Source organism: Paenibacillus typhae (genome assembly GCF_900099765.1).
In the GTDB taxonomy this organism is placed as follows: domain Bacteria; phylum Bacillota; class Bacilli; order Paenibacillales; family Paenibacillaceae; genus Paenibacillus_AQ; species Paenibacillus_AQ typhae.
Genome location: NZ_FNDX01000024.1, coordinates 1 through 57,671, shown reverse-complemented (window position 1 = coordinate 57,671; position 57,671 = coordinate 1). Strand labels below are relative to the sequence as shown.

Here is a 57,671-nt window from a genome sequence, read left to right as displayed (position 1 = left end):
CTGTTTTGATAGATTTGCGGTACAGCCTGGTGAAGGCACCGAAAGAGAAATGATAGCCGATTACGAAATAAGGCAGATAGACAAAGGTGCGGCTGATGCTGAACCAGACCCCGTCAACCTGCAGATAGCCGACAGCCACGCCGGCCGTTACAGCAAAAGCGATTTGTGCAGGTGCGGACCATTTGCCCATTCCGAGCATCAAGAGACGCCAGCAGGCATGGCTGGCCAGAAACCACAGGAGGAGATAGGGTGCGAATACGGAATGATGAATGCCGTCTACCTGAAAAAGGGAAACATCCAGTGCTGAATAGAGGGTCTGAAATATCAGGTATTGCATGCCGATCTGCAGGAGTACCTTGCGGCCCGCGCCTCCGGTAAGGCTTTTTCTGGCAAAATACCCGGTTACCAGCACGAACAACGGCATATGAAAGCTGAAAATCCACATATATAGCCCGTGCATTCCGCTCATTCTGCTGATTAACGGTTCGATTGCATTACCGGCAAATACGGTGACGATAAGCATGAAGCGCAGGTTAAGAAAAAAGGTTTCTCCGCGCGCCTCCAGCGTATTCTCCCTCTCCATGGTTTAACCCCCAAAAGTTGCACAATGCAAAAGTTTTTAATTTAATTTTAAAATACATCTTTTTGGAGCTCATTATTGTGAATTCAATCACAATGGAAAGCGCTATCAGGGGCGGTATTTGTGGCGATATGTTGAAGGTTGTTTGATTTCTTTGATTCCTCTATAATTTTTTGTATGCAGTACTCGGGAGTGAATCTATATGAAGAAAATAATAAACAGACGCAGGGCTCTCCTATCACTTGCAGTCCTTCTGGTAGTTGCCGGATTGCTGATGTGGAATTACCTGACACCGTATGAGCCGGAGCAGAATGCCGAAACGGCAATGCTCTCCGCCGGAGGGGTCACTGTAGAACAGAATGACGGCTGGATTTCCTTTGAGCCGGCGGTCGCAAGCGGTACTGCCGTTATTTTTTATCCGGGTGCGCTTGTGGAAGCGGAGGCTTACGCGCCTCTGGCCAAACGAATTGCCACCGCAGGGCACCCGTTCTACATAGCCAGGATGCCTTTGAATCTGGCCATTATTAAGGGAGATGCGGCAGAGGAGATTATCAGCGGGCATCCGGAGCAGTCTTTCGTGATCGGCGGCCACTCGCTGGGCGGCGTTATGGCATCGCGATATGCGGCAGAGCATGCGGATCAGCTCGAGGGGGTCTTTTACCTCGCCTCGTACCCGGATGAGAAGGGCGGCCTGAAGGACACGACACTGTCTGTCTTGTCCGTGCTTGGTACGGCAGATACGGTGGTCGACAGGGAGAAATACAATGAAGGCCGCAGCTACCTGCCCGGCAATACCGTTTATCTGTCAATTGAGGGCGGAAATCACGCCCAGTTTGGAAGCTATGGCCCGCAGAAGGGGGACGGGGAAGCTTCCATCACGGAAGAAGAGCAGCAGAGCCGCACCGCGCGGGCCATGCTGGACTGGCTGGGCAACCTGCGCTGATGTATAAGCAACGAGAGGAGGCGGATGATGCCGCAGCTGCATGTTAATCATCTGGCTGTACCCTGCCAGTGTATATTATTTGACAAGGACGGAACTCTGCTGGACCTGCTCGCGACATGGGGAGCCTGGGCAGAGCTGGTATTGCAGGAGCTGGACAACCAGCTGGCGCTTATAGGGGGGGGCAGCCGCCTGCCGGATCTGTCCCGTGTACTCGGGACCCGCCACGGCGCTGATGGCAGACTGACCGGCTATGACCCGGCCGGGCCGCTGGCGATGGCGACCGCCGAAGAGACAACAGGCATACTGGCCTGGCATCTCTACGGGGCCGGCGTTCCCTGGAATGAAGCGCTGGCCCGGGTTAACGCCATCGTTAAGGAGGCGATGAACACGCTGCGTGCCCGCCGTACCGCTGTACCTTTGCCGGGGCTGCTGCTGTTTCTGCAGCAGTGTTCAGCCGCTCAGCTGAAGCTGGGCGTTGTTACCTCGGACGGAGACCGCACAACCGGCGAGCAGCTGGAATGGATGGGTATCGCAGGTTTTTTTCAGACGGTGGTGACAAGAGACCGTGTACGTCAGGGCAAGCCGGCGCCCGAAATGGCGGAGACGGCTTGCCGTGAACTGGGGGTTCTGCCGGAGAACACCGTGATTATAGGTGACAGCAACGCCGATATGCAGCTCGGTAAAGGGGCCGGCCTGCGGCTGTCCGTCGGAATCTCGCCGGATGGAGCCGCAGGCCATCTGCTGGATGCAGATGTCATTATTACAGGCTATCATCAGCTTCGCATTACGGGTTGAATTCTGTTTGGAGAAAGGATGCGTGCGCAGCGTATGGATCAAGTGCAGACACTGGTTTCCTGGATTAAGAACAGCGGGAATATTGTATTTTTCGGCGGGGCCGGAACCTCTACGGAAAGCGGGATTCCCGATTTCCGCTCTGCGGCCGGGCTGTATCAGAATGAGCATAACTCCCCTTATCCGCCTGAGGTAATGCTCAGCCGCCGGTTTTTTATGTCCTCTCCGGACATTTTTTTTGATTTTTACCGCAGCAAAATGCTTCACCCGGAGGCTGCCCCGAACGGCGCCCATCTGCTGCTTGCCGAGCTAGAAGGCCAGGGCAAGCTGAAGGCGGTCATTACGCAGAATATCGACGGCCTGCATCAGAAGGCCGGGAGCCGTGCCGTATTTGAGCTTCACGGCTCGGTTCACCGCAACCACTGTATGGGCTGCGGCCGCTTCTATTCCCTGGAGTCCGTTACAGGCTCGGCGGAAAGGGTGCCTCGCTGTGAAGCTTGCGGCGGCATCATCAAGCCGGATGTGGTGCTGTATGAAGAAGAGCTGGATCATGATGTGCTGATCGGATCTGTTGCAGCAATCGCTGCTGCCGACCTGCTGATTATCGGAGGCACCTCGCTGACAGTACAGCCGGCAGCGAGCCTAGTTACCTATTTCCACGGGCGCCATACCGTTCTGCTGAACGGGGAGCCGACTCCTTATGACCACCGGGCAGATCTGATTATTACCGATCGGATCGGGGAGGTTATGGGAAGGGTAATGGAGCAGCTGTGAACCGCAATTCCGTGAGCGGCAGATTATAACGTCACCGCCAGGTTTAAATTAGGGTAGATAACCCATAGAGGTTAGCGAGAGGCAGGGATCAGCAATGGTATATGTGGCTAGCGAAGAACGGTATGAAGGAATGCATTACAACCGCTCGGGCAGGTCAGGCCTTAAGCTGCCGGCAATATCGCTGGGGCTGTGGCATAACTTTGGCGGAATCAATACCTATGAGAACGGCCGGGAAATGATTACCCGCTCGTTTGATCTCGGCATTACCCATTTTGACCTGGCGAATAATTACGGTCCGCCCCCGGGCTCGGCAGAGGAGCTGTTCGGCAAAGTGCTCAGCCGTGATCTTTCCGCTTACCGCGATGAAATGATCATTTCCACCAAGGCGGGATATTATATGTGGCCGGGGCCGTATGGTGACTGGGGCTCGCGGAAATACATGCTTGCCAGTCTGGATCAGAGCCTGAAGCGGCTCGGGCTCGACTATGTTGATATCTTCTACTCCCACCGCCCGGACCCGGAGACCCCGCTGGAAGAAACAATGGAGCGCTGGACTATGCCGTCCGCTCAGGTAAGGCGCTTTACATCGGATTATCCAACTATACAGCGGAACAGACGCTTGAGGCGATCCGTATTCTGAAGGAGCTGGGTACGCCGCTGCTGATACACCAGCCGCGCTATTCCATGCTGGACCGCTGGATTGAAGGCGAGCTGCAGCAGGTGCTTGAAGACAATGGAGTTGGCACGATCGCCTTCACTCCGCTGGCGCAGGGCCTGCTGACGAGCAAATACCTTAACGGCATCCCCTCGGATTCACGGGCAGCCGGCCCGTCTGCGGCGCTGGATGAGAGCGGGATCACGCCTGAGGTGCAGCGCAAGATCCGCGCTCTTAACCAGCTGGCTGTCACGCGCGGCCAGAGCCTGGCACAGCTTGCACTCCAGTGGACCCTGCGGGAGGGCAAGGTGACCTCGGCACTGATCGGGGCCAGCCGGATCAGCCAGATTGAGGAGAACATCGCCTGCCTGTCCCACCCGGCCTTCTCTAGCGAGGAGCTGGACCGGATTGACACAATCCTGAAGACTGAGAGTGAGGTTTGAGGAGCCAGCCGGTGGAGTTGGTGCGTTCTTTCAAAGTTCAGCTGATAAGCTGGGAGCCCGGTACTTAGTTGGATTTTCGCCACCTAATTTGGCTGTTCACAAGCATTTCTAATAATTAGGTGGAAAATCGTATCTTATTTTAGGCCGAAACTGCCGTTTGGGGCGAAAAGTGTATCTTTAAGCTGCAATTTTCCAACTAGATTCTTCGCAGCAGTAGTTATCCCGGAATTAGCTGGCGATTTTCCACTTAGTTTGATTAGCGAAAGCCTTGTTGAATCACTCCTGTGAAATTTATAAGCTTCGTAAGTCCAAAAAGATCCATCATCAGCTAAACGGCGCAGAATACAATGAAGCATGTGCAGAACATATGCAGAAGTTGAAATGCAGTACAGCCATATAGTTATGTAGAGTGCTGTTTAGATACAGCTGAGGAACCCCGACAGCCCGTTTCCAGAAAGGATACGGGCTGTCGGTTTACATAAAGATGAAGCTGGCAGAAAAGCCTAAGAGCAGCCAGCTTATGCCGGACCCCGCCGGGGAGGAACTTCGTCTACTTCTCCCCGGGTCTGGCTGTTGCCAGTCGGTAGGCAGTAGGGGACTGGGCGCAGAACCGCTTGAACTGGCGGGAGAAATAGAGCGCATCGGTCAGTCCTACCGAAGCGGCTACCTGCTCGACGGACAGCTCGGGGCGTTCGCGCAGCAGCTGGCGTGATTTCTCAATACGCAGCTTGAGCAGGTAAGTGACCGGCGAAAGGCCGGTCTCCTGCTTGAAAATCCGTGACAGGTAAGCCCGGTTGTACCCCAGGCTGCCGCACATTTGTTCAATGGATACCGGGTGGGCATATTGGGAAGCCATATAATGAATCATCTGCTTCACGGTGCGCTTGACCTGAGATTCCGCGCCCGGCAGCCGTGATGCGGAGAGATGCCGTTCGGCGGCTTCTCCGATGACAAGGTACAGGTAGCCGAGGGAAGTGAGATGTGCGCTTTCTTTATTGGCATAGAAAGCCTGCATCATCCCGGCAAGCGCCGTGGGGAATACGGTTCCTTCTGCGGTCTGAAGCACCGGCTGCTGCGGCGCGAAGCCTGCCTGAAGCACAAGGGCATCGGCATCAGCCCCGGTAAAAGCCGCCCAGCGGTACCGCCAGGGCTGCTGCCGGTCCGAGACATAGCTGACGAGCTGGCCGGGGTGGATCAGGAAGCAGTCGCCCGGGCCCAGCGAATATTTACGGTGCTCGGTAGTGAACTGGCCATAGCCGGATTCAATGAAGTGAAGCAGATAATAATCGTAGATTTTGGGTCCTGCCTGATGGACCGGCAGGGTCTGGCTCTCGCCGGCAAACAGCACATGCAGATTCTGCTTATCGTAATATACGGGGTTTGATCCTACGGAATAGGTATGTTCCACGCTGACAGATCCTTTCCTTGAGTTAACGCTGTCAATGCCCTGCGCGCAGGGAGGCGGCTTCAGAACCTGAAGCCTAGCCTGATCAAAGTATAACGCGCAAAGTCACATTTATCCATACATTACACACATGATTGCATTATCAGGGCAAGTCTGATTTTATTATAATGTAACCATAAAGGACGCAAGCAACAGAACCTAAGACCAAAGAGTGAAACCAGCGAAAGGATGGAGTGGCATTAATGAGCATACAGGAACTTAACAGTAAATTTATCGAGCAATACGGGGAGAGCACGGAGGAGGCGCGCGTATTCTACGCTCCGGGCCGTGTGAATCTGATCGGTGAGCATCTGGACTACAATGGCGGTTATGTGTTCCCGGCAGCACTGGATTTCGGAACAACCCTGATCGTGCGTCCGCGCAGCGACAGCAAGGTGCAGTTCGCTTCCACGAACTTCCCTTACACAGCTTCCATTGACTACAGTGAAATCGGCAAAGCCAAAACCGGCGAATGGGTTGACTACCCTGTCGGCGTTCTGGTTGAGCTGGCCAAGAAGAACCTTCCGCTCTCCGGCGGCTACGATCTGCTGTTCCACGGTGAAATCCCGAACGGCTCCGGCCTTTCATCCTCCGCTTCCATCGAAGTAGTTACAGGCTATGCCTTCCTGTCCCTGCTGGGCGGAGATACCGACACGGTTGAAATTGCACTCCTGTCCCAGCGTGCCGAGAACCAGTACGTCGGCGTCAACTCGGGGATTATGGACCAGTTCGCAGTAGCTAACGGCAAGCGTGATCATGCGATCCTCCTGATGTGTGACACACTGGAATACAGCCTGGTTCCATTTGCAACCGGAGCCTACAAGCTGGTAATCGGCAATACGAACAAAAAGAGAGGTCTGGTAGACTCCAAATATAACGAGCGCCGCAGCCAATGTGAAGAAGCGCTGGCGATCCTGAAGCAGGAAGTGCCTTCCCTGTCGTATCTGGCAGAGATGAAGCCTGAGCAGTTCGAGCTTCATCAGCACAAAATCGCCGACGAGACTGTACGGCGCCGGGCCCGCCACGTTGTGGAAGAAAACCAGCGTGTGCTTGACTCTGTAGAAGTGCTGAAGAACAATGATCTGAAGCAGTTCGGGCTGTTCATGAACGACTCCCACGTGTCGCTGCGCGACCTGTACGAAGTAAGCTGCGAAGAGCTGGATGTCATGGTGGAGGAAGCACAGCGCATTCCAGGTACACTGGGCTCCCGGATGACGGGTGCGGGCTTTGGCGGATGTACAGTATCACTGGTTCATGAAGACGATGTAGAACGCTTCATCCGCGAGGTAGGCGAAGCTTATAAAGCAAGAACGGGCCTGACCGGCGAATTTTATGTATGCGGCATCGGCAATGGTGTAGAAGAACTGGAAGGAGTGAAGTAAGATGGCAATTTTAGTAACAGGCGGAGCAGGGTATATCGGGTCACACACGGTAGCGGAGCTGCTGGACCGGGGCGAAGAGGTTGTAGTCATTGACAACCTGCTGACAGGGCACCGCGAGGCGCTGCTGGGCGGCAAGCTGTATGAAGGCGATCTGCGTGACAAAGAGCTGATGGCGAAGCTTTTCTCTGAGAATAATATTGAAGCGGTTATCCACTTCGCAGCCAGCTCCCTTGTCGGCGAGAGCATGAAAGACCCTGTTAAATACTACGACAATAACGTGTACGGAACGCAGTGTCTTCTGGAAGCCATGCAGCATGCCGGTGTAGACAAAATCGTCTTCTCCTCCACAGCGGCAACCTACGGCGAACCTGAGAAGGTGCCGATTGAAGAAAGCGACCGCACCGAGCCGGCGAATGTCTACGGTGAAACCAAGCTGACCATGGAGCGCATGATGGCCTGGTTCGACAAAGTGCTGGGCATCAAGTATGTGGCCCTCCGCTACTTCAACGCAGCCGGCGCACATGCCAGCGGCAAGATCGGTGAAGACCACCGTCCGGAGAGCCATCTCGTTCCGCTGGTGCTGCAGACCGCGCTTGGACAGCGCGAGAGCATCGCAGTGTTCGGCGATGACTACCCGACAGAAGACGGAACCTGCGTGCGTGACTATATCCATGTCAGCGATCTGGCTGACGCGCATATCCGCGCGGTAACCTACCTGCGCAGCGGCAGTGCCAGCAATGTGTTCAACCTCGGCAACGGACTTGGCTTTTCGGTGAAGCAGGTCATTGAATCGGCCCGCAAGGTGACCGGCAGGGACATCCCGGTTGTCATCCAGGAACGCCGCGCCGGTGACCCTGCAGTGCTGGTGGCTTCCTCGGCCAAAGCCCGCTCGGTGCTTGGCTGGAATCCGCAGAAGGCAGACATTGAAGAAATTATCCAGAGTGCCTGGAACTGGCATTCCGCCAATCCGCAGGGCTACGGAGAATAATACAGACAAGAGGCTACACCTGAATAAGGAGAATGGAGAGTTAACATGTCTAACGATAATACTGCCGCTCCCGCCGCAGAGAAGGCGCTGTATGCCATCGAACAGCTTGTCCTGTTCGCACAGCACCAGCAGCTGATCCAGCCGGCGGATGTGGATTACAGCCGCAACGAGCTGCTGGACCAGTTCGGCTTCAGCGAGCCATATGCCGGAGCATTCAGCGAAGCTCCGCTGGAAAGTCCGCAGGCTCCGCTTGATGCACTGATTGACTACGGCTTCTCGATTGGCCTCATTCCGGAGAACACCGACACGTACCGCGATCTGCTGGATGCCAAGATCATGGGTCTGCTGATGGCCCGGCCGTCGGAGGTCAATGCCGAATTCAAGAGCCTTGCCGCCGAGCAGGGGATCGCAGCGGCTACTGACCGCTTCTACAAGCTCAGTATTGATTCCAACTATATCCGGATGGACCGCGTCGCCAAGAATGTCTACTGGCTGCAGGATTCGCCGTACGGGGATATCGAGATGACGATCAACCTGTCCAAGCCGGAGAAAAGTCCGAAGGAAATCGCGATGGCCCGGCTGCTGCCGCCGCCGGTCTATCCGAAATGCCAGCTCTGCCGCGAGAATGTCGGCTATGCCGGCCGGGTCAACCACCCGCCGCGCCAGAACCTGCGCATTATTCCGCTTGAGCTGAACAAGGAAAAATGGTTCTTCCAGTACTCTCCTTATGTGTACTATAACGAGCACTGCATCGTTTTTCATCACGATCATGTGCCGATGAAGCTGACGAAGGATACGCTGAAGCGGCTGCTGTCTTTTGTAGAGTCGTTCCCGCATTATTTCATCGGCTCCAATGCCGATCTGCCGATTGTCGGAGGGTCCATCCTGACCCACGACCATTTCCAGGGCGGACGGCATACATTCCCGATCCAGAAAGCGCCCAAGGAGGACAGCTACACTCATCCTGCTTATCCCGGCGTGAGCCTGAGCATCGTGAAATGGCCGATGTCCGTGCTGCGTCTTGGCGGCAATGATCCGGCCGTACTGCTCGAATGCGGAAACGCGCTGTACGAGGCCTGGAAGGGCTACAGCGATCCTGAAGCCGATGTACTGGCATTCAGCGACGTTGAAGGTGTGCAGACACCGCACAACACGGTTACACCGATCGTGCGCCGGTCCGAAGACGGCGGCTTCGAGATGGATCTGGTGCTGCGCAACAACCGGACCAGCGAGGAGTATCCGGAAGGGATTTTCCACCCGCACCGCGAAATGCACCATATCAAGAAGGAGAATATCGGCCTGATTGAGGTTATGGGTCTGGCGATTCTTCCGGGACGCCTGAAGGAAGAGCTTGACGCTGTGGCCGGTATCCTGGCCGGAGATCAGGCGCTGCTTGAGGCGGTCAAGACTGAGGAAGGGCATGCGCTGGCGCTGCACGCCTTCTGGATTGACGAGCTGGTGGAACGTTTCGGCACGGATCTTGCCCGTGAAGAAGCAGTCAAAACCGTCCAGAACGAGGTGGGCATCAAGTTCACGCATATTCTGGAGCATGCCGGAGTATACAAACGGACACCGGAAGGGCAGACGGCTTTCCGCCGGTTCGTCCAGAGCTTTGGTGCACAATAAATACAAGCATACCGGAATGTCCCGGCCTCTGATGGCGCGGGGCATTTCTTTATCCTGTACCGGAAGGGAAATGATTCCAGTTCCGATTTGAATGCGGACCGCCGGAGGTCTATAATATAATCCTGCATCCTATATTTGAATTCAATTTATGGAGGTTAAGACATATGCGCAAGTTTGATTTTTATAATCCGACCAAACTGATTTTTGGACAAGGTACGCTGCCGGCACTGCGGACGGAAGTGCCGAAATACGGCAAGAATGTTCTGCTTATGTACGGGGGCGGCAGCATCAAGCGCAGCGGTCTTTATGATAATGTGCTCGCCGAGCTGAGTGCAGCCGGTGCTGTTGTTACAGAGCTGGCCGGTGTAGAGCCTAATCCGCGCCTGTCGACTGTACATAAAGGTGTGGAGCTGTGCCGCGAGCATAACATTGAGCTTATTCTTGCTGTGGGCGGCGGAAGTGTGCTGGACTGCGCCAAGGCTGTAGCTGTAGGGGCCAAGTATGACGGGGATATGTGGGATTTCGTGGAGCGCAAGGCGGCTCCGCAGGGTGCCCTTCCGCTGGGTACAGTGCTGACTATGGCAGCAACGGGCTCGGAAATGAACAACGGCTCGGTAATCACCAACGAAGTTACCAAGGAAAAAATGGGCTGGGGCAGCGTTCACGCCTATCCGGCATTCTCTATTCTTGATCCGGTGAACACCTTCTCCCTGCCGCGCGACCAGACAGTATACGGGATCGTAGACATCATGTCCCATACCCTTGAGCATTACTTCCACACCGATACCAATACGCCGCTGCAGGACGGCTTCTGCGAAGCGCTGCTGCGCACTGTCATCGAAGCAGCGCCGAAGCTGATCGAAGATCTGGAGAATTATGAGCTGCGTGAGACGATTATGTATTGTGGTACAATGGCGCTGAACGGCATGGTCAGCATGGGCTTCGCCGGGGACTGGGCCACACACAATATTGAGCATGCTGTATCCGCCGTTTATGACATCCCGCATGGCGGCGGTCTGGCGATCCTGTTCCCGCAGTGGATGAAGTATAACCTCAGCACCAACCCTGCACGCTTCCGCCAGCTTGCGGTGAATGTATTTGGAGTGGATGCTTCCGGCAAAACCGACGAGGAAGCCGGCCTTGAGGGCATTGAAGCACTCCGCAGCTTCTGGGATTCCATCGGCGCTCCGAAGACGCTCGGCGATTACGACATCGACGACAGTGAAATCGGCAGCATGGCCGACAAGGCGGTCCGCTTCGGGCCGTTCGGCAACTTCCGCAAGCTGGACCGTGAGGATGTTGTAGAAATTTACAAGATGTCACTGTAAGGGACAGTCTTAGTTCTCTTGCATCTGTCAATGAACAGGGGTGTCTCCCGGCCGTATCCATGGCCGGGGGACACCCCTTGTTTAAAATATAAGAATATATATGTTCTACGCTATCAATAATCCTTATATTTCTCGCAGAAACGGTTGCCGCCTTCCTGAAGGACGGCGAAGCCGTTTCTACTTGTTGCGGCTGCATCGTTACCAGATGTCTTCGGCATCCGCCGGCAACGCTCTGACCTGATGCAGGTAAGCCGTCATATTCCTGTCCTCATGATCACGATAGGTATAGGACAGCTTCGCTGCCACATCTGCGGCTAGTGTCCGGAACAGCTCACAGGCAGTAAATACAGCATCCCAAAAATGGCCGGGATTGCCGTCAGAATACGTCTGTTTATACATTTTCCAGTACTCCGGCGGAAGCAGGCGTTTGAAGTATTTGCCCATTTTACCGGTGGAAATGCCAAAATCATGCCGGGTACCGATCCACCAGGAGATCATGGTATCCAGCTCATTCCTTACATAATGCTCGAACATGTGCTTGGCATAGGGCAGTTCGTCGCGCCAGAGCCCTTTGGCCACATTTTGCAGACACCACCAGAATTCATTACAGGAACCCAGGTAACGCGCTTCCGATGGTTTTTTCACCCAGTAATCCATATCAGTTGGCGCCTCAGCGGGAGGCAGAAAGCCGTCCTTGTCCATGAGAGGAATAGTGAGCTTGTCAGCAAGGTATTCGTCCGCTACAGCATCTCTGGAGAGTAGGGTAAGATCGATCCGGTTACCGTCACGGAAAAGCATCAGGTAAGCGTATCTGCGGCTGACATCGATTACACTGCCGGGAAACCAGTCATTTTGGTCCGGCTCCTGCATAATGAGCAGCTCACCGAATCTGCCGGTCCAGTCCCTATCCTTCAGAAAAGATTCCGTCTCTGTTACCACGTATACAATATCGTAATCCTGAAAAATATCCTTCGGCGCATTCACGTTTGTTCTCGAACCGTTCATATAGACCGCCCGGATACGCTCATCCGCAGCTGCGGTTTCCAGAATCAGACTCATCATTTCCTGCTGATTTCTCATCGCCATTTCCCCGCCTTTATTGTAAAAAAGTTCCGATTAACGGTTTTATAAAAATATAAGAATTTATATGTTTTACGTTATCAATATTCCTTATATTTCTCGCAGAAACGGTTGCCGCCTTCCCATAAGGACGGCAATTCCGTTTCTACTTAGTGTATCATAGAGACAGGGCGTATGACATTAGGGGCACGCTTACATGAGCCATTAATGAGATAAAAATCCAAGTTTGTGAAACCAAGGACGTGGTTTGTGCGTTTATACTGGTATGACAGTCCGTAACTACAAGACGGGAGGAGAAAATTATGCAAACGCTATACTTGGGCTGTTTGGCGCTGGGCGTAATTTTTGCGGTGGTTAGTGTGCTGGTGGGGGATTTGATCGGGAATGCCCTGGACGGGGTGTTTGATCTCGTTTCCTTTGATTTTCTGAATCCTACGGTACTTGCAGGCGGCATCACCGTCTTCGGAGGGGCAGGCGTTCTGCTGACACGCTACAGCGGGCTGGAAGACGGCGCAATTCTTGCCTTGTCCCTGCTGATAGCAGCCTTTATGGCGGTGCTCCTGTTCCTCGCAGTTATCAAGCCTATGGATAAAAGTGAAGTGTCTACGGGCTTCTCGATGCAGGATCTGCCCGGAAGAATCGGAGAAATTACCGTTCCGGTTCCAGCGACAGGCTACGGCGAGGTGATGGTAAGATTTGGTGCAGGCAACAGCCTGCATACGGCAGCGAGCTTTGAACAGCTCTCCCTGCCTGCCGGCAGCAAGGTGGTAGTGATTGAAGTAAGGGAAGGCGTCGCACTGGTATCTGAATTTGAAGAGAGAAAAGGAGCGGATGTGTAATGTTCGGTGTACCTGATTATTTGTTTATTCCTGCAGTAGTTGTAGCTGTACTCTTCGTTCTGGGGATTGCATTCTGGGCACGCTATAAGACAGTCGGACCGGATGAAGGGATGATCGTTACCGGTTCATTCCTCGGCAAAAACCACATTTCCGATGACGGCTCCGGCCGCAAGATCAAGATTGTACGCGGTGGCGGAGCGTTTATCCTGCCTGTGTTCCAGAAGGCCGAGTTCATGTCATTGCTCTCCCACAAGCTTGATGTAACAACGCCTGAAGTGTATACCGAGCAAGGCGTTCCGGTTATTGCGGACGGTGTGGCGATTATCAAGGTCGGCAGCTCGACCGAGGATGTGGCGACGGCCGCCGAGCAGTTCATGGGCAAGCCGATTGAAGCACTCAAGAGTGAGGCCCAGGAAGTGCTGGAGGGCCATCTACGGGCCATTCTCGGCTCGATGACCGTTGAAGAGGTATACCGTAACCGTGACCGGTTTGCCCAGGAGGTACAAGGGGTTGCAGCGCGCGATCTGAAGAAAATGGGGCTGCAGATCGTTTCATTCACGATCAAGGATGTGCGTGACAAGCACGGATACCTGGAAGCACTCGGGAAACCGCGGATTGCGGCAGTTAAGCGCGATGCGGAAATTGCCGAAGCCGAAGCGATGCGGGATGCGCGGATTCAGAAGGCCAATGCCGAGGAGCAGGGGCAGAAGGCGGAGCTGCTGCGCGACACGAACATTGCCGAAGCCTCCAAGGACAATCAACTGAAGGTCGCGGCCTTTAAGCGCGATCAGGATACCGCAAAGGCGGAAGCCGACCAGGCATACCACATTCAGGAGGCCCGGGCCAAGCAGACAGTGGTTGAGGAGCAGATGAAGGTTGAGCTGGTCCGCAAGGAGCGCGAAATCGACCTGCAGGCCAAAGAGATTCAGGTCCGCGAGAAGCAGTATGATGCCGAAGTGAAGAAGAAGGCCGAAGCTGACCGCTACGCTGTAGAGCAGGCGGCAGAAGCGGATAAGGCCAGACGGATGCGTGAAGCGGACGCCCTGCAGTACAGCATCGAGAAGCAGGCGCAGGCAACCTCGGAGCAGAAGCGGCTTGAAGGCCAGGCAATGGCTGATGCCGAGCTGGCCAAAGGTAAAGCGGAAGCCGAGGTTATCCGGGCGCGGGGTCTTGCCGAAGCGGAAGCCAAGGAGAAGCTGGCTGAGGCGTTCCAGAAGTTCGGCGAGGCGGCGGTGCTCGACATCATCGTCAAGATGCTGCCTGAGCTGGCCGGCAAGGTTGCCGAGCCAATCGCTTCCATCGACAAGCTTACTGTTGTCGATACAGGCAATGGCGAAGGGGCGGCCCGGGTCAGCAATTATGTAACCCAGCTGATGTCCACCGCTCCGGAAATGCTCAAGAGCGTCTCCGGCATTGATGTGGAGGCGCTGATCAAGGGGTTGACCCAGAAAGCCGTTCCGGCATCCGGAGGAAGCGCGGTTCAAGTGGTGCCGAGTAGCCCGGCAGCAGCCAAGGAGCATAACGAGTAGACTGCACAGGCTCAGCCTGTGAAGGGATCATATTAAGACTGTGCGAGCTTTTCAGGCATGACAGCATTCAGGATCAGCACGTCTCTAATTCGGGAAGACGTGCTGATCTTTTTTATATCAGGATATTAATAGTAACCGGGACCGACTGGGGGGAATGGAATGGAGCTCATACTGGACAACATCAGGAAATGCTACAACGATAAACAAGTGCTGAAGGGCGTCGATTTCACTTTTGAAAAGGGGAAAATATACGGCCTCCTGGGCCGTAACGGGGCAGGCAAAACCTCACTGTTCAACTGTCTGAGCGGGGAGGTCCGGATGGACAGCGGCGGGGCCTTCCTTAGGAGGAATGAGGTCAGTCTGCCGCTCACCGACAACGAGATCGGATATGTCTTCTCCCTGCCGATTCTCCCGGAGTTTCTGACCGGTTATGAGTTTGTGAAATTCTATATGGACATCAACCGGGATAAAATACAGCCCGGACGGACAGCCGAGGATTATTTTAATATTATTTCTTTCGAGGAAGAGGACCGCCACCGGCTGATTAAAGGCTATTCCCACGGGATGAAGAACAAAATCCAGATGCTGTGCTTTATTATCACCCGGCCGCCGCTGATTCTGCTGGACGAGCCGTTGACCTCGTTCGATGTCGTTGTGGCGCTCGAGATCAAGAAGCTGCTGCGGGAGATGAAGCAGGATCATATTATTATTTTCTCTACTCATATTCTGCAGCTTGCCGCAGACCTGTGTGACGAGCTGGTCATTCTGAACAACGGTATCCTTCAGGAAATCCCGGCAGACCTGCTGCGCAGCCCGGAATTTGAGGAGAAGATTATTGCGCTGCTGAAGGACGGGAACAGCCATGCTTAGCACACTCAATACGATTATGGACATCCGGGGTGTATCCGGCGCCAACCGGATCATGTACTATTTCATGAGAATTCCCTGGCTGGGCACCCTGATGAAAGATAACGTCTATTCCAACCGGACGCTTAAAAAGTCTTTCACGATCGCAGCGCTTATCCTGCGGATTCTGTATGGCTTTCTGACTAAATTTGCTTATCTGGGTCTGATTATCTATCTGCCGGTATCACTTGCCGGCGGTGATCTGCCGCAGCCGCAGCAATACAATTTATATCTGCACATCCTGCTTCTGCTGAGTTTTGGGGTCAGCGCGGTGTCAAACGCAGTGATTCTGGAGCCAAAGCGGGACAAATATATCTGTGTCAAGCTGATGCGCATGCCTGCCGATAAGTACATGCATGCCGTGATGGGACTCAGGGTAGTGAGCTTTTTTATTTATTTTGTACCGGCGATGATGGTATTTGCAGGTATCTACGGTGCTCCGCTCTGGCACGGACTTGTGCTGGCACTGCTGCTGACGCTTTGGCGTACAGCCGCTGAAGCGGTGCATCTGCGAATATTTGACCGCAAGGAGATTGTGGTAATCAAACAGAACATGCTGGTCTGGTCAATAGTCGGAGTTGGGTATCTGCTTGCTTTCCTGCCGCTCTACACGGGCGGTGTCCTGCAAAATATGGATGAGGTGCTGTTGAGTCTGCCTGCGGTTCTGGCAGCGCTGATTGCCGGAGTGATCGGAGCCGTTTATTTAGTCAAATACCCTAGGTACCGGAGTGCGGTAGATGCCGTAACCAAAATAGATGACCCGCTGCTGGATATGGGACGGATGATGAAAGAGGCTAATCTGAAGCAGGTTGAAACCAAGGAAAAGGATTTCCCGGCTGAGCAGCTGCGCCCGGAGCAGTTCGCCGGAAAGAGCGGTTATGCTTACTTGAATGCGATTTTCTTTTCCCGGCACAGGCGGTTTCTGGTGCAGCCGATTCAGCGCCGGCTAATGATCATTGGCGTGCTTTTTGCCGCAGGACTGCTGCTGCAGCTGGCCGCTCCCGAGCTGTCTTCCCGGCTGGTCAGTTATCTGGTCAGGGCTTTGCCTGTATTTGTCATCGTGATGAATTTTACGTCCATCGGAGAGCTGGTCTGCAAAGCGATGTTCTTCAATTGTGACCTTAGTCTGCTGCGCTACGGTTTTTACCGTGACCGCTCCGCTATTCTGAGTAATTTCCGCGTCCGGCTGCTCCGGATCAGCGGTCTTAATCTGATTCCGGCTGCGGCGATCTGCGTAGCAGTGAATCTGCTGATTTTCCTGTCCGCTGAAAGCTGGAGTGCGGCGGATTCGCTCATTTACAGCGCGACTGTGCTGGGCCTCTCTCTTTTTTTCTCCGTCCACCATTTGTTTATGTATTATATCTTTCAGCCCTACAGTACCGAATTAAATGTGAAAAATCCTTTTTTCAGCATAGTCAACAGCATCATTATGGGGGTGGCAGTAATCAGTATGCAGTTTAAGGGCGCCCCCGGGCAATTTGCGATACTGGTGCTTCTGGCTGCAGCTGTTTATATGCTCACTGCGCTTCTCCTGGTCTACAAATATTCATACAAAACCTTCCGGGTCAAATAAATGCCGCTTCCGGGACGCTTCTATTAACCTCATGTTGATGTTATGATGGTACCTCAAGTATAATTTACGCATGCTGCTATGACAGACGGCTGCTTTGTAAGCAACAGGTATTCAGAATTAAAAGAGGTGTCGGAATTGGGCAGCATTACTGTAGCCAAGGTACTCAATAACAATGTTATTATTGCCCAGCACCCCCAGTATGCCGAGGTAGTTGTAATCGGCAAAGGGATCGGGTATAACCGCAAAAGCCGTGACCAGATCACTCTGTCCTCTGTAGAGAAGATGTTTATTCTCCGCAATCAGGAGGAGCAGGAACAATATAAGCAGTTGGTCCCCCAGGTGGACGAGAAACTGATAGAGGTTGTACAGGAGATTGTTCTGCATATTATGCAGAGCAGCAACCAGCCCCTGAACGAGCATATTCATATTGCCCTGACCGACCATATTTCCTTTGCCATCCGGCGCAATGAACAGAATATCGCCATTCATAACCCTTTTCTGTATGAGACAAAAGAGATCTATCCGGAAGAATACAGGCTGGCCGAATATGCGGTTAAACGGATTAATGAGACGATGGCCGTCACGCTTCCTCCGGATGAGATCGGTTTCGTGGCGCTGCATATCGTGAGTGCGCTCAGCAACAGGCATATTTCCGAGGTGCGGGAGCATTCTCTGCTGATCGGAGATCTGGTGGCGATTGTGGAGGATAATCTGGATTACCGGATTCCGCGGGATTCGCTGGATTATTCGCGTCTGGTTACCCATCTGCGCTTCGTACTGGAACGGCTGCGCCGCGGGGAAACGGTTCGGGAGACATCTTCTCTGGATAATCTGATGAAACGGGAATATCCGGAGATGTATTCGCTGTCCTGGAAGCTGACCAAGATTATCGAGCAGCGGGTCCGCATTCCTGTCTATCCGGCGGAGGTCAGCTATTTAACGATCCATCTGCAGCGTCTTGCCCAGAAAAAAGAGGATGAGGCGGATATGGAGCAGCAACGGTAACCTTGGCCTTGAAGCTTTTGCAATTTATAAGTGGATGCATAAAAATTGCGCTTGCTTTCTTTTATTATCGGTGCTAAACTAATCCCTGTTAAGAAAGACCAACAGAATACCAACGTGTAACTGATACGATCAGGCATGAGTGATTTACAGTATTTTTGGTTGTAATCCCCTAACTCGGGGTAATCTAACTTTAGCGTTAGATGACAACCTATATGCTGTATTGCTCGTGCCTTTTTTGGCATTTTGTCTGGTGAGAAAATTATATTAAGGAAGTGAACCTATGTTCAAGAAGTTGTTTGGCGTTTTACAGAGGGTCGGTAAAGCGCTTATGCTTCCTGTAGCGATCCTGCCTGCGGCAGGTCTGCTGCTCGGGATCGGCAACATGCTTGTTAATCCTGATTTCCTTCAATACGTTCCGGCTTTGGAGAACGATGTTGTTCAAGCCATCGCCAATGTATTAATGAACTCTGGACAGATTGTCTTCAGTAACCTGTCGCTTCTGTTCGCTGTAGGGGTAGCCATCGGGCTGGCCGGCGGCGAAGGGGTAGCCGGGCTTGCAGCTATTATCGGTTTCCTCGTCATGAATGTGACTATGGGAACCGTGCTCGGGATCAATGAGTGGGTGCTGAGCAAGCAGGACTTTGCGTATGCCAGTGTTTTGGGGATTCCAACACTGCAGACTGGTGTGTTCGGCGGGATACTCGTCGGAATACTCGCGGCGTCCATGTATAAGCGGTTCTTCCGTATAGAGCTGCCATCTTATCTGGGCTTTTTTGCAGGTAAGCGGTTTGTGCCGATCATGACGGCTGTAACCTCGCTGATCCTCGGTCTTGTACTGACGATCATCTGGCCGCCGATCCAGCACGGCCTGAATTACGTATCACAGAGCATGATCAATACGAATCTGACGCTGTCAGCCTTCATCTTCGGGGTGATCGAGCGTTCCCTGATTCCGTTCGGTCTGCATCACATCTTCTACTCGCCGTTCTGGTATGAATTTGGCAGCTATATTGATAAAGCGGGTGATCTGGTCCGCGGAGACCAGCGGATCTTCATGCAGCAGCTGCGTGACGGTGTGGAATTCACAGCAGGTACCTTCACTACTGGTAAATATCCGTTTATGATGTTCGGACTGCCGGCTGCAGCGCTGGCGATTTATCATGAATCAAGACCTGAGAACAGAAAGATTGTCGGAAGCTTGATGGTATCCGCAGCGCTCACGTCCTTCCTGACAGGGATTACCGAGCCGCTTGAATTCTCGTTCCTGTTCGTAGCACCACTGCTGTTTGCGGTACATGCGGTATTCGCAGGCCTTTCCTTTATGACCATGCACATCCTGAATGTCAAAATCGGGATGACCTTCTCCGGCGGGTTCATCGACTATGTCCTGTTTGGGATTATACCGAACCGTACTGCCTGGTGGCTGGTAATACCTGTAGGTCTGGTAATTGCGGTAATCTACTACTTCGGATTCCGTTTCGTCATCCGTAAGTTCAATCTTAGAACCCCGGGCCGTGAAGAGCCTTCCGACGAGACAGAAGAAATAAGCGGAGAAGCTGTTTCAACAAGCGGAGACGATCTGCCGCGCAACATTCTGGCGGCACTGGGCGGTAAAGAGAACATTGCTCACCTGGATGCATGTATTACGCGTCTGCGGGTTGAGGTTAAAGATAAGGCAGGCGTGGACAAAAACCGCCTGAAGAAGCTGGGGGCTTCCGGTGTGCTTGAAGTCGGAAATAACGTCCAGGCGATCTTCGGAACACGCTCCGATACCATCAAATCCCAGATTCAGGATGTGATGAACGGCAGAACCCCTGCCGCGGCACCGGTTGCTCCGCAGCCTGAGCTTGAACAGCAGGCCGGAGAAGAGGGGAACGCGATCGTCCCTGAGGATATCGTATCGCCGGTTAACGGCGAGCTGATGGATATCACCCAGGTGCCGGATGCGGTCTTCTCGCAGAAGATGACAGGTGACGGCTTCGCCTTCCTGTCCGCTGACGGTAAAATTGCTTCACCTGTCTACGGTAAGGTATTCAATGTATTCCCGAGCAAGCATGCGATCGGCATTATGTCGGACGGCGGCAAGGAAGTGCTTGTACACATCGGGGTTAATACAGTGAAACTGAAGGGCCAGGGCTTTACAGTGCTTGTTGAGGAAGGCGATCTGGTTGCAGCCGGACAGCCGATTATGGAAGTGGATCTGGAGTACGTGAAAGCCAATGCGCCTTCCGTCATTTCACCAGTCATCTTCTCCAATCTGCCGGAAGGTTCAACAGTAACCCTGAAGAAGCCTGGCAAGGTTACCATTGGCGACAAGGACATCATCACCATCCAGTAAAATGTGCAATGGCGCAGCGCATCCATTATAATTTAGTGGAGGCGCTGCCCTCACATATAGATAAGCAACATACAACCATACCAAATAAACAGAAAGCGAGTTGGATTATTATGCAAAAAACTTTCAAAATTGTTGACGAAGATGGAATTCACGCACGTCCAGCAACTGCACTGGTAAATACAGCTACTAAATTCAAAGGCACTGAAGCATTTGCAGAAGCAAAAGGCAAAAAAGTAACCCTGAAGTCGATCCTTGGCGTATTGTCCCTGGGTCTTGAAGCAGGCGACACACTGACCCTGATCACTGAAGGCGGCGAAGAAGCCGAAGCGCTGAGCGCACTGCAGGATGTAATGATCAAAGAAGGGCTGGGAGAAATTAATGAGTAAAATTTCAGGAATCGCGGCTTCAGCAGGTATTGCCGTAGCCCGTGCATTTATCCTGGAACATCCGGACTATACCATTACCAAGACTTCAGTAAGTGATGTGGAAGCCGAGCTGGCCAAGCTGCAGGCCGCCCTGGATAAATCCAAGGGTGAGCTGCAGGCCATCAAGGAGCGCACGCTTGCAGAGCTGGGCGAGAAGAAAGCTGAGATTTTTGAATCCCACCTGCTGATTCTTGAAGATCCTGAGCTGATCAGCCCGGTAATGGACAAAATCCGTGAAGAAGCGGTTAATGCAGACTATGCGCTAAATGAAGTTGCTTCACAATTTGTATCGATGTTCGAAAATATGAAGAGTGCTTACCTCCAAGAACGTGCTGCCGACATGCGCGATGTAACCAAGCGCGTGCTGAACCACCTGCTGGGCATTCACTATATCAGCCCTGCTGAGATCAGTGAAGAAGTTATCGTTATCGCACAGGATCTGACACCTTCGGATACTGCGCAGCTGAACCGTAATTTTGTTAAAGGCTTCACTACCAATATCGGCGGACGTACTTCGCACTCGGCGATTATGGCCCGTTCCCTGGAAATTCCGGCGGTTGTCGGCACCAAAAATGTGCTGTCGCTGGTTAAAGCAGGCGATCTGGTTATCGTTGACGGATTGAGCGGCGATGTGCTGATCAACCCTAGCGAGGCTGAAGTGGCTGAGTACAAGACGAAGCAGGAAGCATACGACCTGCAAATCGCTGAGTGGAAAAAGCTCCGCGATGAAGCGACCGTATCTGCTGACGGCAAGCATGTCGAACTGGCTGCCAACATTGGTACGCCTAATGATGTTGCCGGTGTGATTGAAAACGGCGGCGAGGGTGTAGGCCTGTACCGTACCGAATTCCTTTACATGGGCCGCGACAAGCTGCCTTCCGAGGAAGTACAGTACAATGCGTACCGCACCGTGCTTGAGAATATGAACGGCAAGCCGGTCGTTGTCCGCACGCTTGATATCGGCGGCGACAAGGAGCTGCCTTACCTGGATCTGCCGAAGGAAATGAATCCGTTCCTCGGATTCCGGGCAATCCGCCTCTGTCTGGACCGTCAGGATATTTTCCGCACACAGCTGCGCGCCCTGCTCAGAGCAAGCGCACACGGTGACCTGCGGATCATGTTCCCGATGATCGCTACCCTTGGCGAATTCCGTGCAGCCCGTGACCTCCTGCTTGAGGAGAAAGCGAAGCTGCGTGAAGAAGGCAAGGAAGTGTCCGACAACATCCAGCTTGGTATTATGGTAGAGATTCCTTCTACTGCGGTGCTGGCTGACCAGTTCGCGAAGGAAGTTGATTTCTTCAGTATCGGAACAAATGACCTTATTCAATATACAATGGCTGCCGACCGTATGAATGAGCAGGTATCCTACCTGTATCAGCCGTATAATCCGGCAATCCTGCGTCTGGTCAAAATCGTGATCGACGCAGCACATGCTGAAGGCAAATGGACCGGCATGTGCGGCGAAATGGCCGGGGATTCTACTGCGATTCCGCTTCTGCTCGGCCTGGGTCTTGATGAATTCAGCATGAGCGCCACTTCCATCCTGCCTGCACGCAGCCAGATTTCCAAGCTGTCCGCTGCAGAAATGAAGGAAATGGCTGCTAAGGCGCTGCAGCTCGGCACGGCCGAGGAAGTAGCTGCACTTGTGCAGAGCAGCGTGAAGTAATTTTTCAGCTTAAGCAAGCTCCGTTTTGGCAAGTTCACTTTTCCAACTACTTTATGCCGGTCTCCTGACAAGGGGGCCGGTTTTTTTGCTGTTCCATAAAGAAGAAAGTCCGCAAGCCCGGAACAGCAGCAAGGAACAGCACTCCTTATACTAAAAGCACATTCCTTAGGAAAAGGCGGAACTCATGTGCGAAAATTACAGGCTTCTCAAATGTATCTGCTGCTCGTATTCACTATGGCATTTGCTAGCAGCACTATATTTACCACCTACAGCATTTATTATGTGACTGAACTCGGGCTCCGCCCGTTTGAGCTGCTGCTGATTGGAACAGTGCTGGAAATCACGGTGCTTGTCTTTGAGGGAATTACCGGTGCGGTAGCCGATTTATACAGCCGCAGACTGTCGGTGATCATAGGCGTGACGGTCATGGGCTGCGGCTTCCTGCTGGAGGGAAGCATTGTCTGGTTTACGGGCCTGGGGGCTGACGTGCCGGCCGTTGCATGGGTAATGGTGGCGCAGCTGCTGTTCGGGATCGGCTGGACCTTTGTCAGCGGCGCGGACACCGCCTGGATTATGGATGAGCTGGGGGAGGGAAAAGCCGGGACCCTTTTTATGCAGGCGGAAAAGGCTTCTCTTGCCGCCTCCCTTCTCGGTGCCGGAGCCAGTGTGGGGTTATCGCTTGCAGAACCCAACCTGCCCTACATCGCTGGAGGTTTAATATATCTCTTGCTGGGGCTTGTCCTGTTCCTCCTGATGAAGGAAACAGGCTTTGTCAGGGGGGAGCGGGAAGCAGAAGCTGCTCCGCTCAAGGCATGGGCGCGTACCTGGCACAGCGGTGCTGCAGTCCTGTTCAAAACTCCGGTGCTGCTCCTGCTGGCAGTAGTAACCCTGTTCAGCGGTGCCGCCTCCGAAGGCTATGACCGGTTATGGCAAATTCACTTAATAGAAGGAATCGGGTTTCCGGACAGTATAATCCCCATGGCAGTGTGGTTCGGAATCATCAGCGCCTCTTCTGCGCTGCTGTCAATACCTGCCGTGCATATGGCTGAACGCAGGATGGATATGCAGAAGGAGAAGGTGCTTACTGCAGCCTTACTGGTGCTGACGCTGGTTCGCATCGGGGCTATCCTGCTGCTTGCACTCGCACCGGGCTTTTATGCGGCAGTGGCTGCAGTACTGCTTCTTGCGGTGGCAGGCGCAGTTCATGAGCCGGTATACAAGACCTGGCTGAACCTTAGACTGGAGAGCAGGACACGGGCAACCGTATTGTCTCTGATCAGCCAGTCTGACGCGCTTGGACAGACAGCCGGCGGACCGGCAGTCGGTTATATCGGCAGCAGGTTCTCTATCAGAGCTTCATTGCTGGCAGCTGCTGCATTGCTGTTTCCGGTCGCCGTTTTGTTCACCAGAGTACAGCGCAAGCACAAGCAGAGCGGGCCAGTATCTGCTGAATCAGACAGATAACAGCATTTTACTGTAGCAGTGTGGCGGATTATGGACTATACTTCCGTTAGATTGGCCTCTTTGCTTTTTATCTTAAATAAATGCCATAAATTGTCGATATATGTTGTGTAGGCAGCAGAATAGGCTGCTGGACCCAAACCTGTGAACATAGTGTTACATATACTATTTTGAGCCAAGTTATTAGCTTGAACTCAGGAATCAGGCACCGCTACACCCCGCTTGCAAATCAGTGCAAGTATGATTTTAAAATGATGTGGTAATAGTTGGAATTAAGTAAGGTGATCCGTTCACCGGTAAAATCCATGGTGGGCATTAGGATGGTGAGGATGTTATGAACAGTAACTATATGAATACAGAGACAGTGCTCGAAACCTATGCAGGCAGTGATCTTGGCCTGACCTATACCGCAGCGTACAGCCAGTTTAAGGTGTGGGCTCCAACGGCGTTTACCCTTTCACTCGTATTATACGAGACTGGAGGAAACGGAACCGGATCTCCGGCGATATTCAGCAGGGACAGCGGACGGATTGTTCCGATGCAGCGCGGGGATGGCGGCGTCTGGCAGGTACAGGTTACCGGGGATATGAAGGGCAAGTATTATATGTACCGTACGATCTTTGAGGATGGAACGATCAATGAAGCCGCGGACCCTTATGCAACCGCTGTTTCGGCCAACGGGCTGCGTTCGGCAATTGTGGACCTGCGTGATACGGATCCGGAAGGCTGGAGCGGGGATAAGTCACCCCAGCTCGCCCATCCGGCGGATGCTGTCATCTATGAGCTGCATGTACGCGATTTCTCGGCTCATGCAAGCTCGGGTATAATGAATAAGGGCAAGTTCAAGGCTTTTACCGAAACCGGTCTGCGTGATGATGCCGGAAATCCGCTGGGCATTGACCATCTGGCTGAACTTGGCATAACGCATGTCCATCTGCTGCCGGTCTTTGATTACCAGACGGTTGATGAGCTGAATGGTGCAGGAGAAGGGCCGCATCCGGATTATTATACAGAATATAACTGGGGCTACGACCCTCAGCATTACAATGTGCCGGAAGGCTCTTACAGCACGAATCCAAGCGATCCCGGCACGCGTATCCGCGAATGCAAGGAAATGGTGCAGGCGCTGCACAGCAAAGGCATTGCGGTAATTATGGATGTGGTCTACAACCATACGTATGCGTTCGAGAAGGGGCCTTTTGAACCGCTGGTGCCGGATTACTTCTACCGCCGGGATTACCTGGGACGGTTATCCAACGGTTCGGGCGTCGGCAATGAGCTTGCCACCGAGCGGCCGATGGTCCGCAAATTTATCAAGGATTCCTTGGCCTATTGGGCCTCTGAATATCATATCGACGGCTTCCGCTTCGATCTGATGGGGCTGATGGACAGTGTGACGATCAGGGAGATTACCGAGGAGCTGCGGCTTAATATTAATCCGAATCTGCTGATTTACGGAGAGCCCTGGACAGGCGGAGATTCCCCTCTGGCTGCCAAGACGCTCAAAGGCGTGCAGCGCGGTAAAGGCTATGCGGTATTCAATGATAACTTCCGCTCGGCAATCAAGGGTGACAGTGACGGCTGGGGCAGAGGATTCGTAACCGGCGAGTACGGCAAGGAGGGGGCAATAGCCTCCGGAATCAAAGGTGCGATTCATGATTTTACCGATTCACCGGTTGAGACTGTCAATTATGTGACTGCCCATGATAATCTTAACCTCTGGGATAAAATACTGGCCTCCCAGGGTCTGAAGCAGGCAGCCGGACTGCCGGAGCTGGAGAACGGAAGGCTGAAATACGGGGGAGATCTGGAAGCGGCTGTCGGTGCGGCCAATCCGTATTTTGCAGTCGATCCTCAGAATATTCTCCGTAATGAGACGGTACGGCGCTCGCTGCTGGCTAACGGCCTGATCCTTACCTCTCAGGGTATACCATTCCTTCATGCCGGCGATGAAATGCTGCGCAGCAAATACGGCGATCATAACAGCTACCGCAGCCCGGATGTCATTAATGCGATCCGCTGGGACCGGAAGCAGGCATTTATGCCGGTGTTCCAGTATTACAAGGGCCTGATAGAGCTGCGCCGCAAGCACCCCGCTTTCCGTCTGCACGGGCGGCAGGAAATCGAACGGTCCCTGGAATTCCTTCGCTGCGACAGCGGTGTAGTGTCTTATATGCTGAAGGATAATGCGGGCGGCGATGTCTGGAACAATATCGTCGTTATCTTCAATGCCAATACGGAAAGTATTACGCAGAGCCTGCCTAATACCGGCGGCTGCTGGAACATTGTGGTGGATCACAGCTATGCCGGAACGGAAGCCTTCCGGATTGCCGATAACCAGGAGGTTCAGGTTGAAGGCCTGTCGATGATGGTGCTCTACGACAGCTATGGGGAGCCTGCCCCAAGGTCCAAAATTATTGAAGTCCACTATGACCGCCCTGACGGCGATTACCGGGGCTGGAACCTGTGGGTCTGGGGTACAGGCATACAGGACGGCCAGTGTGATTTCCGGCAGATGGAGAACGGGCGGGCTGTAGCCAGGATTGAAGCTGAAATGGGCGTGCAGTCCGTCGGCTATATACTCAGACTGAATGACTGGGAAGAAAAATCGGCGGACGGCGACCGGTTCATTGACTGCTCCGGCACCGAAAAGCTGATCAAGGTGCTGGTGCGGGAACGCCGGCCGGCCAGCCTCGGCAATGCGCAAGACCCAGTGCAGCTAAGCAGCTGAAAGACCGGTTTAAGGAGCCGGTGCAGTTTTAATCAGATATGTCCCCAAAAGGCGTCCCTTTGCCGTTTCCGGCTTGAGGGACGCCTTTTTTTGCATACGCTGGTGCTCTATTTAGTCTGATCTGACACTTCCTCGTCGATCAGCTCATTGTATAGGCTGGCTTCGTTGCCGCCACGATTTTTGGAGCGGTACATCGCCAGATCGGCTGCGCGGAGCAGCTCGTTAATGCTGGAGCCATGCTGCGGATACAAGGCTACACCGATGCTGGCTGAAGTGTGGAAGCTGGACCCGTTGTTCACAGACCATGTCTTGTTGAATAACTGCAGCAGCCTCTGCAGGATTTCATCCAGCATTTCGGGACTGGTGAACCTGTGCAGCACCACGGCAAACTCATCGCCGCCGATACGGAAGGCCTGGCCGGTCCCCTTGACGGTCTGCTGCAGCTCCCGGGACAACAGCTGCAGGAACTCATCGCCGGCCAGATGGCCCAGGGTATCGTTCAGCTGCTTGAACCGGTCACAATCGAGCAGTGCCAGCGCAATTTCCTGTCTGCGTTCCTCCGGCTGGGTGATCAGGTTTTCCATATACATCTTGAAATGCGCCCGGTTCGGGATCGCCGTCAGGTGATCGTAGAAGGCCAGCTTGTGCAGCCGTTCCTCATATTGCTTGCGCTGCGTAATTTCCCTGGAGATCAGCATGAACTGGGCCGGGAAAACCTTGCTCCCGCTGATTGGCGATACCTTTGTCTCCAGCCATACCCAGTGCCCTTCCGCAGAACGCATGCGCAGCTCGGAGATGCGGGGGCTGCCCTGTACAGCGCTCTTCAGCTTTGCCCAGGATATCTCCGCCTCGCGGATGTAGTTGGTGAGCGGAGAGCCTTTCTCCGGAACATAACCAAGCACGCCGGCATGTGAAGGCGAAGCATACAGGATCAGGCCGTTGGGATCGGTCAGAATAATGAAATCCGACATTGTTTCACCGATCAGCTGATACAGCGATTTTTCTTCCAGCATCTGGTTCTGCAGCGAAATCAGCTTGCGGCAGAGATAGATAATGACGAGGATAAGGAGGAACAGGAACAGGGAGTATACGGCAAAGAGAGCGCTCTTTTTCTCCCGGAATTCCAGGGTAATCTGCTGGGCGTAATTGCCGATCAGGTTTTCTGCCTCGTCCAGGCTGCTGCGCGTCTCCGTTAACTGGGTATTAATAAGAGTGGCGGAATAGCTGTCCGGGTTCCAGTCACTTTGTACCCGCCGGGAAATGAGATCACGGCCTGTGGCCTTCCAGGTCTCCAGGGAACTCTCGAAGCTTGCAAGCTTTCCCTTTAAATCACTAAGCAAAAGCTCGCTTTGCTTCATGCCGCTGTACGGATTGTCCAGGTTGTTAATATTATAGCTGGCCATAGTAAGACGTTGCCGGATCTGCGAGTTGTTGTCTTCAAAATCCTGGGCGAACAGGCTGCGCTGCTCACTTGTAATATTTGGGCTCATTGCCGCCTGAAGGGAGACTGCACCCTGATAAAGGTCGCGGTCAGCGTTCAGAATCAGCTCCGAATTCTGGTATACGTCACTGTACAGTGAATCTGAAAGCCTATTCATTGTAGCATTCAAGTACAACAGGGAAGCAGTACTGATAACGACCAGAAGCACCGGGATAGCGGCAAATACAATAATCAATCTGCGTGTGTTGTTATTCTTGGATAAACCTGCCACTGTCATCCTCTCCCCGCATCAAACTTAAAAACTCATTGCTGTGTACAGAAAACATGCGGTGCTGTTCCACTGCGGAGCTAGGCCCTTCAGGGACTGAGGAGGGGTCATTCAAAAGTCTCAGGAAAGCATAGTTTCCGTACGATTAAGGATTCTTCTCATCCGTCTGATTGCCCGCTTAAACTGCCAAACGGGGCGGAATGTCTGCAGGCAGCATATGTATCACGTTAACGTCTTACAACCGGAAATATGCGGAATTCCGGAGTTTCCGGAACTGCACACAACCGGCAAAGGGGAACGTATAAACAAATCTTACAACAAATTTTAAAATTATGTATTGAACCCTACAGACTATTTCTATTCCGGCCCTTGAATCCTATTACCCATCTTTTCTGTAAACGATACTCCTTAAGGCAGATAAAAAAATCCGCAAAGCCAGATTCAGGGCTTTACGGATTGTGTATAGCATACGCCGGGGTTAATCGTTGCGGAGCGCATAAATCGGGCGCATTCTTGCCGCTTTGTTCGCTGGAATCATTCCGAACACGATTCCGATGATCAGCGAGAACGAGAAGGAGATCAAGACCATGTTCCAGGATGTGGCTACATTCATCGAGGTATAATTGCCTACCGCCCAGCTGGCTCCAAGACCCAGGCCGACACCGATCAGACCGCCCAAGCCGCTTAATACGACAGACTCGATCATGAACTGCATGAGAATGTTTATTTTCTTGGCGCCGATGGCTTTGCGGATACCGATCTCACGGGTCCGCTCATTCACGGAGACAATCATGATGTTCATGATGCCAATACCGCCGACAAACAGGGAGATACCGGCAATCCCGCCAAGGGCGAGCGACAGCGTGGCACTGGTCTCGTTAACGGTCTCCAGCATCTCCTGGGAATCAAAGACAGAGTAGGCATTCTCCGCTGAACTGAATTTGGCGCCCAGTGTAGACTCCAGCTTGGTTTTGACTTCCTCCACGTTCCCGTTGGAGGTTGTGGTAATGGTAATAGAGCGTACCCCTTTGCTCTGCAGGAACCGTTCTGCCGTGGAGATTGGGATCAGAATCTTTTCGTCACTGGAGCCGCCGCTGGTGCTGCCCTTGCTCTCCAGCAGGCCGACGATTTTAAAGCTCGTCCCATTCAGCTGTATTCGTTCACCGACAGGGCTGTCAGTGCCGAATAAATCCTCAGCTGTGTCTGAACCGATTAAGGCGACCTTCTGGCGGTACTTGGTATCAATATCTAGCAGGAAGCGGCCGGACTGTACATGGAAATTCTGTACATCCTCATAGGCGGGCGTAATTCCTTCCACCGATACCGAGACGTTTTCGGTTCCGTGCTTGGCAGTAACATTGCCGCTGATGACAGGAGAGACATTGTCCACACCTTCAATCTCTCCAAGGGCAAGCGCCTCCTCGTAGGTCAGGGAGGTGGTTGCCCCCCGTCCCATAATGTTAACTGTCAGCTGGTTGGTCCCCAGTGAGCTTAACGATTCCGTAATTTGCGAAGTCGTACCCTGCCCGACAGAAACAAGCGCAATAACGGATGACACTCCGATAATGATTCCAAGCATGGTCAGAAAGGCTCTCACTTTACTGCTGAGGATGCTCTTTATGGCCATTTTCATACTTTGATACAGCATCATTATGTGGCAATCCTCCGATCTTCAACGAGGCTGCCATCCTGAATGCGGATGATCCGTTTGGCCTGTTCGGCAATTTCAAGGTCATGCGTGATCAGGATGATGGTATGTCCCTGCTGATTCAGCTCTTTGATCATCAGGAGAACCTCTTTTCCCGTCTTGGAATCAAGGGCACCGGTCGGCTCATCTGCCAGCAGGATCGGCGGGGTTCCGGCCAGTGCGCGGGCAATGGCGACACGCTGCTGCTGGCCGCCCGACAGCTCTGAGGGCCGGTGGTCGATCCGTTCTTCAAGGCCGACCCTGATCAGTGCATTGCGGGCAACCTCCCTTCGTTCCCGGTGGGAGACCCCCCGGTAGATTAAGGGAAGCTCCACATTCTCTACTGCCGACAGCTTGGGCAGAAGGTTAAAGTTCTGAAAGATAAAGCCGATTTTTTCATTGCGGATCTGGGCCAGCTTGTTGTCCGACAATTTGCGGACTTCCTGGCCGTCCAGAAAATAATCACCTTCATTGGCTATATCAAGGCAGCCCAGCATATTCATCAATGTGGATTTGCCGGAGCCGGAAGGGCCGATAATTGCCACGAATTCTCCGTGTTCAACTGTAAAGCTGAGGCCTTTGAGAATGGTCATGGATTCACCGGCCATGACGTACCGGTGAATCATGTTCTCGACCTTAATCAGCGGCTGCGTACTCATGGACGGCCACCGCCCATGCCGCCGCCGGATGGCGGGCCGCCTGTGCCGCTGCCAAAGCCGCCTGTACTGAAACCGCCCATTCCGCCCATTCCGCCCATCTGGGGCTGTCCGCTGCCAGTAGAGCTTCCTGTGCTGATAACGGTCGGGATAACCACTTCATCGCCTTCGGACAGTCCGCTGACGATTTCAATGTTGCTCTCATCATGAATGCCGACGGTGACCTCAACCCGCTTCTGGCCGGAAGCTGTGCTTGAGCTGCTTCCGCCGCCCGGGAAGCCGCCGCTTGGAGCCCCGCCCGGGACGGTGCCGCCGCGGCCTTCACCGCCGCGGCCCTGCCAGCCGGAAGCACCGCCGGGAGGAGCTTCACCGCTGAAAGCCTGCCCGCCTGCTGGAAGGTCAGCGGAAGTTTCACCGCCAGGGGGCTGTCCGCCGGCTGCACTGCCCGCAGGAGCCGCACCGTCAGGCATTTGCCCGCCTGCTGTGTCACTTGCTGCGCCGGTTTCACTGCCGTCACCTTCCGTTACTGGAACATTAACGTAATATTTTCCGTTGATCTCGGATACGGCTTCGATCGGTACGGTTAATACATCATTCTTCTCTTCAATGGTAATGGCCACCTCGGCAGACATTCCGACAAGCACACCTTCGGATTCATTCAGGCCTACGGTCACATCAAAGAGGGAGACACCGTTGGAGGAGGTGCCTTCTTTGGCGATCTCAATGACTTTACCTTCAAACTCCTGGTCTTCCAGAGCATCGAGTGTAATGGTCGCAGACTGGTCAAGCTTAATATTCGGGATGTCCAGCTCGTCCACCTGAACAGTAACGCTGAGGTTTTCGTAATCGGTCATGGTGAACAGCTCCGAGCCGTTCTGGGCCTGTTCGCCGTCTGTAATATTGACTGCTGTAATCGTGCCGTCCATCGGAGCGGTCAACGGGTCTTGAGGAAGCATATCCTCCTCAAGGTCGGCGATGGATTCCTGCTGCTCGGCGATGTCGCTTTCCGCTTTTTCGATCGCCTTTTTGGCAGAAGCCAGCTCTTCCTCCGTAGCATTGTTCATCGCCAGCGTTTTGTAATTTTCCTGTTTGTCCGTAAGGTCCGTCTTTAGGCTGGTCAATGATTTCTCGGCTTCTTTCATTTTGTCGCTCATGTCGCTGGCTACAAAAGTGATCAGCACATCGCCTTTTTTAACGACATCGCCTTTAGCCACCATAACCTGATCGACTTCCCCGGCTTCCTTGGTCCGGATGCTGCCGGTATTGATCGGTGATACCGATCCCGACCCTGACACTCCGTTAAGGATGTTGCCTTTGGCCACAATGGCGGTATTCAGAGGGACTGCACTGGCCTCCTTTCCGGCATCCGGCCACAGCACATAGGCCAGCACACCTGCGATCGCCACTACCGCGATGCTTGACGAGATAATCACTGTCTTTTTCTTGTTCATTCGAGGTCCTCCATCTTGCTCCATTTTCAAAATAAATAATGCAGTTCACCAAAAATCAGGATGCGCTGTCTGCCGTGGTATCGCCGGTGCTTGTGCTGCTGTCTGTATCCTTGTCCTTGTCATCGTTTGTTGCCGAAGCAGGCTGGATAACGGTAATGTCATAGATCTGGCTGCCCAGCTCAATCCGCTGGCCCTGGAATTCATCGTACAGCCGCAGTCTGTAATTTCCGCCGTTAAGGCTCTTGAACAGTGTGCTGCTGATTGTCGTGGTGTACAGGCTGTTGCTGCCTGTGATCAGGTCGGTGCCAAACGTAAGCGTCTTTTCGAAGGATTGACCAAACGGATCAATAAATTGCAGCACCAGCTTATGGCCGTAAGCCCCGGTCTGGTAAGCGGAATCCTGAGTCAGGCTGTAGTTGATGGAGAGCGTCAGGTTCGTGGTGCCGGCAGTCAGGCTGCTTGAAGAGGCGTTAACCGCAAGCGTGTAAGGGAACACCGATATGCCGCTGCTAAGATTCGTCTGCGGGGTAACCGTCTTGACGTTCAAGGCCAGCGCTGTAGTATTCACGTATCCGGTAGCCTCCGTCCCGGCTGCAGCAAGCTTGCCGCCCGCAACGCCCTGTCCGATATAGAGCTGGAGGGTAGAGGTGTCCACTGTAGACGGCACATTTGCCGAGAAGGTGACCAGTGTTTTGCCGGCTGCGCCGGTAGGCAGCTCAGACTGATTCACATCAGCTTCAAAATATTGCCCGTCCGCCGTCCGGAAGGAGGCATACAGCCTGGCCAGGTTCGTCTGGCGGGATTCCTCGCTGTTCATCTCTACTTCGCTGTATACCGTCTTAGAGCTGCTGCCGGTATACACCGTGGTCAGCCGCTCCTGAATGCTCGCTTTTTTACCGGCTGCCGTAATCTTGAATGACGAACCTGCCGCCAGCGGACTAAGACTGGTAACCGCCCCGTCGGTTGTGCTCAAAGAGAGGAACTGCCCGGACGTTTCCTGGAGAATGATCTTGGTCTGGCTATAGTCAAGTGTGTAAGGAATATGAGCCAATACGGTTAGCTGTGCACTTTCACCGGGGGCAAGGATGGATACGTCATTGTCAACAACCACCTGGGTAGAAGAGGTCAGATCATTCAAATCCGCTTTCAAAATTCCTGTCAGCTTGGGCAGCGTGATCGTCTTGGAGGTGCTGTTCCGGATGCTGAGCTTGGCCTGGACAAGGTCCTCATCGCCCCAGGGCAGACGCTGCAGGGACTGCAGGGTAACGCCGAACGTCCCGTAATTGTTGGTAACACTGGCTTCGGAGGTGATGTGAGTGATGCTCTCGAGCTTATATGGGATTTTGAAATAGGCTACCGGCAGCACGATTTTGCCGGAATTATCTGCGGCGGCCGGCGGTATAACCTGAAGCTGCAGGGTATCCTGGGCGAGTTCAAGCGGAACGCTGGCGGTAAGCTCGATCAGCTTTTCTTCCAGCGGCTTCAGCGTAAGGCTGTTGAAGGCCTCAGTCGTGACCGGGAAGGAATAGCCTTCCGCTGATTTGACCGAAAGCCCGTAGGCAGGCAAAGTTACTGCTGTGCTGCCTGTATTTTTGACCCGGAACTGGTACGTCCAGATTCCGTTCTCATTCTCGGCATAGACGGCCGCTGATTTCAGCTGCATATCAACCACATTGCTGTCGACGGATACCTTTTTGACCGCACCGGCAGCGACAGTGAAATCAGCAGTAACCGAAGCGGGCAGTGAATAAGAGGCCACCGGCAGGTACAGCTTGAGGCCTTCATCCAGCTTGGCAATCTGCAGCTCCATTTTGGAAGTGTTCATATACGCCGGGATTTCGGTCATGAAATACAGCGTCTTTTTTTGCTGCGGCTGAATCTTGTATTCAGAGCTGCTCTCATCCAGCGCAAGTGTAAATACCGAACCGCCGGAGGACTTCAGATACATGCTGTAGCCCGGATCACTCAGTACCCTGGTACCGAGATTCGTAATGCTGTAACCTACTTTGGCATAGACTTTTCCGTTATATTTGTAGATTTGCAGCGAGCTGGCCTGAGTCGTTACGGGAACGCTGCCCAGCTCGGTTTTCCTGCTCTCTCCCTGAAGCGCTGCGGCTGAATAGTTTGAAGGAACGGTAAACGTGCCGATCCGCTGCTCATAATTGGCTGCGCTGAAATTCCAGCCGTACATATTGATTTTAAGACCTTTTACGCTGACGGGTTTGCCGATATTGGCGTAGTATGTAATACTCTTTGTTTCTTTCCCGGCGATTTTTTTGACCGTGCTGTCTGCGGAGACGGCCGTTCCCTTGATCACGCTTCCCCCGGTTGTAACAACCTTGGAGAAGTAGTTGACCAGATTGACGCTGGTGCTTGAGCTATTGGTGTAAGTAAGGGTATACGTTAAAATATTTCCGCCGTCCTGAGCGAACACCCGGGCATCGCTGAGCTTGACACTGAAGGACGCTCCCAGATTCATGGGGCTCAGCTTGGCGAGCGTTGAGATTTCGGTTACGGCCGCCGCCGTCGTTTTGACTGCGGCTGTGCCGGCGGCGGCTGCATAGGCTGCAGATCCCGTAAATCCGGGGAACTGGCTTACGGCAAATGTGCTGAGTAATAACAGAACATAAGCCTTACTTCGTTTATGCATGAATTTCCCTCCCTGTTTAAAAACCGGCACTAACCTTTTCTCGCAGGAAAAAACAGGTTAGCCCTGCCTTACTAATTAGGAAAAATATCAAGATTCGCTGAATGTCCGCTGAAAAAAAACCGGCAAAAGCTTCTTGAAACTTAAAGGAAGATTAAAATCAGATAAAATTTGCCTAATTTTAGATTCGCTTGTCAAAAGTCATATTTTTGCTTATACTATTGAGGCATATCTTTATGAAGCTGAATACGTATAATCTGTACAAATGCAGTGATGGAGACAAGTACGCAGTGCCTGGCCAACAGGGAGGAGACGCCGGAGATTGAGAGCGTTTCTGGGAGAGCAGAGCTGCCGAAGTTCACTCCGGAGCAGTTCCCTGAATCTCATTCAGTAGGGGATACCGGCCGCAGACCGTTATTTCTGTTAAAGTGAGACATGTCTTTACCATGCCTTAAGAGGGAATACCTCTCTTAAAGGGATATGGTGCAGCTTGTCTAACAAGGGTGGTACCACGGTCTTTTCGTCCCTTTCCGGGAGAAAAGGCCTTTTTTTGTTGATCCGGTCCTGTTTAGAACGGGGGCCGGTTCAACCCGTACAATAAGATGATTAAAGGGGGCAGTGCATGCCATGAAAGAAAAGCTGGAAGCATTGAAGGTCGAGGCCTTGGCTAAGCTGCAGGAGGTTACCGATCCGCAGGCGCTGAATGATTTGCGTGTCAAATATCTGGGCAAAAAGGGTGAGCTGACCGAGGTTCTGCGCGGAATGGGAGGACTGAGCGCCGAGGAGCGGCCGGTGATCGGCCAGGTGGCGAACCTGGTGCGCAGCGCCATTGAAGAGATTATTACAGCCAAGCAGGAGGCCTTCCAGCAGCAGGAGACGCTGAACCGTCTGCAGGCTGAAAAGGTAGACGTTACCCTGCCGGGCCGCGCTCTGCCGCAGGGCGGCATTCATCCGCTGAACCGGGTTGTTCAGGAGATCGAGGATATTTTCATCGGCATGGGATACAAGGTCGCTGAAGGACCGGAGGTAGAGACAGACTACTACAACTTCGAAGCGCTGAATCTGCCCAAGAACCACCCGGCGCGCGACATGCAGGATTCCTTCTATTTAACAGAGGACCTGCTCATGCGTACCCAGACCTCTCCGGTACAGGTCCGCACCATGCAGGCGATGAAGGGGGAAACTCCGGTCAAAATCATCTGTCCCGGCAAAGTATACCGCCGCGATGATGACGACGCCACCCACTCCTTCCAGTTCCACCAGATTGAAGGTCTCGTCATCGGCAGCAAAATCCGCATGAGCGACCTCAAGGGAACACTGAACCAGTTCGTGAAGGAGATGTTCGGGCCGGCTACAGGCATCCGCCTGCGTCCCAGCTTCTTCCCGTTCACCGAGCCGAGCGTTGAGGTCGATGTCAGCTGCTTCAAATGCGGCGGCGACGGCTGCCGGCTGTGCAAGCAGAGCGGCTGGCTGGAGATTCTCGGTGCAGGCATGGTACACCCGAACGTGCTGAGAATGGGAGGCTACGACCCTGAGAAATACAGCGGCTTCGCTTTCGGTATGGGCGTGGAACGGATCGCGATGCTGAAGTATGGAATCGACGACATCCGCTACTTCTACACCAACGATATGGGCTTTGTGAAGCAGTTCAAGGGGATTTAGATTTTTGGCGGGCTGCGGGCTGGTGGTAAAAGCGGTAGCCGTGGAGATTTGACACCTGTTTTTTATAATTGTTTATAAAGGACTGGAGGGGAATTTTGGAACTGGAGGAGCGTCAGCGACCGCCTTTGTCTGCTGATTTCAACCGCGAAGAGCGGTTCTAATCAGGAAATCTGCAGACAACAGCGGCCGGAAGTCCAAACATTCTCTGGAAGGACACTATAACAAGGATTTTAAAACGGTGCCAGATGTTCATGAGCAGTCTTTTTCCATCAGCAAGCAGACCGGGCAGGTAGATAAATACATCTGAAACAAAAGGAAGTGAGCGGACATGAAAGTATCAACCGGATGGCTGACCGATTATATATCGTTAGAGGGAGTAACCGCTGAGGAGCTGGCGGACAAAATTACTACTGCAGGCATTGAGATTGACGGTGTGGAGCGCCGCAATAAAGGACTGTCCGGCATTGTAACCGGATATGTGAAATCCAAAGAAAAGCACCCGGATGCCGACAAGCTGAACGTGTGTATCGTTGATGCCGGACAGGGCGAGGATCTGCAGATCGTCTGCGGAGCGAAGAACGTGGCCGCCGGCCAGAAGGTTCCCGTTGCCCTCGTCGGCGCGAAGCTGCCGGGTCTGGAGATCAAGAAGGCGAAGCTGCGCGGCGTTCTGTCACAGGGCATGATCTGCTCGGCCAAAGAGCTGGGCCTGAACGACAAGCTGCTGCCGAAAGAGCTGCAGGAAGGTATCCTGGTGCTGCCGGAGAACACGGAAGTTGGCCAGGATATCCTTAAAGTGCTCGGCCTGAACGACGAGATTCTGGAATTCGACCTGACGCCGAACCGCTCCGACTGTCTCAGCATGATTGGCGCAGCGTATGAAGTGAGCGCCATTCTGGGCCGTGACCTGAAGCTGCCTGATCCGGCTGCAGAGCTGGTTGAAGCTGGAGGTAAAGCGTCCGGTTCCATTTCCGTCCAGATCGAGAACGAGGAATTCTGCAGCCACTATGCGGTGCGTTATATCTCCGGAGTGAAGCCTGCTCCATCGCCGCTATGGATTCAGAACCGCCTGATGGCTGCAGGAGTGCGCCCGATCAACAATATCGTTGATATTACAAATTACGTAATGCTGGAATACGGCCAGCCGCTGCATGCCTTTGACGGTGATAAAGTGGAAGGCGGCGTGCTGGGAGTACGCTTTGCCCGTGAAGGCGAAGTGCTGACCACCCTTGACGGCCAGGAGCGCAAGCTGGAGCCGCAAATGCTGGTCATTGCCGATGGAGCCAAATCGGTAGCCCTGGCAGGTGTAATGGGCGGGCTGGACACAGAAGTAACGGCAGAGACCGTTAATATTGTTCTGGAGTCGGCCAGATTTGAGGGCGGCACCGTACGCAAAACTTCACGCCAGCTCGGCCTGCGCTCGGAAGCCTCCCTGCGCTTCGAGAAGCAGGTGGATCCGAAAGCGGTCATTCCGGCACTGAACCGCGCCGCAGCCCTGATCGCCCGTTATGCAGGCGGCGCAGTGCATGAAGGCATTGTGCAGGCAGGCAGCGATGCTGCTCCGGAGAAAATTCTGACGCTCTCGCTTGAGAAGCTGAATGACTATCTGGGAACAGAGCTTTCGCTGCTGGAAGTGAAGACACTGTTCGGACGACTGAGCTTCAAGTGCGGCGATGCCGCGCAAGGACTGGTTGAAGTGCAGGTGCCTTCCCGGCGCGGAGACATCAGCTACGATGTGGACCTGATTGAAGAGGTAGCCCGGTTGTACGGCTATGATAATATTCCGACAACCCTGATTGAAGGGGTTACGACTCCGGGAGCCCTGACAGCCCGGCAATCCGTCCGCCGTGAACTGCGCCGTATGCTGGCTCTTGGCGGATACCAGGAGGTAATGGGCTATTCCTTCATCCAGCCGGAGCAGAGCAAGCTGTTCCCTGCGTTCTCCGCAGGCGAGCAGGCTGTGAAGCTGGCAATGCCGATGAGCGAGGAGCGCAGTGTGCTGCGCACCAGCCTGCTGCCGCAGCTGCTGGATATTGCCCTCTATAACACGAACCGCCGGCAGAGTGATCTGGCGCTGTTCGAGATCGGCAATGTGTTCTTCACTGACGAAGAGCAGCTTACCCGCCAGCCGCGTGAGCTGCCGGTACTGGGGCTTCTGCTGAGCGGAACCCGTACAGCCAAACAGTGGAATATAACGGCTGAACCTGTTGATTTCTTCGATCTCAAGGGAGCGCTGGAGAGCGTATTTGCTTATCTTGGGCTCACCGGACGTATTGTATATGAAGGTAATGCGCCGAAGGATTATCATCCGGGCCGTTCCGCTTCCATTTATCTGCTTGAAGGAGCAGGACGTACGCTGATTGGCACAATGGGCCAGCTTCATCCGGAACTGCAGCACAAGCTTGACCTTGAGGATACCTATGTGGCTGAGCTGCTGCTGCAGCCGCTGTATGACAACGCCCGGACTAATCTGCAGTACAGTGAACTGCAGCGCTTCCCGGGGATGGAACGGGATATTGCCGTTGTTGTCGATGAAGCTGTTCCTGCCGGCCATCTGCTGAACGTTATCCGTGAGAACGGCGGAACACTGCTGCAGAACGTACAGGTATTCGATGTCTACACCGGCGGTAAAATGGAGAGCGGTAAAAAGAGCGTGGCCATCTCCCTCCTGTACCGCCATACAGAGCATACACTGACGGATGAAGAGGTATCGGAAGTGCACGAAAAGGTCGTTTCCGTGCTTCAGCAAACTTTTGGTGCAGAATTAAGAAAGTAGCAGGAATTGTGCAAAGCCGCAGCGAATCCAATTAGACCGGGATTCGCGCGGCTTTTCCTATGCACATCTTTTAGTACAAAAGTGCGGGGTACCGGCAGAATTTATCCAATAAGACGGTTGTTTTGCCAAATGTCCAGAAATCACGATACAATAGGAGCAGGGCAATCAGCTTAGAATCCGCACACATACAAAGGAGGGCACAACTGTGGCTATGGACCGGACCCGTGTCGCCGTGGAGATATATGGAACTTCCTATAAATTAGTCGGAAGCAGCAGTGAATATATGAAGCAAGTCGCCCGTTATGTGGACGAGCATATGCACGCCATTTCTAAATCCCATTCCAGACTGGATACCCCGCGGATCGCGGTGCTTGCAGCCGTACATATGGCAGAGCAGGCCATCCAGGTTCAGGACTTCAAAAATGAACTAAATATGCTGACCGGTGAGCGTACCGAGCTGCGGGTAGAGGTGTCACGCCTCCTGGAAATCCAGCGCGAACGGCAGGAAGAATATGAACGGCTAAGGGAGTCGGCCAAGGCGGAAGCCGCCCGGCTGGTGGCTGAAGCTGAAGAGGAACGCAAGCGTCATCTGGATAACCTGGAGCAGGAACGTAAGGCTCATGCCGAGCAGCTGCAGCAGGCGGAGCAGGCGGCGGCAGCTGCCCGGGAGAAGCTTGCAGAAGAGCTGCAGGCCCGCGAGGCAGAGCTGCAGGAGCTGCGCAACGTCTACGAGCAGGAGCAGGCTGTAAGCCGCGACGGCCACAGGCAGGAGCTGGCGGCGCTTGATGAGGCACGCCTGCAGCAGCTTGACGAATTGAGGGCAGCGCATGCGGAGGAGCTGAAAAACCTCCGTGAGACACTGCTTCAGGAGAAGGCGGAAACGCTGTCTCAGCTGGAGCAGGAGCTGGCGCAGACCCGGGAATCGCTCGGCGGGGAAGTTGTAGAGATCCGCACCGTGCTCAGCAAGGAGCTTGCAGATACCAAGGCAGCGCTTGAGAAGGAGCTCAGCGGGGAGCGGGAAGCGCTGCAGAAGGAGCAGGCCAAGAACAAGGAGCTCCGGCAGTCGCAGGGCACGCAGGAGCACCGCCACAAGCAGCAGCTTCAGGAGCTGGACAAGCAGCTTAATGAGCTGCGCGGAGGTACGGGACAGCTTCAGTCACGGCTGCGTGCGGCCGAAGCGGGGCTTAAGAGTGAACGCGATGCCCGGCAGAGTCTGCAGGCGGAGTATGAAGCGGCTGTTGCCCGGGGAGAGCAGCTCGCCGAGGAGCAGCGGACTTCAGCCGAGCAGCTTGCTCTGCTGAACGGGCAGCTGGAAGAGCTGCATCAGCGTTATGATGAGACACAGAACGATGCGGCCGGACTCAGGGATGCCCTGCAGTCTGCTGAGGAGCGGCTGATCCGCTCCGGGGAAGAGCTGCAGTCGGCAACAGAGCTTGCAGAGCTGGTTAACGCGGAGCTGGAAGAGCTGCGCCAGCGCCATGAGCAGGAGCAGCGGGATTCAGCCGGTCTGCGTGAGCGCTTTGAGCAGGCAGGCCAAGAGACCGCAGAGCTGCGCAGTCTGCTGCAGGAGAAGGAAACGGCGCTCAGCGAGGCGCGCAGAGAACTGCAGTCGTCTACTGAATTACAGACGCTGCTGAACGACGAGCTTAATGAGCTGCGCCAGCAATTTGAGCAGGCAGGCCAAGAGTCAGCAGACATGCGCAGTTTGCTGCAGGAGAAGGAAACGGCGCTCAGCGAGGCGCGCAGAGAACTGCAGTCGTCTACTGAATTACAGACGCTGCTGAACGACGAGCTTAATGAGCTGCGCCAGCAATTTGAGCAGGCAGGCCAAGAGTCAGCAGACATGCGCAGTTTGCTGCAGGAGAAGGAAACGGCGCTCAGCGAGGCGCGCAGAGAACTGCAGTCGTCTACTGAATTACAGACGCTGCTGAACGACGAGCTTAATGAGCTGCGCCAGCAATTTGAGCAGGCCGGCCAAGAGACAGCAGAGCTGCGCAGTCTGCTGCAGGAGAAGGAAGCTGCGCTCGGCGAGGCGCGCAGGGAACTGCAGTCGTCCGCTGAATTGCAGACGCTGCTGAATGATGAGCTGGAAGAGCTGCGCCAGCAATATGAGCAGGCAGGGCAAGAGACAGCAGAGCTGCGCGGTCTGCTGCAGGAGAAGGAAGCTGCGCTCGGCGAGGCGCGCAGGGAACTGCAGTCGTCCGCAGAGCTGCAGACGCTGCTGAGCGACGAGCTGGAAGAGCTGCGCCAGCAGTATGAGCAGGCAGGGCAAGAGACAGCAGAGCTGCGCGGTCTGCTGCAGGAGAAGGAAGCGGCGCTCGGCGAGGCACGCAGGGAACTGCAGTCGTCCGCAGAGCTGCAGACGCTGCTGAGCGACGAGCTGGAAGAGCTGCGCCAGCAGTATGAGCAGGCAGGCAGTGAAGCAGCGGAGCTGCGCATCGAACTCGGAAGAGCCGGAGCGGAGCAGAGCCGTCTGCAGGATGAGCTTGCCCGTACCGAAGCAGAGGCGCGGAACTGGCAGGAGCTTGCCGATAAACATATGGCAGATATCGGCGAACTCGAAATGAGCCTGCTGGAAGCGGAAGAGCGGTCAGATTCGCTGCAGAGCGGGATAGAAGCTCTGCGCAGCCAGGCTCTGGAAATGCAGCAGAAGCTTGAACGCGAGGCCGGCCTGCGGGCGGAAGCCGAGCTTGAGTCTTCTTCGCAGCGTGAAGACGCGGCGGAAGTACGCAAGCAGCTGGCCGCTTTGCGCAGCCGGTACGAGGACTTGATTGCACAGTATGACGACCTGCTGCAGGACAAAGAGCAGCTGGAGGAAAGATATAACCTGCTGGAGGCCGAAACGGAGGAAACCGCACGGCGCTTTGAAGAGCTGTCCGAGGCTGCCCGTGAAGCTGCAGCGGCAGCTGCCGGACAGCAGGAAGCCATCCGTGAGGCCCGCGAGACTGAAGCCGCCTGGAAGCAGCGGTATGAAGAGCTGCAGCAGCGGGAAGCCCAGTGGAGCGGAACGGAAGCCGCTCTGCGCGAGGAAATCGAGATCTGGCAGCAGGAAGCCGGGGAGGCAGAGGCACAGGCCAAAGCGTTAAGCGAGACACAGCGTGAAGCGCAGCAGCAGCTGGACGAGATCGGGGAGCATTTTGAACTGGCCCAGAGCCAGCTCCGGCTAATGCAGGCACAGTTCGAGCTCAGAGAGGGCGAGCTGGACAAGCTGGCCAAGGAACACCGTGAGCTTCAGGCGGAATATGCCAAGCTGCAGAATGAATATAATGAATGGATTCAATTGATCGAGCAGGACAGTTGAATGGCGGATGCATGACAAAACGGATGCTGACCACTATGGGCAGCATCCGTTTTTGGCATTACTCCACTATTACCCTGGCGCTCATGGAGCTGTGGCCGGAGCCGCACATAATGGCACAGGTCATTTCATAGGTTCCCGCTTCCTCTGGAATGATTACCTGCGAGGAGGTTTTGGCATCTAATCTCAGTTCAAGCTCAGGTACAAGAATGCCGTGGTTACCGCTTTCATTTTTAAAAATGATTTTTACCGGCACGCCCTTTTTCAGATGATATTCTTCCTTGTCAAAGCTGTAGTTCGTTGCTGTTATTGTGAGCTCCTCTTCCGCCGCAATAGCGTTTTCTGATGATCCGCCTGCAATGGAGGAATTCTCCTTCCCGCTGCTGCAGGCAGACAGAATGATCAGGCAGAGAATCGACAGCAATAAGGCCGGCTTTTTAAACATGGACATCCTCCTCAGGGTAGTTTCCCCATTAGCATAGCTTACTTTTTGCTGGAAGTCTTTCATAAACCTTGAAAAATTACCGGACAGTAGAGAAACGTCGTTGTTTGTCGAAACATGCAAATAAATGGTGCAAAGATAATTCAAATTCATTATAATAAAAGCTATTATATATCGGTTAAAAGTAGGGGATCTACATTAATATAGCAATTGATGTACAAAATGCGGAGATGTGGCACCGCAGAATATTAAACGGGTACTGGGTGCTTGTCCTGTTGATGCTGGCAGCCCAGTTTATTTTTGTGCTCTCCACTCACATGCCTGAGGTAAAGTCGGCTATTCTGCCTGGTAAAGGGCATTTATTCGTTGCCTGCAACATTATGATTGTTATTGCGATGATTCTGGCAGAAATGTGGCTGCGCACTGCCGTTCTGTATCGGAAGCAGGCTGTAGTCGGCTGCGGCTTCGTTGTTTCCTACTTAATGTATTTTGTCCTCGAGCCGTTTGTGGACGGGGCACAGATGACCCTGATGATGCCGATTATGATATCCCTGATTTACTTTGACCGGAAACTGCTGCATTACCTGGGTCTGTTCAGTGTTGTTTTTTATGCAGGCGTTTATTTCGGGCTGGAGCGCACAATACTGGATAAGCCGATGCTGGAGTTTTTTATGGTGGAATGTGTGTTTATTGTGTTTGTGTTCATGTCCCGCATGGCGATCATCCGTGCGCGAGAGGTCCGGGACCATCTGGAGCAGCTGACCAAGTCGGAGCAGGAGCTGATGGTAGAGCGGGCTATTTCGGATAAACTGCTCAAAATTGATGCGCTGACCGGCCTTTATAATCATAAAACCTTCCATGAATATCTGGATTCGCTGCTGGAGCAATGTGAAAGCAACGGCCTGCATCTGCAGCTCGCCCTGTTTGATATCGATAATTTCAAGCGTGTAAATGACACTTACGGCCACTGGGTCGGAGATCTTGTGCTCAAGGAAGTAGCGGGCCAGGTGAGGGCAATGATTGGACTGAACGATTTTGCTGCCAGATACGGCGGGGAGGAATTCGCGGTTATTTTTACCGACAAAAATGTTCACGAAGCCTATGCGGCTGCTGAGGAGCTGCGGCTGGCAATCGGCCGGATGGAGCATTCCTACGCCGGCGGGAAGCCGATTACTGTCAGTATCGGATTATGCGATTATCAGCTGGGTGACGGGAAGGAGCTGCTGTTCCGCAAAACGGATAACGCTCTCTACACTGCCAAACACGGCGGTAAAAATGCTGTTGTGACCGCCTCCCATTCACATAAGGAAGAAACTGTCTATGCCTGAGAGGACTCACAATAAACCCCCTGTTTCCGGGTGAGCCGGAGAGAGGGGGTTTCGTTGTCTGCTTGCAGCAGGGGGTTATTTACCGGCTTCAAACGGTGTGGACACCGGCAGGAACAGATCTATGATCCCGATGACCAGTGCCGCCAGCAGGGCGCCAAGAATGGTTACACTGACTCCGCTCACGACGAACTGGGCGATCCAGATGACCAGAGCGCTGACCAGAAAGCCGACGATACCGCGTCCGAACGGGGTTGCTTTTTTGCCGAAGATTCCTTCAACCACCCAGCCGAGCAGTGCAATCACCAGAGCAAGAATCAGTGCGCTCCAGAATCCGCCGACTGTAAACTGCGGTACAATCCAGCCGACAACAAGCAGCACGAGGGCTGCCACAATGAAACGGACTACATGACCTAAAAATCTCACTGGAAAAACCTCCTTTGGCCTTCGCATAAGGATATGTGCAGTTGTTATTGTGGCCTTAGGCCGGCTTTTCTATGCCCAAATAGCGTAAATGGGCCGAATTAGGTATAATGTAAACATCTATGAAGGGAGCTGTGACTGTAATTGGACGACAAAATTTTGCATACGCTTGAATATCGCAAGATTTTAAATAAATTGATGCAATATACGCAGACCCCGATGGGGAGGCTTGCAGCAGAGGAGCTGAAGCCTTCCGGTGACTTTGAAGGGGTGAAAAGGCTGCTTCAGGCCACGGACGAAGCGGTCAATGTGGACCGGCTCAAAGGCATCCCTTCCTTCGGAGGAGTAAGCGATATCCGGCCTGCGCTGAAGCGCGCATCAATTGGAGGGATGCTCGGAACGTCCGAGCTGCTCTCCGTAGGCAACACGATTGGCGGGGCGCGCAGAGTCAAGCGGTTCCTCGCGGCCATGCATGAGGATGAGAAGATCGAGCTGCTGTATGCCTTAAGTGATCTGCTCTCCGAGCAGAAGCATGTCGAGGATGCCATCCGCGCCTGCATCGACGAGGACGCGAATGTACTTGATTCGGCAAGTCCGGAGCTGGCTAATATCCGCCGGGAGCTGCGGGGCGGTGAAGCGCGGATCCGCGAGAAGCTCGATTCGATGATCCGCTCGTCCTCTGTAGCCAAGATGCTCCAGGATCAGCTTGTTACGATCCGCGGTGACCGGTTCGTTATTCCGGTCAAAGCAGAATACCGCTCTCACTTTGGCGGAATTGTGCATGACCAGTCCGGTTCAGGAGCTACGCTGTTCATCGAGCCGGAATCAATTGTAGCGATGAACAATAAGCTACGGGAGACCCGGCTGCGCGAGGAGCGAGAAATTGAAATCATCCTCCACAGGCTGACCGACCTGGTTGGCGGCATAGCTGAGGAAATGGCCTATGATGTCGATATTCTGGGCCAGCTGGATTTCATCTTTGCCAAGGCACGGATTGCCAGGGAAATGAAGGCAACCCAGCCGCGGATGAATGACCGCGGATACCTTAAGCTGCGCAAGGGCCGCCATCCGCTGATTCCGGCGGAGCTTGTGGTACCGCTTGATGCCGAGCTGGGCAACCAGTACAGCTCGATTATTGTGACCGGTCCGAATACCGGCGGTAAGACGGTTACGCTGAAGACAGTGGGGCTGCTCAGCCTGATGTCCATGTCCGGCTTGTTCATTCCGGCGGAGGAAGGCAGCCAGATGTGTGTATTCGATGCCATTTATGCGGACATCGGGGATGAACAGAGCATTGAGCAGAGCCTGAGTACCTTCTCAAGCCATATGACCAATATTATCTCCATCCTGAAGCGGATGACTCCGAAGAGCCTTATTCTGCTGGATGAGGTGGGTGCCGGAACAGACCCGGCGGAAGGCTCGGCACTGGCCATCGCCATTCTGGAGCATATCCACCGCACCGAATGCAGGATGATTGCGACAACGCACTACAGCGAGCTGAAGGCTTACGCCTATGAACGCAAAGGTGTCATCAATGCCAGCATGGAATTCGATGTGCAGACCTTAAGCCCGACTTACCGCCTGCTGATCGGCGTGCCTGGACGAAGCAACGCTTTTGCGATTGCTGAACGGCTGGGTCTGCCGGGCGCCATTCTGGAGCATGCACGCGGTGAAGTGAAGGAAGAGGATCTGCGCGTTGAGCATATGATTGCTTCCCTGGAGGAGAACCGGCTTACCGCCGAGCAGGAGCGTGAGCGGGCCGAGGTGATCCGCCGGGAAGCGGAGGAATTCCGCAAGCGGCAGCAGCTTGAGCTGGAGAAGCTGGAAAGCCAGCGCGACAAGCGCCTGGAAAAGGCCGAGAAGGATGCCAGCGCCATTCTCGACAAGGCGCGCAAGGAAGCCGAGGAGATTATCAGCGATCTGCGCCGCCTGGCCATGGAGGAAGGCGCTTCGGTCAAGGAGCATAAGCTGATCGAAGCCCGCCGCCGCCTGGATGAAGCAGAGCCGGCACCGCGCAAAAAAGCAGCGTCCCGCGCTGCAAAGGCACCGCGTCAGCTGCAGCCCGGCGATGAGGTGAAGCTGCCGAGCGTGAACCAGAAGGGTTACATTGTAGAGCTGAGCGGAACCAAAGAAGCGGTTGTGCAGTTCGGCATTATGAAAATGAAGGTCAATGTGAGCGATCTCGAGTTTCTGGCATCCGCTCCGGATCAGCCAGCGCCTGCACTGCGCCGGGCCACGACAGTCAAGCGTACCCGTGATGAGAATGTCCGCAGTGAGCTGGATCTGCGCGGAGCCAACCTTGAGGAAGCGATCATGGAAACGGACCGTTTCATTGATGAGGCGTTCCTGGGGAATTTAGGACAGATTTATATTATTCACGGCAAGGGAACCGGCGTATTGCGCACCGGCATCCAGGAGTATCTGCGCAAACATAGACATGTCAAAAGCTACCGGCTTGGAAATTATAACGAAGGCGGCGCGGGTGTAACCGTGGCTGAGCTTGAGTAGCGGGGAAGCACGGCAGAAAGAGGGGAATTATGCAAGGAAATATTGATCTTTTGCTGGATCATCCGCTGGGCGCATTGCTCGGCTATTTCACTGTAGCCATTCTGGGTCTGGTAATCTTCCTGTCCTTCTTTGAAATGGTGACCAAGTATAACTGCTGGGAGGAAATCCGCAAGGGGAATCTGGCGGTGGCAATGGCTACCGGCGGCAAAATTTTCGGAATCTGTAACATTCTGCGCTTCAGCATTCAGGCGGGGGCTTCGATTTATGAGACGATGAAATGGTCGCTGGTCGGATTTTTGCTGCTGCTGCTCGCTTATTTCCTGTTTGAATTTCTGACCCCCGTGTTTTCGATTGATGATGAAATTGCCGCGGATAACCGGGCTGTCGGGTTCACAGCACTGCTGATCTCGGTCTCGCTGTCCTACGTGATTGGCGCCGCGATATCCTGACTTAGGAGTAGAACTGATGAAAATTCTGATCCGGGTGCTCTTTATCTCCGCCGTAGCTTTTTTAGCAGCAGGTATTTTATATCTCGTGATTAACTGAATTTTATATGTGAGGTAAGAAGGAGACAGAAACAATGGAAACAACTGTATGCCCGTGGTGTCATACTGAAATTGTGTGGGATGAGGAGTTTGGGCCTGAAGAGACCTGCCCCCACTGTAACAATGAGCTGAGCGGTTACCGTACGATTACCGTAGGCGTGGATGATCTTGAGGATGAAGAGCCGGAAGCCGGGGAAGATGCGGAAACGGACGAGATCAGTAACGAGAATTTGTGGGACGATGATGATAAAGAAAGCGTAGTACCGATCTATAATACGCTCAGCCAGTTTGGTGAAGAGTATGACCTTCAGCAATATGAGCAGAGCGTAGCTGCGGTTCTGGCGGCGCAGCTTGAGGCACCGGAATGTCCGCAGTGCCACGAGCTGCTGGTGCTGGCCGGCAAGCAGCCGGTAGACCAGTTTGAGCCATCAGCTTCGGAAGCGCTGGCCGGACCTGTACTCAAGGCGCCGTTTTCACTGAATCTGTACGTCTGTCCTTCCTGCTTCCATGTGCAGCAAAGTCTTGCCCAGGAAGACCGTATTCAGTTTGTGCGCAACCTGAGCAGCGGGAAATAACCTAAAATGTTTATAATCCGTCCTTCTGCCGGACAAGCTAAACCGGATTGATTGTCCAGTCCAGACAGATGGCAGGAGGGCGTTACATTGAAAAAAACACCAGAAAACCAGGCGGCTCTGCTGCTTGCGGTGAACGGTTTAAATTTGCTGGCCAGTGTGCTGGCAGGTACTTTTTTGAATGTGTATTTGTGGAAAGCCCGTCAGGACTACGGCATGATCGGCTGGTTTGCGTTCAGCCAGCAGGTGGCGGTGGGCCTCAGCTTCTGGCTGGCCGGCAAATGGGTCAAGGAACACAATAAAATGAATGCCCTGCGGCTGGGAATCGCCGTTTCGGGCATTTTTTATTTGCTGGTGCTGTGGGCCGGAGAATCCGCCTCGAGCTATATCTGGCCGCTGGGCCTGACGCTTGGGGTGGCCATCGGTTTATTCTGGCTGGCTTATAATATTATCTATTTTGAAATAACGGATGCTCAGAACCGTGATCATTATAACGGTTGGATGGGGCTGCTTGGTTCACTGACCGGTATTGTCGGCCCTTTTCTGTCCGGCTGGCTGATCTCCAGGCTGCAGGGGCAACGCGGTTACCGGGTGGTGTTCATCGTATCGCTCTGTATCTACGGGGCTGCCGCTGTGCTGAGCTTCTTTCTGAAGAAACGAAAAAGCGAAGGAGCCTATCTGTGGCTGGAGCCGTGGAGAGAGCTGCGGCGAAGCGGCAGTGCATGGCGGCCCGTTGCCGGCGCACTGGTGTTTCAAGGCATACGGGAAGGCGTCTTCTCCTTCCTCATCGGTCTGCTGGTTTACCTTGCAGCGCAGACAGAGAGCAAGCTCGGGCAATTCGCGCTGATTACGTCCTCGGTCTCCCTGGTCAGCTATTATGCGGCCGGTAAATGGTTCAAGCCCCGCTTTCGCTCTGCAGGCATGCTTGGCGGCGGAATCCTGCTGGTGGCGGTGATCGTGCCGCTGCTCTGGAAGCTCAGCTACGGTACTCTGCTGCTCATGGGGATCGGAACTTCGCTGTTTATTCCGTTATACATGCTGCCGATGACGTCAATCAGCTTTGACCTGATGGGCGAAACGGCAGAAAGTGTGAGTAAACGCGTAGAATGGGTGGTGCTCCGGGAGCTTAGCCTGATGAGCGGGCGGCTCCTGGGTATCCTGGTGTTTATCTGTGTGCTGTCAGTCAGCCGCTCTTCGCAGGTAATTATTGTTCTGCTGCTTGCGCTTGGCACAGCCCCTATGGGCAGCTGGCTTGTACTCCGCCGAAGGCTTCACCGCAGGGAGGCCGGCGATATGTCATAATGGGAGCAGGACATGCCGGAGAGGACTTATCATAAATGGCGAGAAAAAAAAGAATCGGTCTAAGAACTAAGGTTGCTGTTATGGTATCAGTGGTGGTGCTCGTAGTGCTGCTGATGCTTTATTTTATTTTCAGGAATCAGATTATCCCGCAGACCCGGCATGCACTGGAGGACAAGGCATATACCATTGCCCGCACCATTGCCCTGATACCGCTGATCTCGGAGGGACTGAACACAGGGAACAGCAGGGAAATCCAGGCCTATACCTCCAAAATAACCCGCCGCAATGATATTATGTTTGTAGTTGTCATTGATATGGACAGTATCCGTTATTCACATCCTGATGCTTCGCTGATCGGCAAACCGTTCGTCGGCGGCGGCCAGCAAGCCGCCCTGCGCGGCGGGGAGAGCATCTCGGAGGGGCAAGGCATGCTAGGGCGCTCCTTACGTGCCTTTGTTCCAGTGTATACGAACAGAGGCCATCAGGTAGGCGTTGTAGTTGTCGGGCTTTCACTGGAGCGGGTGCAGAAGCTGGTCAGACAAAATGAATGGACCCTGGTTGCCATCCTGCTGTCCGGTGCAGTTCTTGGAGCCTGCGGTGCCTTTATTCTCGGCTTGGAGATCAAACGCATGATTTTTGGCATGGAGCCTGCTGATATTTCGCAGCTGCTGCAGGAGCGCAGCGCCATGCTGCAATCCATACGCGAGGGCATTATTGCAGTGGACGACAAAGGTGTTATTACCATGGTCAATGTAGAAGCTGAACGGCTTCTGGCCAAAGCAGGTATTACCGGCAACGGCAACACCCGGAAGATCAGTGCGTACTGGCCGGAGCTCAGACTGGAGCAGGTGCTGGCAAGCGGTGAGGCCTGGCAGGACCAGGAGCTTGAGCTTAACGGTATCACGCTGCTGGCCAGCCGGGTGCCGATCCGGGTGAATGGTGAAATTGCCGGGGCGATTGCCACCTTCCGCGACAAAACGGAGCTGGTCGTGCTGGCAGAACGCTTATCCGGCATCTCCGTGTATGCAGATGCGCTCCGGGCAGGCGCACATGAGTTTATGAATAAGCTGCATGTCATCATGGGCATGACGCATATGGGCCTCTATGAGGAGCTGCAGCAGTATATATCGGGGACAGTCAGCAATTACCAGAACGAGATTGGTTCCATTACACGCCAGATCAAAGACCCTGTGATGGCCGGGTTTCTGCTGGGCAAGCTCAGCAGGGCGAGGGAGGCCGGAACGGAGCTTGCGCTGTCTCCAGACAGCTATTTACCGGAAGCTGCTGATCCGCAGACCATTCACGAGCTGGTCACCATTGCCGGCAACCTGCTGGACAATGCCATGGAAGCGCTGGAAGGGCAGGCGGTCAGGGTTATTGAGCTCGCTTTTTCCTATGAGCGCGGGATTCTTAGCTGTATTATACAGGACAGCGGGCAGGGAATTCCGGACCAGCTGCAGCAGCAGATTTATGTGCAGGGCTTCTCCACCAAAGGGGAACGCCGCGGATTCGGTCTTTATCTGGTGCGCAAAAGCGTAGAGAAGCTGGGAGGCAGGCTTGAAGTCGTGTCCCGGGGAGTGGATGGAACAAACGGGACGGGAGCTACTTTTACCGTAGAAATTCCCTATGCTGTAAAGGATGAGGAGAGCATATGAACATTAGAGTGCTGATTGTTGAGGATGACCCGATGGTAGCCAAATTCAACCGCCATTATCTGGAGCAGGTTGAGGGCTTTGAGTGTGCGGGCTGGGTTACCTCCGGCGTAGAGGCTGCCAGAGTGCTTGACGAGCAGGAGATTGATCTCGTGCTATTGGACATCTATATGCCCGGGACGAACGGCTTGCAGCTGCTGTCCTCCCTGCGTGAGCATGGCAGTACAGCCGACATCATTATCATCTCAGCCGCCAGCGATAATGCCAGTATCCGCAAAGCGCTGCAGCTGGGAGCCGTTGATTACCTGATAAAGCCGTTCGAATTCGCCCGGTTCCAGGCGGCGCTGACAGCATACAAAGAGGATTACTACGCCCTGATGAAGCAGGAGGAGCCGCTCAGCCAGGAGCAGCTCGACAAGCTGCTGCGGCCTCATAGCGGAACGGAAGAGGAGAAGGCTGCAGCTTTACCGTTGCCCAAGGGGCTGTCCGAGGGAACGCTGGAAAGCATCTGGAGCATCATCAGGCAGTTGGACAGCCCCGTGTTCTCCACAGAGTATATAACCGCAGTGGCTCCCATTTCTCGGATTTCAGTCCGCAAGTATCTGGCTTTCCTCAAGGACGCCGGGGTTCTCGGCATGGAGATCGGCTATGGTGCGGTAGGACGGCCGGTTTATATGTACACAGTTACGCCTGCGGGGCCTGAAATTATAAGGAAATATATTGGCGGCGGCAGCCGGTAAAAGCACAAAGGACCCTTTTGGGGTCCTTTGTCTTATGTCCGCGGATAAAGTGCAGAATTTTGCTGCGGCAATGAGCGGTGCCGGGCGATCTGGAAGCAATGGAGGAGGGTTTTCACTAATGGGCCCGACCCGGCCGATCGGTCAGCCAAAAGAGGGAAAACTCCCACTATTGTGCCCCGGCCCGGCCGATGAAGCAGCCCCGCCCAAGGCCCGCGATGCCACATACTGCGCTCGGCATGTCCGCTAACCCGAGGCACCGCCCACCCGCGCCGTTCACCCCGCAGCCTGCAGCAGCGTAACCTTAATCTTGCGGATCCGCCGCTGCCCTACCTCATGGACAGAGAAGGTATATCTGCCATAGACAAATTCGGGCTTCTCATGGGAGGAAGGAATCCGGCCGATCTGGCCGATCACGAACCCGCTGAGCGTATCGTAATCCTCCACCGGCAGTTTGGCCGTAAGCACCTGCTGCACCTCGCGCAAACTCATGGTTCCGTTGAATAAGTAAGTCTGGTCGTCAAGCTGTGTATATTCTTCCTCATGCTCGTCATATTCATCGTAAATATTCCCGACAATCTCTTCGAGCAGATCCTCCATCGTCACGATCCCTGCAGTCCCGCCATACTCATCCACCACTACGGCAAAATGCACACGGTTCTGCTGCAGCTCCTCAAACAGCTCATGTGTCCTTTTCGAAGCAGGAACAAAATAAGGACGGCGTGCCAATTCCCGCAAATTCCATGAACCGCCGCTGCCTCCGTTAACAAACCGGATCAGGTCTTTACTGTGCAGGATGCCTACAATACTGTCGATATGGCGGTCGTACAGCGGAAAGCGGCTGTAGCCCTCCTTCTCGGCGGCCTGCGCAACCTCCTCCGGCGTAGCCAGTACAGAAAGTGCCACAATATCGGTGCGGTGAGTCATAATATCCGACACCTGCTTATTGTCAAAGTCAAAAATATTGTTAATCATCAGCTTCTCCGCAGCCTGAATGGTCCCCAGCTGTGCGCCGCTGTCCAGCATCATCCGGATTTCTTCCTCGGATACCTCCTCGTCCTTCTCATGCGGGTTGACCCCAAACAGCCGGACCAGAACATTGGTGGAGGAGGTTAATAATTTTACAAAGGGTGCGGCAACCTTAGATAGCATATTGAGCGGTGCAGCAACGAACATGGCGATGCCATCGGCTTTTTTCATGGCTACACGTTTGGGTACGAGCTCCCCCAGCACCAGTGTGACATAAGAGAGAATCAGGGTGATGAAAACCAAGGAGACGGTGTCCAGAATATTGACTGCAACGGGAACGCCGAACGATACGAGCAGGGCAGACAGGTCCCCGGCAAAATTTTCGGCTGCAAAGGCGCTCGCCATAAACCCGGCAAGGGTAATCCCGATCTGGATCGTTGCCAGAAAACGGCTTGGCTCTTCAAGCAAACCCTGCAGGAGCTTCGCTTTGGCGTTGCCGTCCTGTGCCATCAGGCGGATTTTGTTATCGTTCAGTGAGATCAGTGCCATTTCGGATGCTGCAAAAAAGGCGTTAACAAAGATCAGCAAAAAAACAACCGCTAGCTCAATCAAATTAGAAGCACCTCCCGGTATTGTGGAATAACAGCCATGAGGGACGTTATCCCATATATATACTTAACCTGAAACCTGCCCGACATTCCCCTTGGTACTTTTAGTTACTTTAGTTACAAAACGTTTTCTTTAGTTACGTAAGCTTCCAAAGACGCCCCTGCACAGCTATGATAATTGTGAAATTATGCACAAGGGGGCAACAGTTACACATGAAAAAGAAAACAGCAGCCGCTCTTCTTCTCATTCTCTCCGTTATTCTTGTTATCGCGGGATGCGGTAACGGAAACAACAGCACTAATACGGAAAATAACGCAAGCGGGAATAAGAGCACTAACAGCACGGCAAGCGCAACGGAAGCACCAAAAGAGGCGGAAGCCGTGTCCGGGGCATCAGTAGCCAGCTATACACCAATGGATCAGTTAAAAGAGAGCTATGACATTATCATTGTCGGTGCGGGCGGCGCCGGTATGACCGCTGCGCTTGAAGCGAAGGCGAAAGGGCTGAACCCGGTTATTTTTGAAAAAATGCCGGTTGCCGGCGGGAACACAACTAAATCCTCGTCGGGGATGAATGCTTCCGAGACCAAGTTCCAGAAGGAGCAGGGCATCGAAGACAGCAACGATCTGTTTTATGAGGAGACGCTGAAAGGCGGCCATGACACCAACAACACAGAAATGCTCCGTTTCTTCGTCGACAATTCCGCGGCAGCTATTGACTGGCTCGATTCGATCGGCATCCGGCTGAACAATATTACCATTACCGGCGGCATGAACGAGAAGCGCACCCACCGTCCGGAAGACGGCTCGGCCATCGGCCAGTACCTGGTCAAAGGGCTGGTGCAGAATGTTCAGGAGCAGGGGATTCCGCTGTTCGTGAACGCTGACGTAAAGGAAATTACCCAGCAGGACGGCAAAGTCAGCGGCGTGAAGGTGCTGTTCAACCAGGCGGATGAAAAAGCCATTACAGGTAAAGCGCTCGTTGTAACAACAGGCGGCTTTGGCTCCAACATGGATATGATTACTGAAGTAAGACCGGATCTTGAGGGTTATGTTACCACTAACCAGATCGGCAGCACCGGCGACGGAATCAAAATGATTCTGGCGATGGGGGGTACCACCGTTGATATGGATCAGATCCAGGTTCACCCGACAGTACAGCAGGAAAAGTCTTACCTGATCGGTGAAGCAGTCCGCGGGGAAGGCGGTCTGCTTGTGTCAAGCGAAGGCACGCGGTTCACCAATGAGCTGGATACACGTGATAAAGTAACAGCAGCCATTAACAGCCTTCCTGAAAAAGCGGCGTATCTCGTATTTGATTCCGGTGTGAAATCACGCGTCAAAGCCATTGAGCAGTATGAAAAAATGGGCTTTGTCATCCAGGGTGATACAGTCCAGGCTCTGGCTGAGGCGATGCAGGTGCCTGCCGACAAGCTGCAGGCTACGGTTGATACCTGGAACACTGCAGTTGCCGGTAAACAGGATGCTGACTTCGGCAGAACGACCGGGATGGATCATGATCTGTCCGCCGGACCGTTCTATGCCATCAAAATCGCTCCGGGGATTCACTACACCATGGGCGGCGTAAAAATTAATACGAATACCGAAGTATTGAATAAAGACGGCCAGCCGATCCCCGGCTTGTTCGCAGCAGGTGAAGTTACGGGCGGATTGCACGGCCAGAACCGCATCGGCGGAAACTCTGTTGCCGAAATTATTATCTTCGGACGGCAGGCAGGAATCAAATCTGCAGAATTCGTACAGAAGCAGTAAGAGATTCAGCTTTCTTCACAAGCATCTATGCGTAGATAAAATCAAACAGCAGGAGTTCATGCTCATACGAGCAGGGCTCCTGCTGTTTTTAGTTCCCGGAACCTGCCTTGAAAGCTTCGGTGCAGCTAAGCCTCCACGGCAGGCGCAGGCGACGGCTTGGCGCTGCGGGTGAGCGAGAACAGCTCCAGCTCAGGGCGTGTACGGCCGGCTAGCGTATCAGCCAGCAGATCAGCCGCAATCATGCTGTATACGGTGCCATTGCCACCATAGCCTTCAATAAAGTAGCAGTGCGGATATTCCGGATGCGGCCCCATGTAAGGCAAGCCGTCCTTGGTTGAGCCGAATACAGCACCCCAGCAATATTCCGCTTCCACACCCTTAACCTCCGGAAACAGCGCCTCAACCTCCTCCAGCAGCTGCCGGCACTGGGAGAGCACCCGCACTTCACGCCGCTCCGGATCGGTGAGCTGCTCATCCTTGCCGCCGGCAATAATGCAGCCATCAGGAGTGGTCCGGAAATAAAGATAAGGCCGGGCTGTTTCCCAGAGCAGGCTCTGTTCGTGCCATTTAGGAAGCTTGGGCAGCGGGCGGGTCTTAATGGCATACGTGTTGATAAGCTCAGCACCCCGGTCCTTCTTCATCTCCTGTGTCTCATAGCCCATGGAGAATATCACCTTTTTGGCAAAAATCCTGCCCCGGTCTGTATAACAGGTAACTCCGTCAGCGTGATATTCATAATGAATAGCCCGGGTGTGCTCATAGACACGGACACCGCCGGAATGCGCCTTGTTGATCAGACTGTGGACTGTGCGGAACGGGTTCGTCTCGGCATCACCCTTGGAGTACAGAGCTGCCGGTTTGGAGAAGGAATAGTGTTCCCTTACCTTGTCCGCATCCCAGAATTCGGAATGAAACCCGTGGGTGGTGAGCGTTTCATGCTCCTGACGGAGCAGCGGGATATCCTCAGGCGTGCTTGCATAGAGCAGGCTGCTGCGGGGGATGATGTGGGCGTCAATATCAAGCTTTCCAGGCAGGTCGAGAATTTTATCAACAGCTTCCTTGCATAATTTATAGAATAAGACACCGTTTGCTTCCCCGAATGTATTGATGCAAGCAGTCAATGATTTGTCATTGGCGATCTGCAGCAGGCCTGTATTGGCGTGGGAGCTGCCTCCGGCAATTTCCCGCTTATCGATCAGGACTGCAGAAGCCCCGCTTAACGATAATCGGTAAGCCATCATGGCCCCGCCCATGCCTCCACCAACGATCAGGCAGTCGCAGGATAAATCCTCTTCTAATGAAGGATAAGCAGGACGATCGGTAAATGTGGATTCCCAGGGAAGCTTTCCGCTGTTAAGTTTCATGTGTATCTCTCCTTAATGAGATTCCGATAGGGTAGTATTGGCTGTTCTGGGTGCTCTGATTCAAGGGATTAAGGTTCTTTTTTTGTTATTTCGGTTTAACTTGCAGGAGCTACATAAACCATAAGCTGCTGCGGCATAATAAGGACTGCTTGTACATTAAGAAGGAGGGAATTACGATAATGCACTCAACCCATATGCAGGCGTTAAGCGGCAAAGAACTGGAATACATCGCCGACTCCATTTCAAATGAAGATCTGCTTATCAAGCAGCTGGCTGCCACAGCTGGCACAACCCAGAACCAGACGGTCCAGCAGATCTGCGTCCGGCAGATTCAGAGTCATACCCAGCACATGAACTCACTGATCCAGCTGATGCAGCAGCATCAGCAGTACGCGCCGACACAGCCGCAATAATGACATGAACTTCTTTTAACAGAACAAACTATATACACAAAAACAGGAGGTAATGCTAGTGTACGCACAAAACGGAACCGCATTTATGGCAGATGAGGACTTGCTGAATACTGTGCTGGCGGATTTGAAGCGCACGGTGCGGGAATATACAACCGCTGCAACCGAATCGAATTGTCCGACTGTCCGCCGGGTCTTTACTGACCTGACAATGGACACGCTGCGCCTGCAGGGGGAGCTGTATACTCAGATGTCACAGCTGAACATGTATACAGCACCGGGAAAAGCGCTGCGTCAGGATGTAGACAAGCAGATCCAGACCGCTCATCAGACGCAGGCCAAATGCCAGCAGTTTGTACAGCAGAAAATAGGTGGCGCCGGAGCATACAATCAGGCTGCGGGAGTACCGGTGCATCAGCCGAACGTGCAGAATCACAACCCATACTATATGTAAACCTGCCCAGCAGGCAATGAAGCACAGCTACACTGCTGCTGCTTCTTGTTCCACACAGTCCGTTCATACCGGGAATCCCGGAAGAACGGGCTTTTTTTTTGATGGCGTGCCCAGAGGCACGCATTATCTAGTTGGTGCAAGTCCAACCAAGAGAGGGGCCAAGCCACTCTTGTAGCTAGGATGCTTGCGCATGGCG

42 protein-coding genes, 1 pseudogene and 1 other annotated feature (1 of these 44 running past the window's edge) are annotated in these 57,671 nt (G+C 53.7%); of the genes and pseudogenes, 31 read left to right on the top strand and 12 right to left on the bottom strand.

From position 1 onward, the window contains the following. Positions 1-583 carry the 5' portion of an acyltransferase family protein gene (locus BLR64_RS18550; RefSeq protein ID WP_090716385.1) on the bottom strand. It extends 458 nt beyond the left edge of the window, so only the first 583 of its 1,041 coding nucleotides appear in the window; its start codon is at positions 581-583; the stop codon falls past the left edge of the window. A gap of 199 nt (positions 584-782) precedes the next feature. On the opposite strand from BLR64_RS18550, the gene BLR64_RS18545 reads away from it, so the two are divergent. The 4 genes and pseudogenes from BLR64_RS18545 (at position 783) to mgrA (ending at position 4,187) form a co-directional block, all read left to right on the top strand. After that, entirely contained in the window at positions 783-1,523 is a 741-nt protein-coding gene (locus BLR64_RS18545; RefSeq protein ID WP_090716383.1) for an alpha/beta hydrolase, read from the top strand. A gap of 24 nt (positions 1,524-1,547) precedes the next feature. After that, complete coding sequence (locus BLR64_RS18540; protein ID WP_425262170.1) at positions 1,548-2,318, top strand: HAD family hydrolase; 771 nt, start codon at positions 1,548-1,550, stop codon at positions 2,316-2,318. A gap of 33 nt (positions 2,319-2,351) precedes the next feature. Further along, positions 2,352-3,089 (top strand): NAD-dependent protein deacylase, encoded by a 738-nt coding sequence (locus BLR64_RS18535; protein ID WP_090716420.1) that lies wholly within the window; start codon positions 2,352-2,354, stop codon positions 3,087-3,089. 94 nt (positions 3,090-3,183) lie between these two features. Continuing rightward, a pseudogene (gene mgrA, locus BLR64_RS18530) lies at positions 3,184-4,187 on the top strand (L-glyceraldehyde 3-phosphate reductase). Between the two features lie 550 nt (positions 4,188-4,737). On the opposite strand, the gene BLR64_RS18525 reads toward mgrA, so the two are convergent. Beyond that, the gene (locus BLR64_RS18525) at positions 4,738-5,595 is read right to left on the bottom strand and encodes an AraC family transcriptional regulator (RefSeq protein ID WP_090716379.1); all 858 of its coding nucleotides are present in this window, start codon (positions 5,593-5,595) and stop codon (positions 4,738-4,740) included. 239 nt (positions 5,596-5,834) lie between these two features. On the opposite strand from BLR64_RS18525, the gene BLR64_RS18520 reads away from it, so the two are divergent. The 4 genes from BLR64_RS18520 (at position 5,835) to BLR64_RS18505 (ending at position 10,955) form a co-directional block, all read left to right on the top strand. Then, positions 5,835-7,013 (top strand): galactokinase, encoded by a 1,179-nt coding sequence (locus tag BLR64_RS18520; protein ID WP_090716378.1) that lies wholly within the window; start codon positions 5,835-5,837, stop codon positions 7,011-7,013. A gap of 1 nt (position 7,014) precedes the next feature. After that, complete coding sequence (gene galE, locus BLR64_RS18515) at positions 7,015-8,001, top strand: UDP-glucose 4-epimerase GalE (RefSeq protein WP_090716376.1); 987 nt, start codon at positions 7,015-7,017, stop codon at positions 7,999-8,001. A 45-nt stretch (positions 8,002-8,046) separates the two neighbouring features. Continuing rightward, on the top strand, positions 8,047-9,627 hold the full coding sequence (locus BLR64_RS18510) for a UDP-glucose--hexose-1-phosphate uridylyltransferase (RefSeq protein ID WP_090716374.1): 1,581 nt from the start codon (positions 8,047-8,049) through the stop codon (positions 9,625-9,627). A 164-nt stretch (positions 9,628-9,791) separates the two neighbouring features. Continuing rightward, entirely contained in the window at positions 9,792-10,955 is a 1,164-nt protein-coding gene (locus BLR64_RS18505; RefSeq protein WP_090716372.1) for an iron-containing alcohol dehydrogenase, read from the top strand. A gap of 198 nt (positions 10,956-11,153) precedes the next feature. Here BLR64_RS18505 and BLR64_RS18500 read toward each other — a convergent pair whose 3' ends face one another. Next, on the bottom strand, positions 11,154-12,035 hold the full coding sequence (locus tag BLR64_RS18500) for an aminoglycoside 6-adenylyltransferase (protein ID WP_090716371.1): 882 nt from the start codon (positions 12,033-12,035) through the stop codon (positions 11,154-11,156). 302 nt (positions 12,036-12,337) lie between these two features. Between BLR64_RS18500 and BLR64_RS18495 the strand changes: the two genes are divergently transcribed. The 10 genes from BLR64_RS18495 (at position 12,338) to pulA (ending at position 26,508) form a co-directional block, all read left to right on the top strand. Then, positions 12,338-12,874, top strand: a complete 537-nt coding sequence (locus BLR64_RS18495) for an NfeD family membrane protein (protein WP_090716369.1) — start codon at positions 12,338-12,340, stop codon at positions 12,872-12,874. Beyond that, on the top strand, positions 12,874-14,403 hold the full coding sequence (locus BLR64_RS18490; RefSeq protein ID WP_090716367.1) for a flotillin family protein: 1,530 nt from the start codon (positions 12,874-12,876) through the stop codon (positions 14,401-14,403). Before BLR64_RS18495 ends, BLR64_RS18490 begins: the two co-directional genes overlap by 1 nt. Before the next feature lie 159 nt (positions 14,404-14,562). Then, positions 14,563-15,273 carry an ABC transporter ATP-binding protein gene (locus tag BLR64_RS18485; protein WP_090716366.1) on the top strand — a complete coding sequence of 237 codons (711 nt, stop codon included), beginning with the start codon at positions 14,563-14,565 and terminating at the stop codon, positions 15,271-15,273. After that, on the top strand, positions 15,266-16,882 hold the full coding sequence (locus BLR64_RS18480) for a hypothetical protein (RefSeq protein ID WP_090716364.1): 1,617 nt from the start codon (positions 15,266-15,268) through the stop codon (positions 16,880-16,882). Before BLR64_RS18485 ends, BLR64_RS18480 begins: the two co-directional genes overlap by 8 nt. A 135-nt stretch (positions 16,883-17,017) precedes the next feature. Then, on the top strand, positions 17,018-17,887 hold the full coding sequence (gene glcT, locus BLR64_RS18475; protein WP_090716362.1) for a glucose PTS transporter transcription antiterminator GlcT: 870 nt from the start codon (positions 17,018-17,020) through the stop codon (positions 17,885-17,887). Positions 17,888-18,167: 280 nt separating this feature from the next. Further along, on the top strand, positions 18,168-20,225 hold the full coding sequence (gene ptsG, locus BLR64_RS18470) for a glucose-specific PTS transporter subunit IIBC (protein ID WP_090716360.1): 2,058 nt from the start codon (positions 18,168-18,170) through the stop codon (positions 20,223-20,225). Positions 20,226-20,335: 110 nt separating this feature from the next. Beyond that, positions 20,336-20,611 carry an HPr family phosphocarrier protein gene (locus tag BLR64_RS18465; RefSeq protein WP_039871440.1) on the top strand — a complete coding sequence of 92 codons (276 nt, stop codon included), beginning with the start codon at positions 20,336-20,338 and terminating at the stop codon, positions 20,609-20,611. Beyond that, the gene (gene ptsP, locus BLR64_RS18460) at positions 20,604-22,316 is read left to right on the top strand and encodes a phosphoenolpyruvate--protein phosphotransferase (RefSeq protein WP_090716359.1); all 1,713 of its coding nucleotides are present in this window, start codon (positions 20,604-20,606) and stop codon (positions 22,314-22,316) included. Before BLR64_RS18465 ends, ptsP begins: the two co-directional genes overlap by 8 nt. 186 nt (positions 22,317-22,502) lie before the next feature. After that, positions 22,503-23,780 (top strand): MFS transporter, encoded by a 1,278-nt coding sequence (locus BLR64_RS18455; RefSeq protein ID WP_244157758.1) that lies wholly within the window; start codon positions 22,503-22,505, stop codon positions 23,778-23,780. A 331-nt stretch (positions 23,781-24,111) separates the two neighbouring features. Then, on the top strand, positions 24,112-26,508 hold the full coding sequence (pulA, locus tag BLR64_RS18450) for a type I pullulanase (protein ID WP_090716356.1): 2,397 nt from the start codon (positions 24,112-24,114) through the stop codon (positions 26,506-26,508). Positions 26,509-26,615: 107 nt separating this feature from the next. On the opposite strand, the gene BLR64_RS18445 is transcribed toward pulA, so the two are convergent. From BLR64_RS18445 to BLR64_RS18425, 5 genes are all read right to left on the bottom strand, one after another. Then, a complete protein-coding gene (locus tag BLR64_RS18445) occupies positions 26,616-28,220 on the bottom strand; it encodes a sensor domain-containing diguanylate cyclase (RefSeq protein WP_167360723.1) in 1,605 nt (534 codons plus the stop codon). 475 nt (positions 28,221-28,695) lie between these two features. After that, complete coding sequence (locus tag BLR64_RS18440; RefSeq protein WP_090716353.1) at positions 28,696-29,868, bottom strand: ABC transporter permease; 1,173 nt, start codon at positions 29,866-29,868, stop codon at positions 28,696-28,698. Then, positions 29,868-30,563, bottom strand: coding sequence for an ABC transporter ATP-binding protein (locus BLR64_RS18435; protein ID WP_090716351.1), 696 nt, complete (start codon positions 30,561-30,563; stop codon positions 29,868-29,870). Before BLR64_RS18435 ends, BLR64_RS18440 begins: the two co-directional genes overlap by 1 nt. Beyond that, on the bottom strand, positions 30,560-32,011 hold the full coding sequence (locus BLR64_RS31040) for an efflux RND transporter periplasmic adaptor subunit (RefSeq protein ID WP_167360722.1): 1,452 nt from the start codon (positions 32,009-32,011) through the stop codon (positions 30,560-30,562). The genes BLR64_RS18435 and BLR64_RS31040 overlap by 4 nt, the downstream gene beginning before the upstream one ends. 55 nt (positions 32,012-32,066) lie before the next feature. Further along, the gene (locus BLR64_RS18425; RefSeq protein WP_090716347.1) at positions 32,067-34,661 is read right to left on the bottom strand and encodes a hypothetical protein; all 2,595 of its coding nucleotides are present in this window, start codon (positions 34,659-34,661) and stop codon (positions 32,067-32,069) included. Between the two features lie 258 nt (positions 34,662-34,919). After that, positions 34,920-35,189: a binding site (T-box leader), on the top strand. Positions 35,190-35,285: 96 nt separating this feature from the next. Here BLR64_RS18425 and pheS point away from each other — a divergent pair. From pheS to BLR64_RS18410, 3 genes are all read left to right on the top strand, one after another. Then, entirely contained in the window at positions 35,286-36,320 is a 1,035-nt protein-coding gene (gene pheS, locus BLR64_RS18420) for a phenylalanine--tRNA ligase subunit alpha (RefSeq protein WP_090716345.1), read from the top strand. 328 nt (positions 36,321-36,648) lie between these two features. Further along, the gene (gene pheT, locus BLR64_RS18415; RefSeq protein ID WP_090716344.1) at positions 36,649-39,093 is read left to right on the top strand and encodes a phenylalanine--tRNA ligase subunit beta; all 2,445 of its coding nucleotides are present in this window, start codon (positions 36,649-36,651) and stop codon (positions 39,091-39,093) included. Positions 39,094-39,298: 205 nt separating this feature from the next. Next, the gene (locus BLR64_RS18410; protein WP_090716342.1) at positions 39,299-42,394 is read left to right on the top strand and encodes a cell division protein ZapA; all 3,096 of its coding nucleotides are present in this window, start codon (positions 39,299-39,301) and stop codon (positions 42,392-42,394) included. A gap of 58 nt (positions 42,395-42,452) precedes the next feature. Here BLR64_RS18410 and BLR64_RS18405 read toward each other — a convergent pair whose 3' ends face one another. Beyond that, positions 42,453-42,836, bottom strand: coding sequence for a cupredoxin domain-containing protein (locus BLR64_RS18405; RefSeq protein WP_090716340.1), 384 nt, complete (start codon positions 42,834-42,836; stop codon positions 42,453-42,455). Between the two features lie 275 nt (positions 42,837-43,111). Here BLR64_RS18405 and BLR64_RS18400 point away from each other — a divergent pair, with 275 nt between their 5' ends. Then, positions 43,112-44,161 (top strand): GGDEF domain-containing protein, encoded by a 1,050-nt coding sequence (locus tag BLR64_RS18400; protein WP_244157761.1) that lies wholly within the window; start codon positions 43,112-43,114, stop codon positions 44,159-44,161. Positions 44,162-44,236: 75 nt separating this feature from the next. Here BLR64_RS18400 and BLR64_RS18395 read toward each other — a convergent pair whose 3' ends face one another. Next, the gene (locus BLR64_RS18395) at positions 44,237-44,584 is read right to left on the bottom strand and encodes a phage holin family protein (protein WP_068729048.1); all 348 of its coding nucleotides are present in this window, start codon (positions 44,582-44,584) and stop codon (positions 44,237-44,239) included. A gap of 141 nt (positions 44,585-44,725) precedes the next feature. On the opposite strand from BLR64_RS18395, the gene BLR64_RS18390 reads away from it, so the two are divergent. The 6 genes from BLR64_RS18390 to BLR64_RS18365 all read left to right on the top strand — a co-directional run bounded on the left by BLR64_RS18390 (position 44,726) and on the right by BLR64_RS18365 (position 51,900). Further along, positions 44,726-47,089, top strand: coding sequence for an endonuclease MutS2 (locus tag BLR64_RS18390; RefSeq protein WP_090716337.1), 2,364 nt, complete (start codon positions 44,726-44,728; stop codon positions 47,087-47,089). Between the two features lie 29 nt (positions 47,090-47,118). Then, a complete protein-coding gene (locus BLR64_RS18385; protein ID WP_068729046.1) occupies positions 47,119-47,538 on the top strand; it encodes a DUF350 domain-containing protein in 420 nt (139 codons plus the stop codon). 131 nt (positions 47,539-47,669) lie between these two features. Beyond that, entirely contained in the window at positions 47,670-48,209 is a 540-nt protein-coding gene (locus BLR64_RS18380) for a hypothetical protein (protein WP_090716335.1), read from the top strand. 87 nt (positions 48,210-48,296) lie between these two features. After that, complete coding sequence (locus BLR64_RS18375) at positions 48,297-49,508, top strand: MFS transporter (protein ID WP_090716333.1); 1,212 nt, start codon at positions 48,297-48,299, stop codon at positions 49,506-49,508. Between the two features lie 35 nt (positions 49,509-49,543). Then, entirely contained in the window at positions 49,544-51,163 is a 1,620-nt protein-coding gene (dcuS, locus tag BLR64_RS18370) for a DcuS/MalK family sensor histidine kinase (protein WP_090716332.1), read from the top strand. Further along, entirely contained in the window at positions 51,160-51,900 is a 741-nt protein-coding gene (locus tag BLR64_RS18365; RefSeq protein WP_090716330.1) for a response regulator, read from the top strand. The genes dcuS and BLR64_RS18365 overlap by 4 nt, the downstream gene beginning before the upstream one ends. A gap of 273 nt (positions 51,901-52,173) precedes the next feature. Here BLR64_RS18365 and BLR64_RS18360 read toward each other — a convergent pair whose 3' ends face one another. Continuing rightward, positions 52,174-53,478 (bottom strand): hemolysin family protein, encoded by a 1,305-nt coding sequence (locus BLR64_RS18360; protein WP_090716328.1) that lies wholly within the window; start codon positions 53,476-53,478, stop codon positions 52,174-52,176. 209 nt (positions 53,479-53,687) lie between these two features. Here BLR64_RS18360 and BLR64_RS18355 point away from each other — a divergent pair, with 209 nt between their 5' ends. Further along, a complete protein-coding gene (locus tag BLR64_RS18355; RefSeq protein ID WP_090716327.1) occupies positions 53,688-55,247 on the top strand; it encodes a flavocytochrome c in 1,560 nt (519 codons plus the stop codon). A gap of 125 nt (positions 55,248-55,372) precedes the next feature. On the opposite strand, the gene BLR64_RS18350 is transcribed toward BLR64_RS18355, so the two are convergent. Continuing rightward, positions 55,373-56,611, bottom strand: a complete 1,239-nt coding sequence (locus tag BLR64_RS18350; protein ID WP_090716325.1) for an NAD(P)/FAD-dependent oxidoreductase — start codon at positions 56,609-56,611, stop codon at positions 55,373-55,375. Between the two features lie 179 nt (positions 56,612-56,790). Between BLR64_RS18350 and BLR64_RS18345 the strand changes: the two genes are divergently transcribed. Both BLR64_RS18345 and BLR64_RS18340 read left to right on the top strand, forming a co-directional pair. Further along, positions 56,791-57,024 carry a hypothetical protein gene (locus BLR64_RS18345; protein WP_090716324.1) on the top strand — a complete coding sequence of 78 codons (234 nt, stop codon included), beginning with the start codon at positions 56,791-56,793 and terminating at the stop codon, positions 57,022-57,024. Between the two features lie 58 nt (positions 57,025-57,082). Continuing rightward, on the top strand, positions 57,083-57,475 hold the full coding sequence (locus BLR64_RS18340) for a spore coat protein (RefSeq protein WP_090716322.1): 393 nt from the start codon (positions 57,083-57,085) through the stop codon (positions 57,473-57,475). Positions 57,476-57,671: the final 196 nt, after the last annotated feature.

What these genes read in the sequence shown, in the direction of transcription:
- BLR64_RS18490 (WP_090716367.1), top strand. Translation starts at nt 12,874, where the DNA reads ATGTTCGGTGTACCTGATTATTTGTTTATTCCTGCAGTAGTTGTAGCT.
- pulA (WP_090716356.1), top strand. Translation starts at nt 24,112, where the DNA reads ATGAACAGTAACTATATGAATACAGAGACAGTGCTCGAAACCTATGCA.
- pheS (WP_090716345.1), top strand. Translation starts at nt 35,286, where the DNA reads ATGAAAGAAAAGCTGGAAGCATTGAAGGTCGAGGCCTTGGCTAAGCTG.
- dcuS (WP_090716332.1), top strand. Translation starts at nt 49,544, where the DNA reads ATGGCGAGAAAAAAAAGAATCGGTCTAAGAACTAAGGTTGCTGTTATG.
- BLR64_RS18425 (WP_090716347.1), bottom strand. Translation starts at nt 34,661, where the DNA reads ATGCATAAACGAAGTAAGGCTTATGTTCTGTTATTACTCAGCACATTT.
- ptsP (WP_090716359.1), top strand. Translation starts at nt 20,604, where the DNA reads ATGAGTAAAATTTCAGGAATCGCGGCTTCAGCAGGTATTGCCGTAGCC.
- galE (WP_090716376.1), top strand. Translation starts at nt 7,015, where the DNA reads ATGGCAATTTTAGTAACAGGCGGAGCAGGGTATATCGGGTCACACACG.
- BLR64_RS18510 (WP_090716374.1), top strand. Translation starts at nt 8,047, where the DNA reads ATGTCTAACGATAATACTGCCGCTCCCGCCGCAGAGAAGGCGCTGTAT.
- BLR64_RS18505 (WP_090716372.1), top strand. Translation starts at nt 9,792, where the DNA reads ATGCGCAAGTTTGATTTTTATAATCCGACCAAACTGATTTTTGGACAA.
- BLR64_RS18385 (WP_068729046.1), top strand. Translation starts at nt 47,119, where the DNA reads ATGCAAGGAAATATTGATCTTTTGCTGGATCATCCGCTGGGCGCATTG.
- BLR64_RS18345 (WP_090716324.1), top strand. Translation starts at nt 56,791, where the DNA reads ATGCACTCAACCCATATGCAGGCGTTAAGCGGCAAAGAACTGGAATAC.
- BLR64_RS18435 (WP_090716351.1), bottom strand. Translation starts at nt 30,563, where the DNA reads ATGAGTACGCAGCCGCTGATTAAGGTCGAGAACATGATTCACCGGTAC.
- pheT (WP_090716344.1), top strand. Translation starts at nt 36,649, where the DNA reads ATGAAAGTATCAACCGGATGGCTGACCGATTATATATCGTTAGAGGGA.
- BLR64_RS18500 (WP_090716371.1), bottom strand. Translation starts at nt 12,035, where the DNA reads ATGAGAAATCAGCAGGAAATGATGAGTCTGATTCTGGAAACCGCAGCT.
- BLR64_RS18485 (WP_090716366.1), top strand. Translation starts at nt 14,563, where the DNA reads ATGGAGCTCATACTGGACAACATCAGGAAATGCTACAACGATAAACAA.
- BLR64_RS31040 (WP_167360722.1), bottom strand. Translation starts at nt 32,011, where the DNA reads ATGAACAAGAAAAAGACAGTGATTATCTCGTCAAGCATCGCGGTAGTG.
- BLR64_RS18440 (WP_090716353.1), bottom strand. Translation starts at nt 29,868, where the DNA reads ATGATGCTGTATCAAAGTATGAAAATGGCCATAAAGAGCATCCTCAGC.
- BLR64_RS18545 (WP_090716383.1), top strand. Translation starts at nt 783, where the DNA reads ATGAAGAAAATAATAAACAGACGCAGGGCTCTCCTATCACTTGCAGTC.
- BLR64_RS18520 (WP_090716378.1), top strand. Translation starts at nt 5,835, where the DNA reads ATGAGCATACAGGAACTTAACAGTAAATTTATCGAGCAATACGGGGAG.
- BLR64_RS18355 (WP_090716327.1), top strand. Translation starts at nt 53,688, where the DNA reads ATGAAAAAGAAAACAGCAGCCGCTCTTCTTCTCATTCTCTCCGTTATT.
- BLR64_RS18400 (WP_244157761.1), top strand. Translation starts at nt 43,112, where the DNA reads ATGCTGGCAGCCCAGTTTATTTTTGTGCTCTCCACTCACATGCCTGAG.
- BLR64_RS18480 (WP_090716364.1), top strand. Translation starts at nt 15,266, where the DNA reads ATGCTTAGCACACTCAATACGATTATGGACATCCGGGGTGTATCCGGC.
- BLR64_RS18540 (WP_425262170.1), top strand. Translation starts at nt 1,548, where the DNA reads ATGATGCCGCAGCTGCATGTTAATCATCTGGCTGTACCCTGCCAGTGT.
- BLR64_RS18495 (WP_090716369.1), top strand. Translation starts at nt 12,338, where the DNA reads ATGCAAACGCTATACTTGGGCTGTTTGGCGCTGGGCGTAATTTTTGCG.
- BLR64_RS18365 (WP_090716330.1), top strand. Translation starts at nt 51,160, where the DNA reads ATGAACATTAGAGTGCTGATTGTTGAGGATGACCCGATGGTAGCCAAA.
- BLR64_RS18405 (WP_090716340.1), bottom strand. Translation starts at nt 42,836, where the DNA reads ATGTTTAAAAAGCCGGCCTTATTGCTGTCGATTCTCTGCCTGATCATT.
- BLR64_RS18350 (WP_090716325.1), bottom strand. Translation starts at nt 56,611, where the DNA reads ATGAAACTTAACAGCGGAAAGCTTCCCTGGGAATCCACATTTACCGAT.
- BLR64_RS18465 (WP_039871440.1), top strand. Translation starts at nt 20,336, where the DNA reads ATGCAAAAAACTTTCAAAATTGTTGACGAAGATGGAATTCACGCACGT.
- BLR64_RS18535 (WP_090716420.1), top strand. Translation starts at nt 2,352, where the DNA reads ATGGATCAAGTGCAGACACTGGTTTCCTGGATTAAGAACAGCGGGAAT.
- BLR64_RS18380 (WP_090716335.1), top strand. Translation starts at nt 47,670, where the DNA reads ATGGAAACAACTGTATGCCCGTGGTGTCATACTGAAATTGTGTGGGAT.
- ptsG (WP_090716360.1), top strand. Translation starts at nt 18,168, where the DNA reads ATGTTCAAGAAGTTGTTTGGCGTTTTACAGAGGGTCGGTAAAGCGCTT.